Annotated in this window: 54 protein-coding genes and 1 pseudogene (1 of these 55 running past the window's edge); 46 read left to right on the top strand and 9 right to left on the bottom strand. The window is 36.7% G+C overall.

Annotated features, from left to right (window positions below; translation table 11 throughout):
* The 7 genes from B5D30_RS06295 to B5D30_RS06265 form a co-directional block, all read left to right on the top strand.
* Positions 1-1,069, top strand: partial view of a coiled-coil domain-containing protein gene (locus B5D30_RS06295; RefSeq protein WP_078807203.1) — the 3' portion only. It extends 488 nt beyond the left edge of the window; only the last 1,069 of its 1,557 coding nucleotides appear in the window; the start codon falls outside the window, past its left edge; it ends in the stop codon at positions 1,067-1,069.
* Between the two features lie 110 nt (positions 1,070-1,179).
* Positions 1,180-1,707, top strand: a complete 528-nt coding sequence (locus tag B5D30_RS06290) for a 5' nucleotidase, NT5C type (RefSeq protein WP_078807202.1) — start codon at positions 1,180-1,182, stop codon at positions 1,705-1,707.
* 301 nt (positions 1,708-2,008) lie between these two features.
* On the top strand, positions 2,009-3,421 hold the full coding sequence (locus tag B5D30_RS06285) for a DUF4011 domain-containing protein (RefSeq protein WP_078807201.1): 1,413 nt from the start codon (positions 2,009-2,011) through the stop codon (positions 3,419-3,421).
* On the top strand, positions 3,422-6,364 hold the full coding sequence (locus tag B5D30_RS06280; RefSeq protein ID WP_078807200.1) for an AAA domain-containing protein: 2,943 nt from the start codon (positions 3,422-3,424) through the stop codon (positions 6,362-6,364).
* A gap of 352 nt (positions 6,365-6,716) precedes the next feature.
* Positions 6,717-7,310 carry a recombination mediator RecR gene (gene recR, locus B5D30_RS06275; RefSeq protein WP_407675494.1) on the top strand — a complete coding sequence of 198 codons (594 nt, stop codon included), beginning with the start codon at positions 6,717-6,719 and terminating at the stop codon, positions 7,308-7,310.
* The gene (locus tag B5D30_RS06270) at positions 7,307-7,765 is read left to right on the top strand and encodes a YaiI/YqxD family protein (protein ID WP_078807199.1); all 459 of its coding nucleotides are present in this window, start codon (positions 7,307-7,309) and stop codon (positions 7,763-7,765) included. Before recR ends, B5D30_RS06270 begins: the two co-directional genes overlap by 4 nt.
* Positions 7,766-7,812: 47 nt before the next feature.
* Positions 7,813-8,889 (top strand): D-alanine--D-alanine ligase, encoded by a 1,077-nt coding sequence (locus tag B5D30_RS06265; RefSeq protein ID WP_234984632.1) that lies wholly within the window; start codon positions 7,813-7,815, stop codon positions 8,887-8,889.
* 119 nt (positions 8,890-9,008) lie between these two features.
* Here the strand turns inward: B5D30_RS06265 and B5D30_RS06260 are convergent, their stop codons facing one another.
* Complete coding sequence (locus B5D30_RS06260) at positions 9,009-9,815, bottom strand: MurR/RpiR family transcriptional regulator (RefSeq protein ID WP_078807198.1); 807 nt, start codon at positions 9,813-9,815, stop codon at positions 9,009-9,011.
* Positions 9,816-10,012: 197 nt separating this feature from the next.
* Between B5D30_RS06260 and B5D30_RS06255 the strand changes: the two genes are divergently transcribed.
* Together B5D30_RS06255 and B5D30_RS06250 are read left to right on the top strand one after the other, a co-directional pair.
* Positions 10,013-11,314 carry a PTS sugar transporter subunit IIC gene (locus B5D30_RS06255; protein WP_078807197.1) on the top strand — a complete coding sequence of 434 codons (1,302 nt, stop codon included), beginning with the start codon at positions 10,013-10,015 and terminating at the stop codon, positions 11,312-11,314.
* Positions 11,311-12,768, top strand: coding sequence for a glycoside hydrolase family 1 protein (locus B5D30_RS06250; protein WP_078807196.1), 1,458 nt, complete (start codon positions 11,311-11,313; stop codon positions 12,766-12,768). The genes B5D30_RS06255 and B5D30_RS06250 overlap by 4 nt, the downstream gene beginning before the upstream one ends.
* Before the next feature lie 166 nt (positions 12,769-12,934).
* Here the strand turns inward: B5D30_RS06250 and B5D30_RS06245 are convergent, their stop codons facing one another.
* The gene (locus B5D30_RS06245) at positions 12,935-13,510 is read right to left on the bottom strand and encodes an NUDIX domain-containing protein (RefSeq protein ID WP_078807195.1); all 576 of its coding nucleotides are present in this window, start codon (positions 13,508-13,510) and stop codon (positions 12,935-12,937) included.
* Between the two features lie 298 nt (positions 13,511-13,808).
* On the opposite strand from B5D30_RS06245, the gene B5D30_RS06240 reads away from it, so the two are divergent.
* The 5 genes from B5D30_RS06240 (at position 13,809) to B5D30_RS06225 (ending at position 18,181) form a co-directional block, all read left to right on the top strand.
* A complete protein-coding gene (locus B5D30_RS06240; RefSeq protein ID WP_144399506.1) occupies positions 13,809-15,014 on the top strand; it encodes an MFS transporter in 1,206 nt (401 codons plus the stop codon).
* 301 nt (positions 15,015-15,315) lie between these two features.
* Entirely contained in the window at positions 15,316-15,420 is a 105-nt protein-coding gene (locus B5D30_RS06235) for a putative holin-like toxin (RefSeq protein WP_234984631.1), read from the top strand.
* 500 nt (positions 15,421-15,920) lie between these two features.
* Positions 15,921-16,076 (top strand): hypothetical protein, encoded by a 156-nt coding sequence (locus tag B5D30_RS13610; RefSeq protein WP_159443238.1) that lies wholly within the window; start codon positions 15,921-15,923, stop codon positions 16,074-16,076.
* A 110-nt stretch (positions 16,077-16,186) separates the two neighbouring features.
* Positions 16,187-17,311 (top strand): tRNA 2-thiouridine(34) synthase MnmA, encoded by a 1,125-nt coding sequence (gene mnmA, locus B5D30_RS06230; protein ID WP_078807192.1) that lies wholly within the window; start codon positions 16,187-16,189, stop codon positions 17,309-17,311.
* A 405-nt stretch (positions 17,312-17,716) separates the two neighbouring features.
* On the top strand, positions 17,717-18,181 hold the full coding sequence (locus B5D30_RS06225; protein ID WP_078807191.1) for a helix-turn-helix domain-containing protein: 465 nt from the start codon (positions 17,717-17,719) through the stop codon (positions 18,179-18,181).
* 127 nt (positions 18,182-18,308) lie between these two features.
* Here the strand turns inward: B5D30_RS06225 and B5D30_RS06220 are convergent, their stop codons facing one another.
* The 3 genes from B5D30_RS06220 to B5D30_RS06210 are packed head-to-tail and all read right to left on the bottom strand — an operon-like array spanning position 18,309 to position 19,476.
* Entirely contained in the window at positions 18,309-18,764 is a 456-nt protein-coding gene (locus tag B5D30_RS06220) for a universal stress protein (protein WP_078807190.1), read from the bottom strand.
* Positions 18,765-18,797: 33 nt separating this feature from the next.
* Complete coding sequence (locus tag B5D30_RS06215) at positions 18,798-19,112, bottom strand: thioredoxin family protein (RefSeq protein ID WP_078807189.1); 315 nt, start codon at positions 19,110-19,112, stop codon at positions 18,798-18,800.
* Between the two features lie 16 nt (positions 19,113-19,128).
* Positions 19,129-19,476, bottom strand: coding sequence for a hypothetical protein (locus B5D30_RS06210; protein ID WP_078807188.1), 348 nt, complete (start codon positions 19,474-19,476; stop codon positions 19,129-19,131).
* A gap of 214 nt (positions 19,477-19,690) precedes the next feature.
* Here B5D30_RS06210 and pepA point away from each other — a divergent pair, with 214 nt between their 5' ends.
* Positions 19,691-20,767, top strand: a complete 1,077-nt coding sequence (pepA, locus tag B5D30_RS06205) for a glutamyl aminopeptidase (protein ID WP_078807187.1) — start codon at positions 19,691-19,693, stop codon at positions 20,765-20,767.
* A 61-nt stretch (positions 20,768-20,828) separates the two neighbouring features.
* On the opposite strand, the gene B5D30_RS06200 is transcribed toward pepA, so the two are convergent.
* A complete protein-coding gene (locus tag B5D30_RS06200) occupies positions 20,829-21,656 on the bottom strand; it encodes a pyruvate, water dikinase regulatory protein (RefSeq protein WP_078807186.1) in 828 nt (275 codons plus the stop codon).
* Positions 21,657-21,756: 100 nt separating this feature from the next.
* Between B5D30_RS06200 and B5D30_RS06195 the strand changes: the two genes are divergently transcribed.
* From B5D30_RS06195 to B5D30_RS06170, 5 genes are all read left to right on the top strand, one after another.
* Positions 21,757-22,209, top strand: a complete 453-nt coding sequence (locus tag B5D30_RS06195) for a Fur family transcriptional regulator (RefSeq protein WP_078807185.1) — start codon at positions 21,757-21,759, stop codon at positions 22,207-22,209.
* A gap of 127 nt (positions 22,210-22,336) precedes the next feature.
* A complete protein-coding gene (gene liaF, locus B5D30_RS06190) occupies positions 22,337-23,050 on the top strand; it encodes a cell wall-active antibiotics response protein LiaF (RefSeq protein ID WP_078807184.1) in 714 nt (237 codons plus the stop codon).
* Positions 23,047-24,111 (top strand): sensor histidine kinase, encoded by a 1,065-nt coding sequence (locus B5D30_RS06185; protein ID WP_078807183.1) that lies wholly within the window; start codon positions 23,047-23,049, stop codon positions 24,109-24,111. The genes liaF and B5D30_RS06185 overlap by 4 nt, the downstream gene beginning before the upstream one ends.
* 94 nt (positions 24,112-24,205) lie before the next feature.
* Positions 24,206-24,838: a response regulator gene (locus B5D30_RS06180; RefSeq protein ID WP_078807182.1), complete on the top strand. Its 633-nt coding sequence runs from the start codon at positions 24,206-24,208 to the stop codon at positions 24,836-24,838.
* A 330-nt stretch (positions 24,839-25,168) separates the two neighbouring features.
* Positions 25,169-25,825: a potassium channel family protein gene (locus B5D30_RS06170; protein ID WP_078807180.1), complete on the top strand. Its 657-nt coding sequence runs from the start codon at positions 25,169-25,171 to the stop codon at positions 25,823-25,825.
* Positions 25,826-25,876: 51 nt separating this feature from the next.
* On the opposite strand, the gene B5D30_RS06165 is transcribed toward B5D30_RS06170, so the two are convergent.
* Entirely contained in the window at positions 25,877-26,857 is a 981-nt protein-coding gene (locus B5D30_RS06165; RefSeq protein WP_078807179.1) for an NAD(P)/FAD-dependent oxidoreductase, read from the bottom strand.
* A 284-nt stretch (positions 26,858-27,141) separates the two neighbouring features.
* On the opposite strand from B5D30_RS06165, the gene B5D30_RS06160 reads away from it, so the two are divergent.
* From B5D30_RS06160 to B5D30_RS06115, 10 genes are all read left to right on the top strand, one after another.
* Entirely contained in the window at positions 27,142-29,877 is a 2,736-nt protein-coding gene (locus B5D30_RS06160) for a helicase C-terminal domain-containing protein (protein ID WP_078807178.1), read from the top strand.
* Between the two features lie 53 nt (positions 29,878-29,930).
* Positions 29,931-30,425: a cell wall elongation regulator TseB-like domain-containing protein gene (locus tag B5D30_RS06155; protein WP_234984629.1), complete on the top strand. Its 495-nt coding sequence runs from the start codon at positions 29,931-29,933 to the stop codon at positions 30,423-30,425.
* Between the two features lie 52 nt (positions 30,426-30,477).
* The gene (locus B5D30_RS06150) at positions 30,478-31,680 is read left to right on the top strand and encodes a pyridoxal phosphate-dependent aminotransferase (protein WP_078807176.1); all 1,203 of its coding nucleotides are present in this window, start codon (positions 30,478-30,480) and stop codon (positions 31,678-31,680) included.
* Position 31,681: 1 nt separating this feature from the next.
* A complete protein-coding gene (gene asnS / locus B5D30_RS06145) occupies positions 31,682-32,983 on the top strand; it encodes an asparagine--tRNA ligase (RefSeq protein WP_078807175.1) in 1,302 nt (433 codons plus the stop codon).
* Positions 32,984-33,187: 204 nt separating this feature from the next.
* Entirely contained in the window at positions 33,188-34,279 is a 1,092-nt protein-coding gene (locus tag B5D30_RS06140; RefSeq protein ID WP_078807174.1) for a hypothetical protein, read from the top strand.
* 76 nt (positions 34,280-34,355) lie between these two features.
* Positions 34,356-35,291 (top strand): DNA-binding protein WhiA, encoded by a 936-nt coding sequence (whiA, locus tag B5D30_RS06135; RefSeq protein ID WP_078807173.1) that lies wholly within the window; start codon positions 34,356-34,358, stop codon positions 35,289-35,291.
* Positions 35,292-35,305: 14 nt separating this feature from the next.
* Positions 35,306-36,553: an aminoacyltransferase gene (locus B5D30_RS06130; RefSeq protein WP_144399504.1), complete on the top strand. Its 1,248-nt coding sequence runs from the start codon at positions 35,306-35,308 to the stop codon at positions 36,551-36,553.
* Between the two features lie 622 nt (positions 36,554-37,175).
* Positions 37,176-38,345, top strand: coding sequence for a nucleotide sugar dehydrogenase (locus B5D30_RS06125; protein WP_078807171.1), 1,170 nt, complete (start codon positions 37,176-37,178; stop codon positions 38,343-38,345).
* Between the two features lie 91 nt (positions 38,346-38,436).
* The gene (locus B5D30_RS06120) at positions 38,437-39,630 is read left to right on the top strand and encodes a glycosyltransferase (protein ID WP_078807170.1); all 1,194 of its coding nucleotides are present in this window, start codon (positions 38,437-38,439) and stop codon (positions 39,628-39,630) included.
* 319 nt (positions 39,631-39,949) lie between these two features.
* Positions 39,950-40,309 (top strand): DUF1033 family protein, encoded by a 360-nt coding sequence (locus B5D30_RS06115; protein WP_078807169.1) that lies wholly within the window; start codon positions 39,950-39,952, stop codon positions 40,307-40,309.
* 53 nt (positions 40,310-40,362) lie between these two features.
* Here B5D30_RS06115 and B5D30_RS06110 read toward each other — a convergent pair whose 3' ends face one another.
* Positions 40,363-41,016 (bottom strand): HAD hydrolase-like protein, encoded by a 654-nt coding sequence (locus B5D30_RS06110; protein ID WP_078807168.1) that lies wholly within the window; start codon positions 41,014-41,016, stop codon positions 40,363-40,365.
* A gap of 223 nt (positions 41,017-41,239) precedes the next feature.
* Between B5D30_RS06110 and B5D30_RS13605 the strand changes: the two genes are divergently transcribed.
* From B5D30_RS13605 to glyS, 3 genes are read left to right on the top strand one after another with little or no spacing between them, the layout of a single operon-like run.
* A complete protein-coding gene (locus B5D30_RS13605) occupies positions 41,240-41,380 on the top strand; it encodes a hypothetical protein (protein WP_159443237.1) in 141 nt (46 codons plus the stop codon).
* Positions 41,381-41,425: 45 nt separating this feature from the next.
* On the top strand, positions 41,426-42,352 hold the full coding sequence (gene glyQ, locus B5D30_RS06105; RefSeq protein ID WP_078807167.1) for a glycine--tRNA ligase subunit alpha: 927 nt from the start codon (positions 41,426-41,428) through the stop codon (positions 42,350-42,352).
* A gap of 16 nt (positions 42,353-42,368) precedes the next feature.
* Positions 42,369-44,432 (top strand): glycine--tRNA ligase subunit beta, encoded by a 2,064-nt coding sequence (gene glyS / locus B5D30_RS06100; protein WP_078807223.1) that lies wholly within the window; start codon positions 42,369-42,371, stop codon positions 44,430-44,432.
* Positions 44,433-44,496: 64 nt separating this feature from the next.
* Here glyS and B5D30_RS06095 read toward each other — a convergent pair whose 3' ends face one another.
* Positions 44,497-44,934 (bottom strand): hypothetical protein, encoded by a 438-nt coding sequence (locus tag B5D30_RS06095; protein WP_078807166.1) that lies wholly within the window; start codon positions 44,932-44,934, stop codon positions 44,497-44,499.
* Between the two features lie 214 nt (positions 44,935-45,148).
* Between B5D30_RS06095 and mnmE the strand changes: the two genes are divergently transcribed.
* The 13 genes and pseudogenes from mnmE to B5D30_RS06030 all read left to right on the top strand — a co-directional run.
* Positions 45,149-46,543 (top strand): tRNA uridine-5-carboxymethylaminomethyl(34) synthesis GTPase MnmE, encoded by a 1,395-nt coding sequence (gene mnmE / locus B5D30_RS06090; protein WP_078807165.1) that lies wholly within the window; start codon positions 45,149-45,151, stop codon positions 46,541-46,543.
* 339 nt (positions 46,544-46,882) lie between these two features.
* Positions 46,883-47,437, top strand: a complete 555-nt coding sequence (locus B5D30_RS06085; protein ID WP_078807164.1) for a flavoprotein — start codon at positions 46,883-46,885, stop codon at positions 47,435-47,437.
* Positions 47,438-47,587: 150 nt separating this feature from the next.
* Complete coding sequence (locus B5D30_RS06080) at positions 47,588-48,505, top strand: aldo/keto reductase (protein WP_078807163.1); 918 nt, start codon at positions 47,588-47,590, stop codon at positions 48,503-48,505.
* Between the two features lie 23 nt (positions 48,506-48,528).
* A complete protein-coding gene (locus tag B5D30_RS06075) occupies positions 48,529-49,695 on the top strand; it encodes a GNAT family N-acetyltransferase (protein WP_078807162.1) in 1,167 nt (388 codons plus the stop codon).
* Between the two features lie 218 nt (positions 49,696-49,913).
* Entirely contained in the window at positions 49,914-50,294 is a 381-nt protein-coding gene (locus B5D30_RS06070; protein WP_078807161.1) for a hypothetical protein, read from the top strand.
* Positions 50,291-50,986 carry a WxL domain-containing protein gene (locus tag B5D30_RS06065; protein WP_078807160.1) on the top strand — a complete coding sequence of 232 codons (696 nt, stop codon included), beginning with the start codon at positions 50,291-50,293 and terminating at the stop codon, positions 50,984-50,986. The genes B5D30_RS06070 and B5D30_RS06065 overlap by 4 nt, the downstream gene beginning before the upstream one ends.
* 87 nt (positions 50,987-51,073) lie before the next feature.
* Positions 51,074-51,706, top strand: coding sequence for a WxL domain-containing protein (locus B5D30_RS06060; RefSeq protein WP_078807159.1), 633 nt, complete (start codon positions 51,074-51,076; stop codon positions 51,704-51,706).
* 197 nt (positions 51,707-51,903) lie between these two features.
* Positions 51,904-53,037, top strand: coding sequence for a DUF916 domain-containing protein (locus B5D30_RS06055; RefSeq protein ID WP_159443236.1), 1,134 nt, complete (start codon positions 51,904-51,906; stop codon positions 53,035-53,037).
* A gap of 169 nt (positions 53,038-53,206) precedes the next feature.
* Positions 53,207-53,602, top strand: a complete 396-nt coding sequence (locus tag B5D30_RS06050) for a helix-turn-helix domain-containing protein (RefSeq protein ID WP_200806715.1) — start codon at positions 53,207-53,209, stop codon at positions 53,600-53,602.
* Between the two features lie 192 nt (positions 53,603-53,794).
* Entirely contained in the window at positions 53,795-54,016 is a 222-nt protein-coding gene (locus B5D30_RS13175; protein WP_144399503.1) for a hypothetical protein, read from the top strand.
* A gap of 193 nt (positions 54,017-54,209) precedes the next feature.
* Entirely contained in the window at positions 54,210-55,688 is a 1,479-nt protein-coding gene (locus B5D30_RS06040; protein ID WP_078807156.1) for a helix-turn-helix domain-containing protein, read from the top strand.
* A gap of 159 nt (positions 55,689-55,847) precedes the next feature.
* The gene (locus B5D30_RS06035; RefSeq protein WP_078807155.1) at positions 55,848-57,305 is read left to right on the top strand and encodes a 4-hydroxyphenylacetate 3-hydroxylase N-terminal domain-containing protein; all 1,458 of its coding nucleotides are present in this window, start codon (positions 55,848-55,850) and stop codon (positions 57,303-57,305) included.
* 156 nt (positions 57,306-57,461) lie between these two features.
* Positions 57,462-57,671 (top strand): annotated as a pseudogene (locus B5D30_RS06030) (hypothetical protein); the annotation flags it as partial.

Here is a 57,671-nt window from a genome sequence, read left to right as displayed (position 1 = left end):
TAGTGCGTCGATTTTAACCAAAACTCAGAGATTAGAGCATGAAACCCTGCAAATAAAGGAGTCTATGCAGCATGAGAGTAAGCAAATTCAAGAAAAAATGGAAGATTTGCAGAAAAATAGTGTAGAGACTTCACTTGCGAAATATAGTGCGTTAGAGGAAAAAGTTCACAAATTGGAAAGTGAAAGAGAACGACACATTAGTAAACTGCAAGAATATAGAAATGGCGAGTGGTTTAATTTAAAAGAACTTGCTCCAAGTGTCTTGATTTCATGGTTGTTGACCTTGCTTTCACCGAAAAATACGGAGCGTTTTTCTCTATTGCCAAAATTGGTAGAACGCTACAATCAAATGTTTGAAACTTCGCCAAAAGTTGATATTTGGGAAGAAGTAAGAGGGGAAATTCTTGTTCGTGGGGAGTATGTGTATCTTGTTGTTGAGGAACAATGCTATTTGTTGCAAGATTTGAATGGGTTTGAGCCGTTGCAAGATAAGGACGAATTTTTAGCGAGTATTCAACGCTACTCACATCAAGTGAAATTGTTGAAAAAACTTGAAAAACTAGAGAAAATCGAAGAAATTTTACCTGCTAAACCAGCCCCTCGCAAGCGGAAAAAAGAAATCGTGAAACAAATTTCTCAAGAGGAATTAGAAAACAAGCGAAAACTGAGAAAAGTGCTTCAAGGAAAGAAAGTAGCATTGATTTCATGGCACAATATGTCAAGTTATGTGATACAATTGTCAAATTACGGCATCAAAACAAAAGTTTTAGATTCCAAAAAACATCCAACGCAAGTAATTTCAACGCTATTTTCCGAGAAATACGATTACACCTATCTTTTCATTCAAGGAGTTGACCACCCAACGTATTGGAAAGCGATGAAAAAATACAAGTCATATGAAACACCACCCGAATCTGTCAGAATTACTTATAACCCAAATCCAGATGAAATTGTCCACGATATGTACATTTCAAGCGTAGGCAAGAAAAAGGAAAGTTCGCTGTCTGTTTTGATTAGTGGGCTAATGGGGAATGGTGTGAAGAGGGAAGAAACGGAAGTGGAATCTTAATTTGAAAGGTATCTCTGAAAACTTCGTTTCAGCGTGAGTTTTTAGAGGTACCCTTAAAAAACTTTTTTAGAGAAGTACATACACAAAGCACAAATAACAGAGGTGAAGAAATGAAAATAGGTATTGATATGGACGAAGTTTTAGCTGATTTTTTTCTGTGTGATATTCAATTGCACAATCAGTTGTTTGATGAACAGTTAACAAAGGAAACACTAGGGAATCAATATGTTGACCATAAATATCCAGAAAAATCAAAAGCAATGCGAATGGCACGCAATTTTCCGGGACACTTTTTGAGATTTCCACCATTACCACATTCGCAAGAAGTAGTCGAAAGATTGAGCGAACGACATGAACTTTTCATTGTCAGCTCGGCAATCATGTTTCCAAATAGTATGGTGGACAAATTGAGCTGGTTGGAAAAATATTTCCCCGTTATTTCAAAAGATAGAGTAGTATTTACCGCAAGCAAATACTTGTTAGACCTAGATGTATTAATTGACGACCATGTAAGAAATTTTGACGGATTTAAAGGCGTGGGCATTTTATTTTCTTCCCCGCATAATGCAGAAATTAACTATGAAATGAGATGTGCGGATTGGCTGGAGGTGGAAAGGGAGATTTTAAGGTTGGAATAATTTATTTACAATGGTTTAAAGATAAGTAGAACTATAAAATTATTTTATATTCAATAAACTATGTTGACGGTTTGTAAAAAAATGATGTGTTTTTTGTTGTTTTGCAGGAGGAGTCATTGATATTAAGTATAAGGTTACTTCTAAAAACTCACGCTTATCCCAAATTGCTAGTTTCAGGCGTTTTTTAGAAGTACCTATAATTATACATGTTTTTTTAAAGGTAGTATTATTTTTATGAATTGAATTATGACTAATTATGATATAATGTCAGCAAACAAGAAAAAATGGAGGGAAATATTGTATGCAGGAAAGTGGAAAAGGTGGTTTTTTTGAACAGAAATTTGAACAATGGAATAAAAAATTATTAGATCTTTCAAAAAAGAACCATTTACTGAATTTTAAACCGAGAAAAACAGGGACATTTGAACTTTCAAAAGAAGGTGAAATTGAAACTTTGTTCACAGATTTGATGGAAGGGGAAGGTTATCTGTTTGAAGTCATGACTACTTCATCCAGTAATGAAGAAAATAAAAAGATTAAAGACCGAACAAGAAAACTTGACTATATTAGGAAACAAATTAAACAAGCGGATGACGAATTGGGGTTTAATATAGGTTATGTTGCTTTCGGATTGTTATGTTGGAAAGAAAATGATAATCATTCCAAAGAATTTCAATCTCCGCTTATTTTAGTTCCAATTCAAATAAAAAGAGAGAATTTAAAGTCACCTATTCAAATTTCAAGAAAAGAAGATGAAGAAATTTCTTTTAATCCAGTAATACTAAAAAAACTTTTTGATGATTTTGGGATTGAAATAGATGAAAAATATGAGTTTAAAAATATATCTGAGTCATTATCATATATCGAGTCTTGTATAATTGGCTTTGACTGGTCGATTTCAAGACAAGTGTTTATAGATACTTTTAATTTTCAAAATTTAGTAATCCAAAAAGACCTTGAAAACAATAAAGAAATGATTCGTAATAATCCATTTATCAAAGCAATCTCTGGAGTGAAGGATGAAGTGGTAGGAAAATTATTTGATGAATACAATGAAGAAATAGACTTGAAAAGTGAAAGTTCTAAAAGTCGCTTACAAATATTAGATGCCGATTCAAGTCAGCAAGAGGCGATTAGTCGTGCAAGAAGAGGAGATAGTTTTGTTTTGCAAGGACCTCCGGGAACTGGAAAAAGCCAAACAATATCAAACATTATTGCCGAACAATTAGGTTTGGGGAAGAAAATTCTTTTTGTTTCAGAAAAACAAGCAGCACTTGAAGTTGTTTATCAAAAATTGAAAGAAAAAGGGCTTGCTGATTTTTTGTTGACATTACACAATACTAAACAGAAAAAAAGTGATATTAGAGAACAGTTGGAACAGGTTTATAACCTTTCATCTAATCCACATAAGTTTAGAGAAGAAGATTCGTCTCGCTATGAATTGCTGGATAAAAAAGTACATGAATTAAATAGTTATACAGAATTAGTTCATAGTCAAGAGAATTCAACAGGAAAGTCTTTTTATGAATTGCACGCTAAATTATCAAAAGTTCTTTTGGAAGACGATTTATTGTTTTCAGTTGATAAGAAGTTGTTGTCTTTAAAATATGAAAAAATGGAAGTATTATTTCAAAAAATTCATGAGTTAGGAAAAATGTATATTACTTCCACGTTCAGACATAAAGATAATGGCTGGAAAAATTTCAAAGGATAAATGAGTTTTACAAAAGGAACGGAAATCTCTAATCTTTTTGATGAATTGAAATTAGAAGGAGATAATTTTTTTGACTTAGAATACAAGATTTTGAGTGTCTTTCCTAATAAAGTATCTTCAATGACATTGAAGGAATTTGTCGAAAAACTGCATAGAACTACTATTGCAAGGGAAGGGAAGATGAATTCTGAGTGGTTAGAATTAGATTTATCCACCGTATTGGCTAAAATGAATGAAATTGAATCATTAAGAATGGAAAAACGAGTTATTGCTGAAGAAATTTCCTCAACGGAAAGTCAAATCAAGACTGTTTTTGAAGATGAATTTTTAGAAATAGAAGAAGTTGAAAAACTTGTAAAAATATTGAAATTTGAATATAAATCATTTTTGAAACGTTTGTTTTCAACGGAGTATAAAGAAATTTTCCAAAAGAATAAACGACTAACGAAGGAACTCAAGTTAAATTACGAAGGACTAATAAGCAATGTTGAGAAACTAGCAACTATTCATTCCAAATCACGTATTATGACTGAACAAACTAAAAAATTGGAGAGTTATGAGCAAAGATTATCTAAAATTTTAAACGTGAGTCAAAATCTTTCTGATGAAGAATTAACTCAGTTAAAAAAAGGAATTTCTTGGGGGGAGAGTATAAAGAATATTTGTTATGAAAATAATATTTGGCTTATCTCTCTAACGACCATTCAAAATATTGTTGAAGGAGTAAATGTTGTTGACTGGACTAAAGTGGTGGAGTTGGCGGATAAGAAAGAGAAATCGGATGGCAAAATCACGGAATTACTCGCTAAATTTAGTAATTATTTTGAAAATGTTCCGCTCAATATGCAAGAGGTTTTAAAATATATTCAAGAGTTGGAGTTTAATACTAAAGAGGAGTTTTTTGATTACAAACGAATAAAGGAGGAATTGTTAAAGGAATATCGGTTAGATGATTTTATTGAAAAAGTGGAAGGAATAGAAATACAAGCAAAAAATGTTGAACTTGTATTTTTAAAAAGATTTATTTTATTAGTATTGGAAAATATCCCTGAGTACAATTCAATAACCAATTTATCGACGAAAGCAATAATGGATAAAGTAGATAATTTTAAAAAAGAGGATAAAAGTACTTTTGATTTGGCACGTATTAGGATTTTTAATGCACTTGTTGATAGATTACCAAATACAAATGAAAATGTAAAAACAACTGGTGGTGAGATAGAAATTTTAAAAAAAGAGTTGACGAAAAAAGCAAGATTGTTGCCAACTCGCAAACTTATCGAAAACCTTCCAACATTACTTCCTCGACTGAAACCTTGTATTATGATGTCGCCTTTGACGGTCAGCACTTATTTTTCATCAAATTCTGATTGGGAATTTGATTTAGTGATATTTGATGAGGCATCACAAGTAAGGCCAGAATTTGCAGTTGCAGCTATTAGTAGAGGGAAACAAGTTATAGTCGCAGGTGATAGTAAGCAAATGCCACCTACATCATTTTTTAATTCGTCAAGTGAAAATGAAGAAGATGATGAAGAAGACATTCAAGATTTAGAATCAATTTTAGATGAATTAAGTGTGAAGATTCCAGAAACATACCTTAATTGGCACTATCGGAGCAAAGATGAATCGCTTATTACTTTTTCAAATAAGAAGTTTTATAATGATCGATTGTTTACTTTTCCAACGGACAACTTAGATGTCCATAGTAATGTGCGGTTTACTCATGTGGAAAACGGAGTATGGGAATCGAAATATGGAAATACTATTGAAGCGGAAAAAGTAACTCAACTAATATATGATTTTGCTGTAAACTATCCTGAAAAGTCACTAGGAGTAGTTGCCTTTGGGAAATCGCAGACAGAAATAATCGAGGATAAGGTGCTTGAATTACGTGAACAACATAAGGAATTAGAATCTTTTTTTGATGAAAATAAAAGTGAGCCGTTTTTTATTAAAAATTTAGAAAATGTTCAAGGGGATGAACGAGACATTATTATTCTTAGTGTAGGTTATGGTAAAGACCCTCAAGGTAAACTAAGGATGAATTTCGGACCACTTATACAATCTGGTGGCGAAAGGAGATTAAATGTGGCAGTCTCTCGTTCAAGAGAAACTATGCACGTAGTTTCTAGTTTGAGAGGGATAGATTTATCAGTTGATAAAAGTAATAATGAAAATCTTGTAGTGTTCAGAGACTTCTTGGAATTTGCTGAAAAAGGAGTAGGAGCATTAATTGGTTATAATCTGTTAGAAGAAGATCATGGAACAGAATTTGATTCTGATTTTGAAGAGAATGTTTATGACTATCTTACGCAAAGAGGATATAAAGTTCATACGCAAGTTGGTGCATCTGGTTACCGAATAGATATGGCAGTTATTCACCCAAATATACCGGGGAGATATGTTTTAGCTATTGAATGTGATGGAGCAGCATATCATTCTTCAAGAACAGCACGAGATAGGGATAGATTAAGACAAGAGATATTAGAATCTAAAGGTTGGAGTTTTTATAGAATTTGGTCTACCACTTGGATTCATGACAATCAGAATGAAAAAATACGTTTAATTGATACGATAGAAAAGGCTATTCAGGAATATTCAGAATCTGGTGGAGAGACTCTAAAGGATAGAGAAACTTTAAAGGAGAAAATTAAATTTGTTCCTGTTGATATGGCGGTTGATAATGTACTACCCTTTTACTCTGAGGGAGTCTATGTTTTTAAAGATGACATTCCAGCACTTTCAGATATTATCATGCTTGTAGCTAATAAGTATGTAGGGTATGAAATGCATGATTTAATGCGACATATTAATAAAAAAGTTTTTGGTAAAGAAAGATTGACACAAGGTTATAAAGATATTTATGAAAAAGCATTTTTGTATTTGCAAAAAAAGAAGAGAATTGAGCTAAAAGGCGAAGTAATAATAGCTGTTTATTAAGACATAAGTAGAATTAAATAATCTAAAAATAGGAAAAATCGCATGAAATCAACATTTTAGAAAATGAAGTTTTTGCGATTTTTCTATTTTCCTTAAAGTCTTTTAATCTATTGAGTGTCTTCAAAAAAATTTCCGTTTATCTTGAATTGGTATTTTTTGATTTTCTTTGTCAAGGATATTTTGTTTTTAAGGAAAATAGGATAAATAGAGAAAAGCCTTCTTATCAGGAATAAATATTTTAATAATCTCTTTTCTTTTTTATGGTAAAATAGAAACCAAAGACTCAGAACTAAAAACTCGAGCCAAACAAATAAAAAGAGCAATCATTTAAAGAATAAAAGGAAGTGAAGTTGTGTATCCAGAACCAATAGCGAAGTTGATTGAGAGTTTTATGAAATTGCCGGGGATTGGGCAAAAAACTGCAACTCGGCTTGCGTTTTATACGATAGATATGAAAGAAGAAGATGTCGCCTCGTTTGCAAAATCCCTTCTTTCTGCGAAACGTGATTTACATTTTTGTAGCATTTGTGGCAATTTGACAGAGGAAGACCCTTGCGATATTTGTCAAGATGAAATGCGTGACAAATCGGTTATTTTAGTCGTGGAAGAGCCAAAAGATGTTTTGGCAATGGAGCGTATGCGAGAATTTCGTGGGCTTTATCATGTGTTAAATGGAGTGCTTTCGCCAATGGAAGGAACAGGACCAGAGGATATTAATATTGCCAGCTTGATTACACGACTCCATGACGAAGTGGTGCAAGAAGTTATTTTGGCAACGAATGCGACAACGGAGGGAGAGGCGACTGCAATGTACCTTTCTCGTTTGATTAAACCAGCAGGAATCAAAGTAACACGACTTGCACATGGATTGTCAGTCGGCAGTGATATTGAGTATGCTGATGAGGTGACCTTGCTCAAAGCAGTAGAAGGACGGCGAGAGTTATGAGAAAAATAGTAATTGATGGCGATGGTTCGCCTGTAAAAGAAGATGTTTTTCGCATAGCTGAGGCGTTTGGCGAACAAGTGCTTGTGGTGACAAGTGTTGACCACTATTCTACGAAAAAAATTCCTGAGTATGTGGAAATGGTCTATGTGGATGCTGGAGCAGATTCGGCTGATTTTCGGATTGTGCAACTTATTCAAGCAGGGGATATTCTTGTGACACAGGATTATGGACTTGCCTCGCTTGTCTTGCCAAAAGGTGCTAGAGTATTGCATCAGCTTGGGTTTGAATATACGACAGAAAACATTGACGGATTGCTTGCCAATCGTTATTTTGGGCAACTAACACGTGCAGCAGGCAAACGGACAAAAGGACCAAAACCTTTTACTAAGGAAAATCATGATGAATTTCAGCAAAAATTAATCGAATTATTACAAGAAGAAACGAGTAAAGTATGATAAGATAATTCACATGAGAGAATACTGATTATTTGGAGGAATATCAATTGAAAAAAATCGTTTTAATTTATGGAGGACGTTCAGCAGAGCGTGAGGTTTCGGTTTGGAGTGCGTTTTCTGTTTTGAAAGCAATGGATTACACACAAGTAGAAGTGCAAACTGTTTTTATCTCAAAAGAAGGGGATTGGGTAAAAGGAACACTTTTTACCGCACCACCGAAAAATGAGGGAGAGTTGCATTTAAGCTATGCCATTTCAAAGGAAGATGACGCACCAGATTATACAGGTGTTATCATTTCACCAAGTGAAATTTACGAAAAAGGTGCAATCGCCTTTCCTGTTCTTCACGGACCAATGGGCGAAGACGGAACAATTCAAGGCTTTTTTGAAACGATTAAAATGGCATATGTCGGCTCAGGTGTTTTGGCAAGTGCCAATGGTATGGATAAAATTATGACCAAACATCTTTTGCAAGTAGCAGGGATTCCACAAGTACCATTTGTACCCGTTTTGCGAAATGAGTGGAAAACTTCACCTAAGACGATTTTTGATTTGTGCGAAGGAACGCTTGTTTATCCTCTATTTGTCAAACCTGCGAATATGGGGTCTAGCGTGGGGATTTCAAAAGTAGAAAATAGGCAAGAATTGCAAAAAGCATTTGAGCTTGCCTTTGAATATGACAGTCGTGTAATCGTAGAACAAGGAATTGATGCCAGAGAAATTGAAATTGGTCTACTAGGAAACGAGGAGGTTAAAACAACTCTTCCCGGTGAAATTGTCAAAGAGGCTGCGTTTTACGATTATAATGAAAAATATATTGACAATAAAATCCAAATGGCAATTCCAGCAGAAGTAGAAAGTGAAATTGTTGTCAAAGCACGTGAATATGCCAAACGTGCATTCCAAATTTTAGACGGTTCTGGATTGAGTCGAGCAGATTTCTTTTTAACAAAAAACGGAGAATTATTCTTAAATGAATTAAACACAATGCCCGGCTTTACGCAATTTTCTATGTACCCACTTCTTTGGGAAAACATGGGACTTTCGTATAGCGATTTGATTAAAGAGCTTATCACCCTTGGTGAGAAACGCTTTGAGGTAAGACAAGGGTATTTTAAAAATTAAAAATGAACTAAAGGGTACCTCTAAAAACTCACGCTTACCCAAAATTGCTAGTTTTGGCTTAACCGGAGTTTTTAGAGGTATCCTAAAAAACTCGCAAGAAATCAGTTTCTTACGAGTTTTTATTTTTCCAGTACATAAAGTTCACGATAGCGACTGATCAAAATATCTGCAAATACTTGTGCTTGGTATGAACCTGTGGTCATGGATAAAGGATTGCTTAGATTGACGACTTCATCAAATAAACGGACAATTTTTGCTTGTGTGTTTCCCGTTATCAAGATTGTTTCATTTTCCTCGAAATTAAATTCCCAAAGTGTTTCTGCCATATGCGGAAAAAAATTGCCATAGACGGATAAAACGACAATTAAACTTCCCCCTTTAATAGATTTTGTATTATTTTTTTGCTTTAATCGACCGTCAGCATAATGAATAAACTTGCCAACATTTAAAAACGAATATTGCAATTCTCGCAAAATCGCTCCACTAGATTGCACACCGAAAAAATAAATATGTTCATGTTCGTAAATTTTCGCACAAAATCTATCTACTTGTTCTTTATCTATTGCCCCAATCATTTTCGCAATGGAATTTTGAACGAGTTTACCATATCGTTCGAGATTGTTTTCAAAGGAATTGTTTTTTTCAAACACCGCTTTTTGCTTGTTTAAATTGTCTGAATAAATTCGTTTTCGATAGGTGGCAATGGATTGATTGTACTCTGCATAGTTGCTATATCCTAGTTTTTGTAGAAACCTCACCAACGTTGCAGGCGAGACGTGAGATTTTTCAGCAAGACTCTCCAAAGATAATTTCTTATCGTTTTTTGAAATGGAGAGCAATAAAGTGTTCGCAATGATTGCTTTTGTCTCATTATCTGTTGTTGTAGCAATATCTTGTAGTTTTCTTACAATGTCCGAAATTTCCATATTTCCCCTTTTATTCTCCTATTTTTTTGAGATACTTGTTATTTTCTTTCACAATATGAAAGGATTTCATTCTATGTTTCTCTTTCAATAAAAAAACAGAAAGCCCTCTCAATAAACGTTATGATAAACACATAGGCTTATATCAATTTCAATTTTCTCATGAGAAAAGTTTATCACAGAAAGGAATTTTAAACAAGATGAATAAATTAGAAGGATTTATTAACGAGAAATTGGTTCCAGTTTCTCAAAAAGTACAAAATAATAAGTATATGAGTGCTGTTTCTGACGGATTCACCGCAATTTTACCCGTTACCATTATTGGTGCCATTTTGACCTTGTTGTCCGTTATCCAATTTGAACCATACCAAAACTTTTTGGCAATGACGAAACTCGGCACATTGTTTGGCTATGCAGGAAAAGTAACGACTGATTTACTTGGGGTTTATGTAGCAGCCTCTATTGCGTTTGTCATGACACAAAAATTAGGTCATGAGCAAGAAAGATTTTTTGCCTCAATTAGTGCGTTGGTCATGTTTTTCCTCTTACTACCAACTGGTGCAAGTGAAAAGTTAGAAAATGGGGATATTGTAACAGTAAAAAGTGCGATTTCAATGGAGTTTCTTGGTGCAAAAGGAATGTTCATGGGGATTATTTTAGGGATTTTGGTTCCAATTATTTATTGTTGGTTTATCAATCGAAACATTACGATAAAACTGCCTGCTGGTGTACCACCAATGGTGTCAAAAAGTTTTGCCTCCATTATTCCAGTGGCAAGTTTGGTTTTGATTTTTTCTATCGTTCGTTTGATTTTTGAACAAACTTCATTCAATAATGCCAATAATTTTATTTACACCATTTTAGGCGAACCATTGATGAAGTTAGGGAACAATCCAGTTGCGTTTCTCATTCTCATTTTGGTTTGTCAAATTCTGTGGTTTTTTGGAATTCATGGGCATTTGGTTATTCGCCCGATTCTTCAAGCGGTCTTTACACCTCTTAGTTTGATGAATTTACAAGCGTTTGAACAAGGGCAAGAATTGCCAAATATGATTACGTATCAACATATTGGGACTTATACAAGTCTTGGTGGGAGTGGTGCATTGCTTGGATTTGCGATTTTAATGGCATTTACAGCCAAATCAAAACGGTATAAAATGCTTGGGAAAATGGCGTTGCCGTCAACGTTTTTCGGTATCAACGAACCCGTTATTTTTGGGATTCCGCTTGTGTTAAATACAATGTTTATGATTCCATTTTTACTTGGACCATTGTTGATGTTTATTATTCCTTATGTGTTGCAAACTTTGCATATTATTGAAACGCTTCGTGGTGTCACGTTAACGCTTGGTGTACCTGCACTAGCTTATGGTTGGATAGAAGGGGGACTTCCGATTTTGATTATGCAAATTATCTTGATTGCTGTACAAGTAATTGTTTGGTTGCCATTTTTCAAAGTAGCAGATGCTCGAGCATTAGCAGAAGAAGGGGAGGCAGCATGAAAAATTATCAGAACACATTCCCAGAAAATTTCTTATGGGGAGCTGCCACCGCCGCTTGTCAAATTGAGGGAGCCTATGATTTAGACGGAAAAGGATTGTCCGTAGCTGATGTGGCAATGCGTTTTACAAAAGATGTCGCACGAGCTGAAAGGAAAAATATTTCGCTCGAGCAAGTTTTGCAAGCAAAAGAAAGTCGTGATAGTAAAAAATATCCTAAACGTCATGGTATAGATTTTTATCATCATTTTAAAGAGGATATTCGTCTTTGTGCAGAAATGGGCATGAAAGTTTTCCGTTTTTCGATTTCTTGGACGAGACTGTTTCCCACAGGAATAGAAGAAATTCCTAATCCCAAAGGAGTACAATTTTATCATGAAGTGTTTGAGGAACTTGCCAAATACAACCTTGAACCACTAGTGACAATTAATCATTTTGATATGCCACTTCATTTAGTTTTAGAATATGGTGGCTGGAAAAATCGGGAATTGATCGCATTTTACCGTAGATATGCCAATACATTATTTGATGAGTTTGGGCAATATGTCAACTATTGGATTGCCTTCAATGAAATCAATGGAGCAAAATTCAATGTCTTTTTCTCGACAGGAACACTTCGTGAAAACACGGACAATTATGGTGAAGACTGCTATCAAGCAGCACATCATCAATTTCTTGCGAGTAGTTTGATTAAAAAAGATTTACAAAGTAAATATCCTAAGGCGAAACTCGGGTGCATGGTGGCAAAATTTACAAGCTATCCTGCAACTGCCGAACCAGAAAATGCTATGCAGATGATTTTAGATGAGCAACTCAACAATTTTTATTTTACAGATGTGTTGGTGCGAGGCGAGTATCCTTATTATGCAAGTAAGTTATTTCATGATAATGGGATTCAACTGAAAATGGAAGAGGAAGATGTTGAGATTTTAAAAACTTATACGGTGGATTTTCTGGCGTTTAGTTACTATATGTCAAGCGTTTCAAGCTATGACGAAACAATCGAAAAAACAGCAGGAAATTTGACGGAAATGAATAAAAATCCTTATTTAAAAAGCTCAGAATGGGGGTGGCAAATTGACCCAATTGGTCTAAGATACACGCTCAATCAACTTTATGAACGCTATCAAATTCCGTTATTTATTGTGGAAAACGGAATTGGTGCAGACGATTGTTTGACAGAAGACGGAAAAGTGCATGATACTTATCGTATTGATTATTTGCGACAACATATTCAGCAGATGAAATTGGCAATAGAAGACGGTGTAGACTTAATAGGCTATACCACATGGTCAGCCATTGACTTAGTTTCATCAGGAACGAGCGAAATGTCCAAAAGATATGGTTTTATCTATGTTGAACAAGACGATAACGGAAATGGAAGTCTAAAGCGGATTGCAAAAGACAGTTATTATTGGTATAAAAATGTTATTTTTAGTAATGGTGAGGACATTTAATTGGGTACTTCGTAGCTAGATAAGTTCAAGGAGATTGAAGAAGAAAAACGGAAAACTAGCAATTGGGGATAAGTGCAAGTTTTTAGAGTTGCCCAATTTCTCAGCATAAGGAAAAGTCTCCTATTGTTCATTGTGAATAGGAGACTTTTGTTTTTAGAGATGTCTTTTAAAATTGCTGATTTTCACGCATTTTCTTCCAAGCCATTGTGATTACATTTGCATGGTCAAATGCCATTTTATTCGTGCCTTTATTTTCGCCGTCATGCAAGGAAAGACGCATATTTTCCCCGATTAAAAGCTCCCCGTTCTCTTCTTTGATTGAAAACCATTTTGCCGCTTTGGCATCATCATCTGCAATCGGTGTAGGAATATCAGGGAGTACAGCGAAATAGGCAATGCTAATGACCCAGCCACGAGGGTCGCGATTTGGCGTGGTGAACGTGTAAAATTGAGCAATGTTTTCTTGCGTTACTTCCACCCCTGTCTCTTCTTTGGTTTCACGCAAAACAGCCATTTCACTAGGCTCTAGCTTATTGACAAATCCGCCCGGCAATGCCCAAAAATCTCGAAATGGATTTGCAGCTCTTTGGATGAGCAAAATTTTTGATTTTTCTGGTGTAAAAATCACAATATCGACTGTGACACTTGGTTTCTCATATTTCGGCTCATCTTGCGTATGATACCATTCGAGAAATTCTTCTTGCGATGCAATTTTTTCATAGTAATCTTTATTTTTTTCCATGTTTCCTCCGTGAATGTTTGTATTTAGAGATAATTGCTGTTTATTCAACAGGCACCACTAAAAGAGACAACGGCTTTTTATTTTTATTCATAACTTTCCTCCTATTTGAAAACCATTTTTAGAGGTACCCATATAAAATAAATTATATAGGAATTTTTTTAATAATCAACGTAAACGAGAAGAAAAAATAGAATCGTTTCAATATGAGAGTGTGACTCAAACTGGAAAAATTTAAGAAATTCGTTATACTTAAAGGTACCCTTATTTAGTGGGAATTTTAACGAACGGAAGAATACAAATGAAAATAAACGAGAAAAAGCAAACGTCTTCTATCAAGCAAGTTGCACTAATCGCAGCCTTGTTTTTAGGTTATACTATGATTTACATTGATAAGTTGTCTATTGGAATCACCCTTGTCCCTATGGCTGAAAAATACGGGATTTCAGCGAGTGAAAAAGGATTTATTATGAGTGCCTTTTTCTTTGGTTATGCACTTATGCAAGTACCAATGGGTTTTTTGAACTTGAAATTAGGTTCCAAAAGAATTGTTTGTTTTTCACTTTTTGGTATTGCGATTTTTGCAAGTTTGCTTAGTTTTGGTACAAGTGTTTTGTACTTTATCCTCATTCGTTTTCTAGCAGGAGCAATTGCACATTCTGGTTATGCAGCAAGTGCAGCTAGGGAGGTACAAAAGCAAATTGACGAGAAACGACAAACTTTTGCACAAGGAATTTTACTTTCTTCATCAGGTATTGCAAGTGTACTAGGCCCTAAAATTGTTACGCCAGCAGTTGTAAACTTAGGGTGGAGTGTAACGTATCTTTTACTTGCCGTATTGGCGATTGTTATTGGCGTGATTTTATTTTTTGTCATTCCACGACAAACGAAAGAAGAAGTCAAAGAAGAAAAAATTACCAAGGAATCTCTTTTTCAAGTGGCGAAGAATCCTGTTGCGTGGGTGTTATTTTTTGGAGCGTTTTTCCTAAATTCACTAATGTACGGAGCAGTTAACTGGATTCCTAGTTTTTTGACAGGAGCAAAAGGGATGAGCTTAACTCAAGCAGGTAGTATTACATCTATTGTAGGATTTTTCTTCTTACTTGGTGCAATTTTAGGTAGTTTTATTGTAGGGAAAAAATTTGCAGGAAACGAAAAAAATGTCATCAGTATTTGTGCAAGTTTGTCCGCCATTTTCTTACTCCTTGCGTATTTTATGCCAACAACTTCGCTTTTGACAATGTGTCTTGGATTAGGTGATTTGTTTTGTTCTACCACTTTTGTGACGTTGATGAGCCTACCACTCAAACGATTTGCTCAAGAAGTATTTGCCCCAAGCTATGCGTTAGTAGCAACAGGTGGCATATTAGGCGGTGTCGTCTCCCCTAGCCTCATCGGTATTTTAGTCCAAGCCTCAAATGGTGGATATTTCCCAGTCTTTTGCTATTTTGCAATTTTAGGAGTGCTAAGTGCAATGGTAATTCGTAGGATTAGTAATAAAATATAGGGTAAATTTTTTTGGCACAAGAATGAATTCATGCGATGATATATTTGTAGATGAGGGCAACCTAACGACAAAGAGGCTGGGACAAAACTAGCCTCTTTGTGTATCTAAATGAATCTCATATAAGAAGAAAAATTTGATTTTTATTAAAAATAATGCTTGTTTTATCAATAGTTTTACATTAAAATGATTAGCAGAAGAACGAAAGTTTAATCGGCGGTGGCTTAGTACAATCTGAAAGGATGTGGTGCCTATGGGAGAAATCTCTAACACTCAGAACTTACAGAAAGGAAAAGCTCATACTATGACAGTGTATGAAACGCTACAACTAATGCTTGCTTTTGGTGCATTTGTTGTTGCGTTGCTATCACTTGTAGTTGTCCTTGTAAAAAAGGATAACTACAAATAGTAAAAAACCGTCCACGACTTTGGCAAGTTAGACGGTTTTTTTTACTGTATTATACGAGCCACCGACTTTTACTCGGTCGTTCTTTCTATTTTTATTATATATCAAAACCAGAAGAAGTCAACTAAAAAATCATAAACAAGGCAAGAGCCAACTTTCATTTTATTTTGAGAGTTGGCTTTTTTTGCGTTTGAGAAAGAAAGGAAAAAGCGAAATGCTAATAAAAAATCGGTCGCCCTCGGAAAAATCGAGACGAAAAAAGACAAACTAAAAGAAAATTAAAATAGGAGGTTAAAATGAATTTTCATTTCAAACAAAAAGTAAAAAATGCAACGGTTTTATCTGTTTTGTTGCTTGCAGGGTTGGACTGGTTTTGCTGATATTTCTAGGATGTATATTGACGGAAACTTGGCTGGTGTATTGAGCCAGAAACAACCGCACACGCAGGGGCTGGATATAGTGATACACCTAGCTATAATCATCAGATGAATCTCATTACTGCTATGGCAAGCGATTTAGGAGCTGAAACGAATAACGAAATTTTTGTTGGTGCTTTGAAAATGTTGCATGGCGAAATTAATTGGACGTGGGATAAATTGACAGGAATGACTATGGCAACGGCAGGTGTTCAGTATTCTCGAAGTAACAATTATTCCTAAAGACTATAAACAGACCGATTGCGAAAATTCTTTTCACACACTATAATAGAGAAGTTAAATGCGAACCTTCAATTCGTGATTTGGCAAAAAATCAGAAAGATGGTGAAACAATGCAAGACAATGCAAAAACACGTGTTGTTGTAGGAATGAGTGGAGGTGTTGATTCGTCTGTGACGGCACTTCTTTTGAAAGAGGCTGGGTATGATGTTATTGGTGTGTTCATGAAAAATTGGGATGACACAAACGAGGCGGGAGTTTGTACGGCAACTGAAGACTACAAAGACGTTGCAGCAGTTGCAGATCAAATTGGTATTCCGTATTATTCGGTGAATTTTGAAAAGGAATATTGGGATAGAGTATTTGAGTATTTTCTCGCGGAATATAAGCGAGGACGCACGCCAAATCCTGATGTAATGTGCAATAAAGAAATTAAGTTTAAAGCATTTTTAGACTACGCTTTGGCACTTGGGGCAGATTATGTAGCGACAGGTCATTATGCACAAGTTGTACGTGATGAAAAGGGCAACTCTCGTATGCTCAGAGGTAGTGATAATAAAAAAGACCAAACGTATTTTTTAAGTCAGCTTTCACAAGAGCAATTAAATAAAACGATGTTTCCACTAGGGCATCTTCAAAAAAGCGAGGTGCGTGCAATCGCTGAGCGTGCAGGACTTTCAACTGCGAAGAAGAAAGATTCTACGGGGGTTTGTTTCATTGGTGAAAAGAATTTCCGAGAATTTTTATCAAATTATTTGCCAGCAACAAAAGGAAAAATGTTGACAACTGACGGCGTAGAAATGGGTGAGCACGCAGGATTGATGTACTACACAATTGGTCAGCGTGGCGGTCTTGGTATCGGTGGGCAAAAAGAGGGGAACAATGACCCTTGGTTTGTTGTTGGAAAAGATTTGTCGCAAAATATTTTATACGTTGGTCAAGGATTTCATCACGAGGCACTTTATGCTACAAGTCTTACAGCAAGTGAAATTCATTTCACAACGAATGAAGAAAAGCCACAAAAATTTCGTTGTACCGCCAAATTCCGCTACCGTCAGCAAGATGAAGGAGTAGAAGTAACGCTTTTAGACGACAACAAAGCACTCGTAACATTCGACCGACCAGTTCGAGCGATTACCCCGGGGCAAGCAGTCGTTTTCTATGACGGAGAAGAGTGCCTTGGCGGAGGATTGATTGATGTGGCATATAAAGAGGAAAAAGTGTTGCAGTACGTGTGAAAACTAACGATATAAAATGTCAAAAAGTTTGCTAAAAAACTCATGAATCTCAAATGCATGAGTTTTTTAGCATGATAGTTTAAATTTTTTATAAGTTTCGCTATATTGTTTCACAACCAACACTATGCAATTTGAGTTATTATATATCGCTAAAAGTTATTTGAATTTTGTATAAATCCCTAAAACATAAGGCTAAGGAAAAATTGATTCAAATTTTGAGAAGAGTTTATCCATTTCTTCTTGTGAAACTTTTTCACATCATACGCTATTCCCGCTTGAACTTTTAATTTGATAAAGATAAAATTTTACTAAGGGTTTGAGTTTGTGAAATGAAATATAATAAAAAAGGGGAAAGTTTTCGTTTTCACAAATTGATCCAATCAAATGTGAAAGTGAGAGAAATTTATGGAAGGGACTTTGGGTGAAAAGTTAAAACAAGCAAGGGAAAGGCAAGGGGTATCGCAAACGGAATTGGCACGACAGCTTGCAGTCTCACGACAGACAATTTCGAGGTGGGAGACGAATAAAAATTTACCTGATATAGAAAATATTCATATGCTGGCAAAAGAGCTAGGCGTTTCCGTAGATGAATTGTTTCAAGAACAAGAGGGAACTGAGCATACAGAAGAAATGAAAGCGTGTACGTTAGCTGAAAAAAACAAGAAAAAGACTATTTTTTTAGTGGTCTTGATTGTTATATGTATATCTATTACACCATTTGTTCTATTCATTCCATTTTTAAGTATCTATCTTAATCGAAGAATAGAGTCGATGTTTCTAAAAAAAGTTATACTTGGAGCGGGTGTTCTATGCGTGCTTTTGACGATTGTTCGACTGATTTGGTGGTTATTTGTTGTAACAAACTTGTAGTTGTTTTGCCTGTTGGAAGAGTTTTAGTGTGACGGATTGCAAGAAATACTAAGCAAAAGTAAGCTGCCCTAAAGGTTTTGAGAACAAAAAAAGCTAGAATTTTTAGTTGTCTAGCTTTTTTTGAGTGCTATTTTACAACTTCCTCGGCTACCACCAAAACATCACAAGGAGCATTGCGAATGACAAAATCGCTCACACTTCCCACCATGAAACGCTCAATCGTGTTCAAACCACTTTGTCCTACCATGATTAAGTCCACACCATATTTTTTTGGCAATGTGTGTGCAAGAAGCTCTTTCGGATTGCCGTAAATGACTTCAGTCTCAACGTTTGGAAAATCAATACTTTTCGCCCAAACTTTTACTTCTTCAAGCAATTCCGTAAATTCCTTTGCCTCATGTGTTAGAGCATTATGGCTAATATTTCCATAACCAAGCAAATCGTACATTTGGTGTTGTATAATGGAAACAGCTATGAGACGAGCATCGTTTCTACGTGCCACTTCTACCGCACATTCAAATGCGTGGTTGGCTTGAGGACTACCGTCAAGCCCGACTAAAATCGTGTTATATCTTTGTTCCATGAGAATCCCTCCTTGAAACAAGTAGGCAAACGTCTACTTCAAGCTATTTAAAAACGTTGTGATTTCCTCTTTTGTTTTTCTGTTTTTGTTAACCAATCTGCCCAATTCATGACCATTAGTTGTCACTACAAAACTTGGAATACCAAAAATATCCCATTTTATCGCTAAATCCATAAATTTATCACGGTCAATTTCGACAAAATTATATTCTGGGAAATTTTCTTCGATTTCAGGCATAGCAGGTTTGATAAAACGGCAATCACCACACCAATCTGCCGTGAAGAAGAATACCGTCTCTCCCTTTTCAATATATCCTGCAATTTCTTCATAAGAATTTGGGTAAATCATATTCCGTCTCCTTCATTTAGTCATTTTCTTCAATCCCGATTTGTTGGAAATCAACTAGCACACCAGTTTTACTATCTGCAAGAAATTCATAGCTGACAAGCATTTCGTTTTCTAACCGAACAATTCCGCCTCGATAAACAGGAATACTTACATCCATTTGAGGAAAGTGCTCAATTTCCTGATGAATAAAACTTCCTCGAATTTCGCCTTCTTTTGCAAAATGTCGCCGCACTTTGCGAAGAATTGCTTTACTGGAGAGCTTTCTATTGGCAACAAGCGAGTAAATTCCAAAACTAATCCCTGCACCTAGCACAATTCCACATCCCAACCCAAAGCCTAACGAACGTTTTTCATTTTCAGTCATGTTCTATGCACCTCGCTTTTTTTATATTGTATATTATTATTTTACCATAATTTCATTGCATTACCTCAAAGAAGTATCGAGTATCAAGTAGCAAGCAAGCGACAAAACAAAAGGAATTTAGTATAATGTCTTAGGAATCAATAACATCGAGCGAATTGAAAGACTTTGAGTAACGAATTTCTCGAAGTGAAATCGAATAAGGAGAATTATAGAAATGGAAGAAAGATTATTTCAACGGATAAAAACTTTGACAGAATTACAAGCACCGTCAGGTTGTGAAGATGAAGTGCGAGAATATTTACGTAAAGAATTAACGCCTCTTGTTGACCGTGTGGAATTAGACGGATTAGGTGGAATCTTTGGTATTCGTGAGCATAAAGAGAGTGATGCCCCACGTGTAATGGTAGCTGCACATATGGACGAAGTTGGATTTATGGTTTCACGAATCGAAGAAAACGGAATGTTTCATGTGGTCGCTTTAGGCGGTTGGAATCCTTATGTTGTCAGTGCTCAACGCTTTACTCTTATTACACGGACGGGAGAAAAAATTCCTGTTGTTTCTGGAAGTGTTCCACCGCACTTACTTCGTGGAACGAATGGTCAGCAAGCACTAAAAATCGAAGATGTTTTGTTTGACGCAGGATTTTATTCAAAAGAAGAGGCTGAAAGTTTCGGTGTACGCATGGGAGATTATATCGTGCCACAAACGGAGACGATTTACACAGCTAACAAGAAAAATATCATCTCAAAAGCATGGGATAATCGTTACGGTGTGACAATGGTACTTGAGGCATTGGAAACGTTAAAGAATGAACAATTAAATCACACATTAATCGCAGGAGCGAACGTGCAAGAAGAAGTAGGACTTCGTGGTGCTCAAGTTTCAACAACTAAATTTGCACCAGATTTATTCTTTGCAGTGGATGCCAGTCCGGCAAATGATACAGACAAAGACCCGCTTGCACAAGGACGACTTGGTCAAGGAACGCTTATGCGTATTTTTGACCCAGGACATATTATGCTCAAACGTATGCGTGAGTTTTTATTGGATACTGCTCAAACGCACAACATTCCAGTGCAATACTACGTTTCAAAAGGTGGGACAGATGCTGGAGCTGCACATCTTAAAGGAAATGGGATTCCAAGTGCTGTAATTGGTGTACCTGCAAGATACATTCATTCACATGAAACAATGTTTGCAATAGCTGACTTTGAGGCAGCACAAGAATTACTTTTACAAGTATTAAGAAGTTTGGATAAATCTACGGTTCAAACACTGATTTATGGATAAAATGAAAAAACGCAAAAACATTGAAGTTTTTGCGTTTTTTTAGAGGTACCCTGAAGATTTTTTACTGAAAAGTCTTGTCCTCAACGCCTAATTTTTCCAAAATAATCGCAGCCGTTTCTTCGATAGAACGCTGGGCTACATTGATTACAGGACAGCCGATTTTTTTATACAACTCGTCGGCAAACTCAAGTTCTTGCAAAATATTGTCCATATTTGAATAAAGAGTATCGTCATCTAAACCATACGAACGCATTCTCTCCACACGGAATTTATTCAGCACTTCTGGATCATTGGTCAAACCAATAATTTTTTTCGGGTCAACTTTCCAAATCTCGTCTGGAATTGTTGCTTGTGGTACAATTGGCAAGTTTGCCACTTTGAGATTTTTTTGTGCCAAAAGAAATGACAAAGGTGTTTTAGAAGTACGAGAAACACCGAGAATGACCACGTCTGCTTTTAAAAATCCTTTCGGGTCACGACCGTCATCATATTTAGCAGCAAATTCAATTGCTTTGATTCGTTTGAAATAATTTTCGTTCAAATGATGTTGAGCCCCGATTTCACGTTTGGCTGCGGTATTCGTTCGACGCTCCATTTCTTCTACGACAGGCGACATCAAATCAAAATGGAAAAGAGAGTTTGTTTCACAAAAACTGTGAACAAAACGATTTAATTCTTTGTCAATCATCGTGAAAATAATAATTGCGTCTCGCTTTTTTGCGTTTGTCAAAACAGTTTCCAGTGCATCTAGTTTTTGAATGAAGTTTTTGCGAAACACTCGAAAATTGTTGTCAGGAAATTGCGACATTGTTGCGTGTGCTAATTTAATCGCAGTATCCCCCGCCGAGTCTGAAATCACATAAATATTCGTTAAGCTGTTCTCTGACATATTTTTGCTCCAATCTATTTTTTATTTTCTCCAAAATATAGTATGATTATATCATATTCTTTTATAAATTTTGTGAAGAAAAAATTAGTAGGTGAGGAAGATGACTGAAATCAATAAAGTAAATATAGCACTAGAAAATATCAAATCCTCTGGTTTAAAATACACTAAAAAACGGGAGGAATTGTTGAAATGTTTAAATCAGGAAAATCATTATGTTTCTGCAAAAGAAGTACATCAAATGATGAAGAAAACTTTTCCAAATATTAGTCTTGATACGATTTACCGCAATCTCCAAGAGGGGGAAGAACTTGGCGTGCTTGAGCGAGTAGATTTTAAAGGGAAACGTCATTATCGAATTAATTGTGAGCTTGGTGTAGTTGTGCCACATCATCATCACCATTTTATTTGCACAGGCTGTGGCGAAATACAAGAAATTGATTTTTGTCCGATTGAGGAAATGGTTCAATCCCTAGGAGCAGTGAAAGTAGAGGGGCATCAAGTGGAAATCTTTGGTAAATGCGAAAAATGTGTAGAGGAAAATAAAAAAAATTGATTTTTCATCCTCTAGTCTGATGTATGGAGGAGAAAAATCATTTATACTAGAGACAAGTATTTCTAAAAACAAGTTATTTTCTTTTAGAGGTACCCTTATATAGAAAAGATAATTGGAGGGATAGAAAATGAAAATTCCCTTTCGCATATTTTTAGCGATTGAGGCGGTTTTAGGACTGCTTGCAGTATTTACCATTTTACACACAGAAGTGCTGGCAAGTTTTTTTGTTTTAGGAATTGGTGTATTCGCTATTTCAATGATGAAAAAACATTCTAGCAAAAATTTGAAGATTTTATCTGTTATTTTTTTAGGGTTAATGCTTTTAAATAATTTTTTCATTTGGTTAATGCTTGGAGCAGCGATTCTGTATTTTTCTTCGACGGGGAAACTATTTGCCTCAAAGAAGTGGGAAAAATACGACACTCCAGAATTTATTATGGTAGAGACGAGTGAACCAACGGAAAAATCAGGTTTTAAACAACGAGGACAGTGGTTTGGTTCGGAAAAAATTGGCTCAGAAATTTATGAGTGGAATGATATTAACTTTACAAAATTTGCAGGCGACACAATTATTGATTTAGGTAACACGTTGCTCCCCAAAGGTGAAAGTGTGATTTCGCTTAGGAAATCGTTTGGTCGCACACGTATTTTAGTACCGACAGGTATCGGTGTTTCTTTCTCACATAATGCTCTAGCAGGAAATGTCGCTTTTGAGGGAGAAACATACAGTTTAAACAATGAAACGCTGAAAATTTTCAGTAAAGATTATGATGAAACGACTCGTCATTTGAAAATTGTATCGAGCGTTTTATTCGGGGAAATCGAGGTGATTCGTTTATGATAAGGTTTCCCAGAATTGCAGTGTTATTTTACTCATTTTTTATCACATTTGTGGTCATTTTACTTGTATTATTGTTTTCAAATACAGGCGAGGAAAGTTTCATTGTTTTACTCCTTCACACGAGTTTTTTGAATATCCCTATGGTGATTTATGTCTTTACATTTTCACTTATCGTGGCAATTTTGACTTATGGCATGGTGAGTTGGTCAGAGCGAAATTACGACAAACAAGTAGAGGAAAATTTGCATTATTTGGTGCGACAGGAGTATGACAAAGTCATTCATTTTGAAATGACTGAAGGAGCCGCTCTTTCGACAAATGTACAAATTCATCAAAGTATTCATCTACTGGCTGAAAAACTTCGTCTGATGAATGAACAGCTACAACAATTAAGTTTGGAACAAGTGAAAGTTGGAACAGAATCACGGGAAGAAATTTTACGTCAGGAGCGTTTGCGTTTGAGCCGAGAGTTACATGACTCTGTTTCACAGCAATTGTTTGCTGCGATGATGATTTTGTCAGGGTTAAACGAACAGGCGAGTGCTAGTGATGAAAATCCAGTATTTACGAAGCAACTTGCAACCGTAACAGACGTTATTAATACAGCACAAAGTGAAATGCGTGCATTACTTTTGCATTTGCGACCAATCGAATTGTCAGGGAAAAGTTTGAAACAAGGGATTGAACAGCTTTTGCGAGAACTAGAGACAAAAATTAAAATCAAATTGAAGTGGGACATTGAAGATGTGGCTCTTACCACTGCGATTGAAGATCATTTGTTTCGGATTATGCAGGAGTTGTTAAGCAATACTTTGCGACACGCAAAAGCAGACGAGTTAGAAGTTTATTTGCATAAAGTAGGTGCAGCAGTTGTGCTGAAAGTAATTGATGACGGTGTGGGGTTTGATATGCAAGAGGAGAAAAGTGCGAGTTATGGTCTAATCAATATTCGTGAGCGTGTGTTAGGTATGGGGGGCGAAGTGAAAATCATTAGCTTTAAAGGTCAAGGAACGGGTGTGGAAATTCGTGTGCCAATTATTATCGAAGAGAAAAATGATTGATGTGTTTTGCAATTTGCAACAGTGAGCTGTTTCGTTTATTCGCTCGCAATTAGAAAAAAGACAAACATAAAAATGAAAAGGCGGAAAAATTTAAATGATAAAAGTATTATTAGTAGATGATCACGAAATGGTACGTCTAGGTGTTTCAAGTTATTTGTCTATACAAGAAGATATTGAAGTGGTAGCTGAGGCAGACAATGGAAAAATTGGCTATGAAAAAGCACTTGAATTACGACCAGACGTGATTTTAATGGATTTGGTAATGGATGTAATGGACGGAATTGAGGCAACGCAAAAAATATTGTCTGAATGGAAAGAGGCAAAAATTATTATTGTTACAAGTTTCATTGATGATGAAAAAGTATATCCAGCTTTAGAGGCAGGGGCAAGTGGTTATCTTTTGAAAACAAGTTCTGCACAAGAAATTGCTAACGCAATTCGCAAAACGTTTAAAGGCGAAAAAGTCTTAGAGGCTGCGGTAACAGAAAAAATGGTTGAAAAAATGACTCAAAAACACATCACAGAATTACACGAGGAATTAACCAACCGAGAAAACGAAGTCTTGCAACTCATTGCTCAAGGAAGAAGTAATCAAGAAATTGCTAACGAACTGTACATCACACTAAAAACAGTCAAAACCCACGTATCGAATATTCTAAGTAAACTAGAAGTAGAAGACCGCACTCAAGCAGCAATCTACGCCTTCCGACACCACTTAGTGGAATAAGAAAAGCGAGAGGGGCGTTTAGGAGGTTGTCGCAGTGAGCTATGCCATTTACTAGCCTGAAGCAGAGCTTCAGGTGGCATTGTGAACAGCGACCAACCTCCTGCCCCTCCGCAGCTAGACACAGAAAAGCGAGAGGGGCGTTTAGGAGGGTTTTTAGTCTACGAAGTAGACAGAAACTTTAGTTTCGCTTTGAGCTTGCTCGAAGTAAAATCCGAGAAGCCAAGTACCTTTTCGTGCAGGCAAGAAACAAAGAACAACAAAATTTACAAGTGGGAATTTCAATGTATTTTTCAACAATATCAAAAAAATAATAACTAAGAGGGAAACAATATGAAAAAGAGTTTTGCAGTAATCGGCTTAGGTCGTTTTGGTGGTAGTGTAACAAGAAATTTAATTGAGAGTGGTCAAGAAGTTTTAGCGATTGATAGCACTGAAGAACGTGTTAATGAATATATGAATATTGCAACGCACGCAGTTGTGGCGAATGCACAAGATGAAAATACTTTGCGTTCGCTTGGTATCCGGAATTTTGATACCGTTGTTGTGGCGATAGGGGAAGATATTCAGGCGAGCATTTTAACGACACTTATGGTCAAGGAAATGGGCGTGGCAAATGTTTGGGCGAAAGCACAAAATGATTATCATGCACGTGTACTTGAAAAAATCGGAGCCGATAGAGTGGTACATCCTGAGCGTGATATGGGCAAACGTATCGCACATCGCTTAGTAGCACGTAATCTCCTAGACTACCTAGAGCTTTCAGAAAAATTTTCAATGGCAGAAATTAAGGTGCAAAAGTCTAAATTTGTCAATCAAACACTCGAAAAACTCAATCTCACAGGTCGTTTTGGTGTCAACGTTGCAGCCATTCGGAGAAGTAATGGTGTGGTAGAATTGGCACATTCAAGCTCTGTTGTGCATGAAGGGGACAATTTACTCGTACTTGGTGAAACACGTGATGTTGAGCATTTGGATGAGAAGATTTAGAAACGAAAAAAAAGCTCATGAATGAAAAAACATGAGCTTTTTTATGAACATTTACTCAAACAAACTAGAAGACTGCACTGGACGCAATTTTTCATCAGGGCGAGCAATTGAAAGAGCAGAACAGACAGCACGTGGTGCCTCGCCGAAACCAATGGTGATTTGTTCAATTTTCCCTTTGTAACTAGCAATGTCGCCGATTGCGAATATTCCTTTAATATCCGTACTCAAATCTTCTGCAACCTTGATTTTTTGACGTTCAAACGTGAAATCCCATTCATCAATCGGAGATATATCGGAGGTAAAACCGTAGTGAATGAGCAAATGGTCACATTCAATTTTCTCTTTTTCTTTTGTTTTTGTGTGCATGATTTCCACGCCGTCAAATTGTTCATTTGTCACAAGCGAAGAAATTGTAAACGGAGTGAGGAGTTTAATTTCTGAATTTTCCACACGTTCCACCGTTGCCTCGTGTGCTCGGAATTTTTCTCGTCGATGTACGACAGAGATACTTTTGGCGATGTCTTTGAGCATTAATGCCCAATCTAGTGCGGAATCGCCACCGCCAGCAATGACGACATTTTTCTCGTGAAATTGCGACATATCTTTGATGTGGTAGTGGACATTTTTTTGATGAAAAACTTCTTCATTTTCCAAACCGATTTTTCTCGGAGTGAATGCCCCTTTTCCTACCGCAAGAATGACGGTTTTCGTATAATGAGTTTCTTTGTTCGTTTTTAGACAAAAAATCTCACCTTCTTTACTTAAATTCTCCACTTTTTCATTTAAGCAAAAAGTCGTATCGAAAGACTTCCCTTGTTCAACCAAGTGGTCAATCAATTCTCGTGCTTGAACTTTTGGAAATCCCGGCACATCATAAATATATTTTTCAGGATAAAGTGTAGTCAATTGTCCACCGACTTCTGAAAGACTTTCAATCACTTTCGTTTTCGCCTTTCTCATTCCTGCATAAATTGCTGCATACAACCCGACAGGTCCTGCACCAATAATTGTAATGTCATAGATTTCTTTCATTATAATAACCTCTTTTCCGCAGAATACTCTGCTCTGCTCTTCTATTTTAATCAAAATGCGACAAATAAGCATTTTATTTGTTTTAGGTCACCTCTAAAAATTTTGAGGGGAAAGAATTTCTTAAATTCTGAAATTTTTAGTGTTGAAAATGAGAAACTCTAGGATTCCAAAACTTATTCACTCACTGTTATTATACAAATAGTATGCTATAAATTTTTTTAATTTGCAACCCTTTCATCAACTTTGTTATAATAACACTATTAAACATCGAAAAGAGAAAAGAAATGTCAAAAACCACTTATGCAGTTGTGGACTTAGAAACGACAGGAACGAATGCAACAGAAGACCGTATCATTCAGATTGGGATTGTGCTTGTGGAAAATGGTCGAGTTGTTTCTACTTATGCCACAGATGTCAATCCAGAAAAAACAATTTCGCCTGTCATTCAAGAGTTGACAGGAATAAGCAATGAACAGGTGAAAAATGCCCCTATTTTTGAGGATATTGCCCCGACGATTCATTCACTTCTTGCGGAAACGGTTTTTGTGGCACACAATATTCATTTTGATTTCAATTTTTTAAACAATGAATTTGAGCGTGTCGGTTTGCCACTTATGAAAAATGCAGGGGTAGACACAGTCGAATTGTCGCAGATTTTCTTTCCAACGCTTGAGAGCTATCGTTTGAGTGATTTGTCGCAGTATTTTGGTTTTGTGCATGAAAATCCACATCAGGCAGATAGTGATGCACTTGTGACGGCTGATTTGTTGTTAGAAATTGAGAAAAAAATCATGACGATTCCACTTCACACGTTAGAGCAAATCGTGCGTTTAAGTGATGTATTAGCTTTTGAAAGTCAGGCATTTTTGCAACATAGATTGGAAAGACGTAGACTTTCGGAGGGTGAGCATTTACCAGAACATTTGCATGAAAATGACGGCTTAATTTTACGGAATAAAGAAGTGCAAGAGACGTTATTTTTCAATCAAGAAACCTACCCAAAAACGAAAAAGCAAAAACTTCGTTTGTATGGTGCTGTGAATGAATACCGAGATGAGCAGGCAAGATTTATGAATATGGTGTATAAACATTTTCATGAAAATCCTACGGAAAAAAATCTGTTTATCGAGGCAGCAACAGGAATAGGAAAAACGCTAGGCTATCTTTTGCCACTTGCATTTCTTGCGACAAAAGAGGAAAAAGCCGTCATTGCAACACCGAGCATACTTTTACAAGAGCAGTTGATGCAAGAAGTTTTGCCAAAAATGGAGCAGTTTTTGCCGAATAAATTGCACGCAACGCTGGTGAAAAGTGCGAGACATTATATTGATTTAGTACGTTTTAAGGAAAGTTTACTTCATCCGAAACCGCAAAAGCAGTATCGTTTGTATCAAATGGCAACACTTGTCTGGTTGCTTGAGACGCAAACGGGTGATTTGGAAGAATTAAATCAGACGAGTTACACTCATTTTTTCTATGAAGATATAAGACATAGAGGGATTCGATTTTTAAATCCCCTTTCCCCTCTTTATGTAGATGATTTTCTCTGTGCTGTCAAGGAGAAAATAGGAAAAAGTAATCTTTTGATTGTCAATCATGCCTATTTGGTGAATGAAAATGTGCGAGGAGAATTTGCTTTGCCTAAGGCGAAATATTTAATAGTGGACGAGGCACATCATTTGCCCAATACTCTTTTGCAATTAAGCAGTGCAAGGTGCAATCTTCAGGCATTTATGCGTGAGCTAAAATCACTTTTTGAGGATAAAGGTGTCTTAGAAGTAGTCGAAGAGGAAATTCAAGAGAAACTCTCGCAGACAATTTTACGGCGAGTTCAATTACTTCGTTTTTCTCTGTCGAATTTCGATCGAAATTTGGAGCATTTGAGCGTAGAATGTAAAAAAATCGCCCATGGAAACGAAGAAATTTTCATGAATGAAGAACAAATAGAGCAATTGAACATAGAGAAGGAGATTTTTCTAAGTCAACTAGCTGAAATTTGGCAGATTGCAAAAGAAATTGAAACAGAATTGTTTGTGAATATCGAGCAATTTTCAAGTTACGAGCAATACATTATGACCCCGATTTTTGATTTTACGGGAAAATTAGAAGAAATTTTAATGCTATTTACTCGTTTTTTTTCAGAGGAGAATACTTCTTTAGTCAAATGGCTAACAAATTTCACGAAAACGCAGAGTATTACATTGCATTTACAGGATTTTGAGCGTTCCATGCTTGATTTTTCAACTTGGTATGCACGTTTTGAAAAAGTGTTGTTTACAAGTGGGACGATGAAAATTGGGAACAATAAAAAATTCTTACCCACACAGTTAGGAATTGAGCAATACGGTTTTCGTACGATTCCCTCTCCTTTTGATTATGGCAAACAGGCGAAACTTTTCTTGCCAACGGATTTGTCGGAAAACGGAGAGTTATTGAATAAAGAACAATTGTCGCAAGCAATACTCAAAATACTTGAAAACACCGAGAAGTCAACGCTTGTGCTATTTAGTTCAAAAGAAATGCTAACCGATTGTTACAATCTTTTGCAACCGGAATTGTTCAAACTCGGAAAGGAAATTTTGGCTCAAGATATTTCAGGTTCAAAAGAAAAAATCATGAAACGTTTTCGCTTTACGAAAGGAGCTGCTCTTTTTGGTACAGATTCGTATTGGGACGGAGTGGACTTGCCGGGAGATGTGTTGGAGTTATTAATTGTGACAAAATTACCATTTGAAAATCCGTTGCGACCATTTGTTAAAAGTTATTATGATTACTTGTCAACAAAAGGTTTGTCGCCTTTTAGTTCGTTATCTTTACCAAAGGCTGCACTTCGCTTGCGACAAGGATTAGGGCGATTAATTCGCTCAAGTAGTGATAGAGGTGTAATGTTTATTTTGGACGACCGTATTTTGACGAAAGGCTACGGCACTCGCTTGCTTGCGGTATTTCCGAAAGATATGGAAAAAAATGAAGGAAAATTAGAAGATTTAGTCGAAAAAATGCGTGAGTTTCTGCTATAATGTTTGCATATAGAGAATTTGTGTGGCTAGATTTTTTGCAAGAGGAGAGAAAAGTGAGAGAAAGATTTGAAATGAATAAAAGAGAACAAATCCTGTTAGGGATTCTTATTCTCTTGATTGTAGGGGTATTAAGTGCCGTTTTAATTTTAGTAAGTGCGACTTCTCCAATGAAAAAGGCTGAAAATCAAGCGGCAAATGTTGCGAAAAGTTACGCCAATGTGGAAAATGTTGACCATTTTTATGCCTTCACCAGAAAAGAAACGTATTTTACAGTTGTTGGCAAAAATGATAAAAACGAAGAAGTTGCGGTTATCGTGCCAAAAGAGAGCGACAAAGTAACAGTTGTACCAATGAAAGACGGTGTGGCACAGGGACAGGCTGAGGCGACAGTTTTAGACAGACACAAGGACGTCAGTAAAATCCGTAAAGCCAATCTTGGAATGTTTGACGGCAAAGTGGTCTGGGAAGTTGTTGGAGAAACGGCAAAAGGAAAAATCACTTATTATTTGCTAGACTTCAAAGACGGAGCAGATGTGAATGAAAAATAGGAAACAACGATAAAAAACATACACTAAATTGAAAGACACGGAGGGAATGGAAATGATGTTATCCGAAAGAGCAAGGAAACTTGCACCAAGTGTTACATTGCAGGCGGCAGCAAAAGCGAAAAAGCTGAAAGCACAAGGAAATGATGTGAAAATCTTGACGGTTGGCGAACCAGATTTTGCAACACCAAAAAACATTCAAGATGCCGCAATTCAAGCAATCCAATCAGGCAAAGCGAGCTATTATACTGCAACACCGGGTATCCCTCAGCTGAGAAAAGCGATTGAAAATCGTTTCCGTAATGTTTATGGCATTGATTTTCAAGATGAGAATATTGTCGTAACTGACGGGGCAAAATTTGCCTTATATTCCCTTTTTCAAGCGATTTTAAACGAAGGCGATGAGGTATTGATTCCTGTGCCTTACTGGGTGAGCTATGCTGAGCAAGTGAAATTAGCCGAGGCGACCCCTGTTTTCGTTTATGCGACAGAGGAAAATGACTACAAGGTGACAGTTGAACAGCTTGAGGAGCAACGGACGGAAAACACACGAGCAGTGATTATCAATTCACCAAGCAATCCGACAGGCATGATTTATTCTTATGATGAATTAAAAGCGATTGGTGAATGGGCAGTTAGGAACAATGTTTTAATTGTCGCAGATGATATTTATGGCCGTCTTGTGTATAATGGCAATAAGTTCACACCGATTGCAAGTATTAGCGAGGAAATTCGTGAAAATACGGTGATTATCAACGGTGTTTCCAAAGCATATGCGATGACAGGCTGGAGAATTGGTTTTGCGATTGGCAATGAGGAAATTATCAAAGCAATGATTAAAATCGGTAGCCAATCAACGAGTAATCCAACGGCAGTCAGCCAATTTGCAGCGTTAGAAGCACTCAATGGTACGCAAGAAGTGGTGGAAGAAATGCGTCAAAGCTACGAAGAAAGGCTCAATGAAATTTATCCAAAAGTTGCAGCATTACCGGGCTTTAAGTTGAAAAAGCCACAAGGAGCGTTTTATCTTTTCCCAAACATCAAAGAAACACTTGATATGATTGGTATGGAGAATGCAACTGAGTTTGTAGATGCACTTTTGGAGGAAGAATATGTGGCACTTGTAACAGGGGACGGCTTTGGTAGTCCGTATAATGTGCGATTGAGCTATGCCACGGATTTGGCGACACTTAATGAGGCAGTAGACAGAATTGCCAGATTTATAGAAAGCAAAAAGAAAGAATTTAGAGGTAAATGAAGTGACAAAAGTAATTTCAATTATTGACAGCAAAAAACACGTGGGAGAAAAAGTGAAAATTGGTGCGTGGGTTGCCAATAAAAGCGGAAAAGGAAAAATTTTATTTTTACAATTTCGTGACGGAACAGCCTTTTTCCAAGGAGTTGTTGTGAAAAATGAGGTTGGCGAAGAAATGTTTCAAACAGCTAAGTCATTGACACAAGAAACGAGTGTTTGGGTGACAGGCGTAATTCGTGAGGATACACGATCAAAATTTGGCTATGAAATTGGTATTGAGGCAATCGAAGTGGTCGGCACAAGTGCAGAGTACCCGATTACACCAAAAGAACATGGAACGGACTTTTTGATGGATCACCGTCATTTATGGCTTCGCTCAAGAAAGCAACACGCTGTAATGCAGGTGAGAAACGAAATCATTCGTGCAACGTATGAGTTTTATAATAAAGAGGGATTTGTTAAAATGGATAGCCCGATTTTAACAGGTACAGCAGCAGAAGGAACAACAGATCTTTTTGAGACAGATTATTTTGGTCGCCCAGCCTACCTTGCCCAAACAGGTCAACTATACGCTGAAGCGGGAGCAATGGCGTTTGGGAAAGTGTTCACTTTTGGTCCAACGTTCCGAGCTGAAAAATCAAAAACTCGCCGTCATTTAACGGAATTTTGGATGATTGAACCAGAAATGGCATTTACAACGCACGAGGAAAGTTTGGTAGTTCAAGAACGTTATGTAGCTTTTCTTGTGCAAAGCGTGCTAGACAACTGTGATTATGCCTTAGACGTTTTAGAACGTGACAAGGAATTGCTAAAAAGTTATACACAGCTACCGTTCCCACGCATTAGCTATGATGATGCCATTGAGTTGTTGCAGAAAAATGGTTTTGACGATATTGTTTGGGGAGATGATTTTGGCTCTCCGCATGAAACATTTATCGCCAACTCATTTTCAAAACCAGTCTTTATTTTGAACTATCCAAAAGCAATCAAAGCATTTTACATGAAGCCACACCCAACTCGTGATGATGTTGTGATTTGTGCCGATTTGATTGCACCAGAAGGCTATGGTGAGATTATTGGTGGTAGCGAGCGTGCCACGGATGTAGAATACCTCGAAGAAAAAATCAAAGAAGAAGGATTAAACCAAGAGGATTACGAATGGTACTTAGACTTACGTCGCTACGGCAGCGTGCCACATTCTGGCTTTGGTCTAGGACTTGAACGCATGGTAACATGGATTAGCGGAAACGAACATATCCGTGAAGCTATTCCGTTTCCTCGTATGTTGCATCGGATTTTCCCTTAAAATTGAAACTATAAGAAAAACCGCATGAAATTCGTTTTTTTAAATGGATTTTATGCGGTTTGTTAGTTGTATGTGGGAGTCGTGTGAATAGGTTCATTTCACTTGCATTGATTTAAAAATTCGCTTAATGTTTAGGTAGTATAAAAAACAATGTTTTTTATAGGTGCCATAAGTTAATTTTACAAAAAAGAAAAGAGAAAACAAATGAAAAAGAACAAAATCAATCTCGTTTTATCGTTTCTTTTTCTCCTTGCTATCATTCTCTCAATTGCTAAACAATATGTGATAGCGGAAATTGGGGTTATTTCATATACGTTCATTTGTTTGTTTTGCAATCGAAGTGCGTTGCAAGAAGGAATCAAGAAGTTTTTGTATAAAAAGCGGGAAATAAAATATTATCATCTCAAAGATATTGGGAAAAATGAGGATAAGAATGCACGAATTGAGAATTTGAAAGTTTTGATAAGACTACCTCGAACATTTAGTGTAGCTAGTTTTTTGGTGCTGGCGGCGAATATTTTTTCTATTTACTCTCTTTTGAGCAAGCTCTCAAACCCAGTAAGTGAGCTATTTTTATCGTTTGTCGAATTTTTGGTTTTGTTATTTATTCTTGCGGTTTTAGCGGGTTTTAGTATATACAAACATCCGATATGTAGCTATATTAGTATTCCGTTTGTTGCGGGACTTGTTCTTCTTTGTTTTGGCAATCATTTACAAGAGATGAAAAAGGTATTCATTTTGATTATTTTCCTAGTCATTGTTCTAGTTTTATGTATTCTTTTTGTTTTAATATTGCCTTTGTATACCCTAAGGAGAATCAATGCGAAGAAAATTTTTATCATGTTGATTCTTTCGATTTTGACAACGGTCATCATTCAAGCGACACCTGTGGCGATGGAGGCGATTTTTACGCAAATTTCCTTTAGCGGTGAAATAATTCCGAATGACTCCTCACTTCCTGCGGAGATAAAGCAATTCTTGCAGAGAAAAGAAGTAATTGATTTGGTGAATTATTTTTCAAAAAGAGAAGTCATCTCTGAAGTTTCGAGCATGGTTTCTCTATTTACAACAGGAGTTACGACCTCTTTCTTGATTAGTGGCGGTATCATTGAGTTTAGAGTGTCAAAAGCGAAGAAACGAGCAAAGGAAAAATTGTATGCTTTATTGCTACAAGAAGAAAAAGCGACCATACAAAATCTAACCGAGTGTGCGTACTTGGGAGGAGATGAGATAGAAATGTTGATTTTTAGCAATGAAAAATTTCTTGAAGTGATAAAACGAGAAGAATGTGAGTAAACAAAATTAACACAAGAACTATTTCAAAATTTATGCTAGAATAAATCAAGTAGAAAAAGTATGAGGGGGAGTTACCATGAGCTTTGCAAGTGAGGTAAAAAAAGAGTTAACGACATTGGAAGTACATCGTGAGCATGCAAGAAGTGAGCTTGCTGCCCTCATTCGCATGAATGGTGCGTTATCTATTGCCGACAAGCAATTTGTTCTCAATATCCAAACGGAAAATGCGTCAATTGCCAGACGAATTTTCACCTTACTTTCAGATACTTATGGGGTGAAAAGTGAGGTTTTGGTTCGTAGGAAAATGAAACTCAAGAAAAATAATGTTTATATCGTACGTTTAAAACAAGAAACGAAGGAAATTTTAGCTGATTTAGAGATTTTGGACGGTTTATTTTTTACCACGGGAGTCAGTGAGGATATTAAAGGGAATGCACAGAAAATGCGTTCTTATCTTCGTGGTGCGTTTGAGGCAAGTGGAAGTGTGAACAATCCAGAAACAAGTCGCTACCATTTGGAAATTTACTCGGTTTATGAAGACCACAATCACGATTTGGCTGAAATGATGAATTATTTCGGGCTGAATGCAGGTGAGTTAGAGCGTAGAAACGGTTATATTGTGTATTTAAAAGGTGCGGAACATATTACAGAATTTATGATTTTGATTGGTGCAACCAATTCTATGTTGAAATTTGAGGATGTGCGAATCATGCGAGATATGCGAAATTCGGTGAACCGTTTGGTAAATTGTGAAACGGCGAATCTCAATAAAACGATTGATGCTGCAGCAAGACAGATTGAAAATATTGAATTTATTAAAGCACATAGCACTTTGAGTGTTCTTGCTCCAAAATTGCGAGAACTAGCCGAACTGCGTTTAGAAAATCCAGAGCTTGCGTTAAAAGAGCTTGCGGAAATGATGCCAAGTGGTGCGATTTCAAAATCAGGTATCAATCATCGCATGAGAAAAATCAATGAAATAGCAGAAAAATTACGAGCAGAGCAAGAATAAGAGAGGTTTTAAAAGTGGAATTTACAACATTAACAGAAGAAGAATATCAACGTCATGCACAAAATCATCCGTTGGCAAACTTTTTACAGACGAAAGAAATGGCACGCGTTCGCAAAATGCGTGGCTGGGGCGTGGAATATGTAGGAGTAAAAGAAAACGGAGAGGTGATTGCAACTGCCCTTTTGGCACGCATGAAAATTCGTTTTGGCTATTATTATGACATTGACGGTGGTTTTCTAGCTGATTTTGACAATAAAGAACTCTTGTCCGTTTTTACCAATGGTTTAAAGCAACACCTGAAATCAAACGGTGCATTGTACCTCACTATGACGCCAAACGTCGTGTATCAACAACGTGATTGGAATGGAAATGTAGTAGGCACACCGAAACGTGAGATTTTAAACGAGTTGACATCTCTTGGGTTTGTTCATCACGGCTTTGAAAAAGGATTTTCCACTGCCTCACCTCGTTGGGTATTTGTCAAAGAATTGCGTGGACTTGATGAAAAATCACTTCGCAAAAGCTATCAAAAAGATGCGATTTATTCTGTGAAAAAAACTGCACAATTTGGGATTACTTTGCGTGAATTGCCGTACGAAGAACTAGACAAATTCAAACAATTGACCGAACATACTGCTAAAAGACGTAGTTTTCAAGATAAACCACTTGATTATTATCAGGCAGTTTTCAAAGAATTTGGTGAAAAAGCAAAATTCATGGTCGCAGAAATTAATTTTAAGGACTATATCGAAAATCTCCGCAAGCGTGAGGAGGAATTGCAAGCAAAATTGGATAGAATTGCTCAAAATCTCGAGAAGACACCTAATTCTTCTAAAATGCTCAATCAGCAACGTGAATTTGAGGCTCAAAAGGCAACGCATGAGAAGCGAATTGAAGAGGCAGAAGAGTTTCGGAAAGAAAGTGGCGATGAAGATGTTCTTCTTGCAGGAGCTTTATTTATCATCGGCAAACAAGAAGTCATTTACCTTTTTTCTGGCACGTATGACAAGTATAAAAATTTCTATGCACCCTATCTTATTCAAGATGAAATGATGAAATTTACGATTGAAAATGGAATTGAAAAGTACAATTTCTACGGAATTGACGGAAATTTTGATGGTAGCGACGGTGTGTTAAAATTCAAACAATCTTTCACAGGAGTCGTCGAAGAAAAAATCGGCTCGTTCGACCTCGTGATTCAGCCAATGAAATACAAATTTTATCAGATGTTAAGAAGAATTGCTGACAGAGCGAGAGGGTGAGGATTGGCATTTTCATTTTAGATAAAAAGCAAGCAAAAACTACTCTCTATGGGGGTGGTTTTTTGTTTTTTTTTTAAGACTAATAGAAACGAAAAGGTGGAGAAGTGAAAAAAGAGAACGTTTTATTTTATTTATTTTTTGTAATTTGTATAAAAAGATTAAAATGTCTCGTTTTTTGTATTACTATCATTTAGGAAACTTAAGTTATTAATAAAAAACGAAATTTATTAATGACCAACATAAAAAGAAAGAGGTGAAAATATCCAGAAAATAATTATACGGCAAAAATTGTGAAGAAAGTTTGAAAATGCAGACTCTGGGTAAAAAAGACAATGATTTTAGGAAAATTAGACAATGACAGAATGAATTTCTGGTGGTAGTATCATGAAGTGCTAAAAAAGAATCGGGGAAGTTGCACGAAAGGTCAGTGCGATATTATGGGTTGAAGGATATATACAAATTTTCACAATAATAAAAATAGTTGAAAGTTTACGGAAGGGCTTGTTTAACAAGTCACTTTAAGGGTACACCTAAGAACTCCGTTTAAGCCAAAGTTAGCAATTTTGGGTAAGCGTAAGTTTTTAGAGGTCCCCTTCAGTAAAAATCGAAGGGAAAATGGGAAATGAAGATTTCAGTTTTTGGGCTTGGATATGTTGGATTATCCAATGCTCTTTTGCTCGGGCAAAATGAAGAAGTAATGGGCTTTGATGTCAATGAAGAACGAATAGCACTTTTGAACAATCGACAGTCGCCGATTGTTGATGAGCATATTTCTGATTTTTTACAGGAAAAACAATTGAATTTGAGTTGGACGGTGAGTTTTGAGGAGGCAGTGAAACATGGAGAATATCTGTTGATTGCCACTCCAACTGATTACAATGAGGAAGAGTGTTTCTTTGACACAACCTCCATTGAAAAAGTCATCTCAGATGCTCTTATGATTAAACCAGAAAGTAAATTTTTGATTAAGTCGACCATTCCGATTGGCTATGTAGAGCGACTAAAGGAGCAATTTCCGAATGTCGCAAGTATTATTTTCACCCCAGAATTTTTGCGAGAGGGCAGAGCGTTGTATGACAATTTGTACCCGTCACGCATTATTGTAGGAAATACAGGAGACGAGGGGAAAGTCATTGGCGAAATGTTTCTGAGAAATACTTTGAAAAAAGATGTAGAAGTTATCTACATGAGAGAAACAGAAGCTGAGTCCGTCAAATTATTTGCCAATACTTATTTGGCAATGCGAGTAGCATATTTTAATGAGCTAGATACATTCGCAACGATGAATAATTTGGATACTGCTCAAATTATCGAAGGAGTCAGTCTTGACCCTAGGATTGGTATGCACTACAACAATCCAAGTTTTGGCTATGGTGGTTATTGTTTACCAAAAGATACCAAGCAGTTAAAGGCAAATTATAGCAATGTGCCAGAAAACTTGATTTCAGCGATTGTGGCAAGTAATCAGACACGTCAAGAGTTTATTGCCGAGACGATTGAGAAAAAGCAACCTAAGAAAGTTGGCGTTTATCGTTTGGCAATGAAACACGGAAGCGACAATTTCCGTTACAGTGCCATTCAAGAAGTAATGAAACACCTAAAACAAAAAGGAATTGATTTATTAGTTTACGAACCACTTCATGAAAGTACGCATTTCAATGGATTTGAAGTCATTCATGATTTACAGGAATTTAAAAAGCAATCAGAAATTATTTTGGCAAATCGCTTTGACGATTGTTTGCAAGATGTAAAGGAAAAAGTGCATACACATGATGTGTTTGCTAGAGACTAACAAAAAAAGCGGAGTAGTGCATTGTGAAGTCTGCAAGATGAAACTACAATTGCAGACTTCACCACTACAAAGTTAGACAAAGGAGAAAACGATGACCTCGTTATTAAGTATTTTTTTATTGGTTTATGGAATTTTGGCATTGGGGCATATTTTGATACAGCTCGTGATTTGCCATAGTGAAAACAGAAGACAGCATGGTGAGAAATTTAAATCATTCCACCAAGGGCATACGGCAAGCGTATCGGTAATCGTCCCCGCCTACAATGAAGAGCCGAGTATTTTAAAGGCTTGTATTGACAGCATTTGTAAGCAGAAACTTGAAGAGTTAGAAATTATCGTGGTTGATGACTTTTCTAAAAATAGAGAGGAATTAATCGAAAAAGTTTACAATGCGTATGAAAACGACGAACGTGTGCGAATTTTGTTGCCAAAACAAAACAAAGGGAAACGTCATGCACAAAAACTAGGGTTTGATAGAGCGACAGGTGAAATAATTGTAACAGTTGACTCAGATACGCTATTGAAAGATAAAAATGCGATTTTAAAATTGATTCAGCGTTTAGTTGACGAAAAAGTTGGTGCAGTAACAGGAGATGTGCAAGTGGAAAACAAAGGAGTCAATCTTCTCACTCGCTTGATTAGCTATCGCTACTGGTCAGCATTCCACCAAGAACGTGCGGCACAAAGCCGTTTTCACGTGGTAATGTGCTGTTCTGGACCATTTTCAGCGTATCGTACTGAAATTGTAAACAAAGTGAAAGACGAGTATGTTTCACAGTATTTCTTAGGTGAAAATTGTACTTATGGTGATGACCGTCATTTGACGAATTTAGTGCTAAAAGAAGGGCATGAAGTAGCGTTTCATCAGCACGCAACAGTGCAGACGTTTGTACCAGAAACACTAGGGCAATATGTAAAACAACAAGTAAGATGGAACAAAAGTTTTTATCGTGAAATGCTTTGGACAATTAAATTTGCTCACAGACATCATTGGTATATGCTTTATGATTTGTTAATGCAATTTATTTTGCCGTTCATGTTAGTTGTTTCACTATTTGCAATGGTATTCCAGACGATTTATTACGGAGATGTTCGACATTTCGTTCAATATTTAATCGTTCTAGCATTGATTGCAGTTCTTCGTTCGCTATACGGTATTTTTAGGACGAGGGATTTAGGATTTTTACTTTTTGTAATTTACGGCTTTATTCACGTTTTAGTTTTATTACCAGTGAGATTTTATGCACTTTGTACACTAAAATCAACACGTTGGGGAACAAGATAATTATTTTATCGACTTTATCTCTCTAAGAAAGTATTTTTTAGAGAGATATTTTAGGATTACTTCTAAAACAAAAATGATTTGTAAGCAAATTTCTTGCACATTAAGGAAAAACGGAGTATTTTTTGTATAAGTAAGTTATGGGCACCTCTAAAAACTCCGGTTAAGCCAAAATTAGCTAGTTTTTCGATTTTCGAGGAAATCGACGAAAGCTATGTGATTCATAGGTTGAGGAGACTGACGAAGAAAATCGGAAAACTAGCAATTTTGGGTAAGCGTGAGTTTTTAGAGGTGTCCATATATTAATAAAGGATTGATAAAAATGTACCGAGTAGTCGAGATGTTCGGCGATAATGAGCCATGGTGGTTTTTAGAGGGGTGGGAAGAAGATATTGTTCAATCTTCTTCCTTTGAAAACCTAGAAGATGCCTTATGCTATTACAAAAAATGTTGGCTAGAGTATAGAAAAAAGTTTGACGAAGTCAATAGCAAGCGAAATTTTCTTGCAGCTTTTTGGAGCGAGGATGATGAACGTTGGTGTGAAGAGTGCAACGACTATTTGCAGCAATATCATAGTTTGGCGATTCTTTATGACAACAAAATGTTAGCAGAGGAAATTGGCAAGAAAAAATACGAACGTGTGACAAGCGAGGGGAAAGCAAAAAGCTGTTCAATGAAGTAGGCAAATTGTCTACGCATTGAACAGCTTTTTAGAATTGACCCTATCCCTTACACTCATTCTTCTAATGACAAAAGTGCAAGAGGAGAAGAAAGAATATAATCAGGCTGACACGTTTCTAGTTCAGTTGCAGAACCGAACCCCCACAAAACGCCTGCACTATCTAAATTGTTTTCCTTTGCTCCTAAAATATCGTGTTTTCTGTCGCCAATCATCAAGATATTTGCCTCATGGTTCACTCCGAGATTTTCCATAGCGTAGCCAATGACGTCTGCTTTTTCACTTCGCACGCCGTCATCAAGTGTAGCACCAAATACACCGTCAAAATACTCTTCTAATTGTAGAAATTCTACGATTTGCTTGGCAAAAATTTCTGGTTTGCTCGTGGCAATTGCTAATTTTTTTCCAGACTCTTTCAGTTTGCTTAAACATTCTACCATTCCGTCGTAAATTTTGTTTTCTACAATGCCTTTGTCTTTAAAACATTCTCGGTAGAGCGAAATCGCCTCTCTTGCTCTTTTTTCATCAAGGGAAAGAAAGCTCTGAAAACTCTCAATAATAGGGGGACCGATAAACAAATAATAATCCAAATCTTGTGAAACTGGAATCTCCATTTTCTCAATTGCATATTGAATGGAGTGAATAATTCCCTCAGAGGAATCAATCAGCGTACCGTCAAGGTCGAAAAAGTAATAATCATAGTCTTTCATTTTAGTTACCCCTTTTTTATAATATCGTCAATTATTGTAATTTTTACAGCTGTATAAGAACTATCATACTATTTTTTCTATGAAGTGTGCAAATGGTTTATGGAAAATCCATTATTGATTGATAAATCAGTTGACAACAAGCGAAAAAAGCATTATTCTATAAAAAAAGCTCGTGTTGAAAAAGAGGAGTAGGCAAATTTGAGTTTGTAGCGATTTCGGGAGAGTGAAAGCCGGAAAACTTGACTTGTTGAACGGCACTTTAGAGCGAGCAAATGAAGTGCTAAGAGAAATCTTAGAAGTAGGGTGGAACCGTGGATTTGAATTTCAAGCTCACCCCTATGTCATTTATTTGGCATGGGCGTGAGCTTTTTCTTATGCCTAAAATTAGCCTCACGAAAAGGAGAACAACATGACAAAAAAGCTAACTTTACAAGAAATGATTCAAACGTTGCAAAATTTTTGGGCGGAGAAAGGCTGCATGATTATGAACAGTTATGACACGGAAAAAGGTGCAGGAACAATGAGTCCTTACACATTTTTGCGTGCAATAGGACCAGAGCCTTGGAATGCTTGCTATGTAGAACCGAGTCGACGTCCAGCAGACGGTCGCTATGGGGAAAATCCTAACCGTTTGTACCAACACCATCAGTTTCAAGTGGTAATGAAACCAAGTCCTGACAACATTCAAGAGTTGTATTTGGAGTCATTGCGTTTGCTCGGCATTGACCCACAAGAGCATGATATTCGATTTGTTGAGGACAACTGGGAAAATCCGTCTATGGGTTGTGCAGGTCTTGGCTGGGAAGTTTGGCTTGACGGCATGGAAATTACTCAATTTACTTATTTCCAACAAGTTGGAGGACTACCTGTTAAACCTGTCACAAGCGAAGTAACTTACGGACTAGAACGACTTGCGAGCTATATTCAGGAAGTCGATTCGGTATATGATTTGGAATGGAGTCGAGGGGTGAAATACGGAGAAATTTTCCGTCAACCAGAATACGAACACTCAAAATATTCCTTTGAAATTAGCAATCAAGAATTGCTCCTAGAAAACTTCAATAAATTTGAAAACGAAGCAAAACGTTGTATCGAAGAAAGTTTGGTACATCCAGCGTATGACTATATTTTAAAATGCTCACACACTTTTAATTTATTAGATGCTCGTGGTGCAGTTTCTGTAACGGAACGTGCTGGATATTTACATCGCATTCGCAATATGGCAAAAAGTGTGGCGAAAATTTTTGTTGCTGAGCGTGAAAAATTAGGCTACCCATTGCTAGATGATGAAGGGCGAGCACAAATTGGTTTTGTTGCGAAAAAAGAAGAGGAATAAAAAAGATAAGGAGGAAATTATGCGTAACTTTTTATTAGAAATTGGTTTAGAAGAAATGCCTGCTCATGTGGTAACTCCTTCAATGATACAATTAAAGGAAAAAATCGAAAAATTTTTAGTGGAAAATCGTCTTTCATTTGAAAGCATTGAAGTATTTTCTACCCCACGAAGACTGGCATTGAGAATTGTAAAACTTGCAGAAAAACAAGAAGATACAAGAGAAGAAGTCAAAGGACCTGCAAAAAAAATTGCTTATGATGAAAATGGAAATTTGAGCAAGGCAGTGCTTGGATTTTTACGAGGAAAAGGATTAACTGAAAATGAAATGACGTTCAAAGAAGTCAAAGGTGTAGAATACGTCTTTGCAACGGTCGAGGAAAAAGGGAAGGCGACAGAAGAAATTTTGAAAGAATTGCCAAATGTGATTCTTTCTATGACGTTCCCTGTTTCTATGCGTTGGGCGGACAACGATGTAGAATTTATTCGCCCAATCCACTGGCTTGTGGCTTTATTTGGAAGTGAAATTGTTCCATTTTCTATTTTAGGTGTAGACACAAGCAACACTTCAAGAGGACATCGCTTGCTAGAAGGTGTACCAACATTTTCCAATGCAGATAGTTACGAAGAGGAATTGGCGAAGTTCAATGTTATTGCTAATGCCGCGGAGAGAAAAAATCTCATTCGCAAGCAAATTGCTGCACTTGAAAAAGAAAACAATTGGACGGTTGATTTAGACGAAGAATTGCTTGAAGAAGTGAACAATCTTGTTGAATATCCGACAGCTTTTGCGGGGAGTTTTGACGAGAAATATTTGGATGTGCCAGAAGAAGTGCTTATTACTTCAATGAAAGAACATCAGCGTTTCTTTGACGTGCATGAACTGGACGGCAAATTAAGTCCGCATTTTATTTCTGTACGAAATGGAACAGACAATCATTTGGCAAATGTCATTAAAGGAAATGAAAAAGTGCTAGTTGCTCGACTAGAGGACGGTGAATTTTTCTGGAAAGAAGATCAACGATTGCAGATTGCTGACTTGGTGGCGAAACTTTCTAAAGTGACGTTCCATGAAAAAATTGGCACACTTGCAGAGCATATGCTTAGAACGAAAAAAATTGGTGAAGTTCTAGCAGAAATGGTAGAGTTAACAGAAACAGAGAAAAAAGATTTGAAAAGAGCAGCCGATATTTACAAATTTGACCTTGTGACCAATATGGTAGGAGAATTTCCAGAGTTGCAAGGGATTATGGGAGAAAAATATGCGGTTTTACAAGGAGAAAACGAGCAAACTGCTAGAGCAATTCGTGAACATTATTTGCCAACGACCTCAGAAGGTGTTTTGCCAGAGAGTAAAGTAGGGGCTATTTTAGCGGTAAGTGACAAACTTGAGAGTTTGTATAGTTTCTTCTCTGTTGACCTTATTCCGTCAGGTTCAAACGATCCATATGCCTTACGCCGTGCAGTACAAGGAGTGATTCGTATTTTGGATAAATTTGGCTGGAAATTTTCATTTGCAGACTTGCAAGAGAAGATTTTCACAGCAATCAATGCAGAAACGGAAATTTACAAACTCACTTACACGAACGAAAAAGAGGCACTTTCTTTTGTCAAAGGACGTGTTCGTCAGCTTTTAAGTGGAAAAATCACACGTCACGACATTTTAGATGCCGTAGTCAATGCTGAACAAAGCGACATTTCAGAGTTATTTGCGACCGCAGAAGTTTTAAACGCACATCAAAATGACGAAAACTTCCGCTTGGGTATCGAAAGTCTTACTCGTGTCGTCAACCTTGCTCAAAAAGCCGAGGTAGCAGTAGATGTGAATACTTCTCTGTTTGAAAATGAATATGAAAAAGCATTAAATGAAAAAATTATTTCTCTTGAAGAAAACTTCACAGGCAATGCCGAAGAAAAATATCAGCAATTAATGAGTTTATCAAGCGTGATAAATGAGTATTTTGACAACACAATGGTCATGACAGACAACGAACAAGTGAAAAACAACCGTTTGAGTGAACTGCAAAAACTTGCCAAAATTATTTTGAGCTTTGCAAGTGTTGATTTATTGATTGTGAAATAAAAATGAAAAAATCGCATGGATTAAGTGTTTCATGCGATTTTTATTTTTTTGAGGAGAAGAAATATCATTCTTTTCCTCTTGCTATTCTGCGAGCAATTTCCTTGTGAATAATTGTTCTTTGTGTTTCATAAACAGAATGAAGTAAATTGTTTTCTTTTGTACTGATTTTGCTCCATTTGAATTGTTTTCCAGACTGATGAATGATTGATTTTACTTCATCGGAAAAAGGAAGTCCGTCAAAGAAAATCGCTCGTTGAATATCGCCAGTAATACTTGGACCTAGGACAAACTCAGGGACAAGATTATCCAACATTGGAGTAATTGGAAATGCTTGAATGAATCCGTCAAATTGATTCATATAGTAAAAATTCAACAATCCATTCTCCAAAAGTTCAACGTCCATTAAGAAATTTTGTTCCTCTTTGCCAACGATTTCAGGCAAATCTTCATATTGAAGTCCAGCTTTTTTTGCCACTTCTTCTGTAATTTTAAAAATAATCATCTGCTCACCTACATTTTCTAAATTTCACTCACTTTATTTTACCAAAAATGAACAATTTTGGGGAAGTGTAAGTTTTTAGAGGTGTTCTAAAAATGTTGTTCATACTAACTTGACAAAACACGAACACTTGAAAATTTTTTCAAAACGTTATACACTACCCAAAGCTAGATAGTTTTGAGAGCTATCCTTAATTAGAACAAAAAAGGAGTATTCCATGAACATAACAAAAGAATTTGATACAATTGCAGCAATTTCTACTCCTCTTGGTGAGGGGGCGATTTCGATTGTTCGTCTTTCTGGTACTCAAGCGATTGAAATTGCCAGTAAATTGTTTCTGCAAGGGAAAAAGAATCTGAGTGAAGTGGCGACACATACTATTCATTACGGACGTATCGTTGACCCTGTAAGCGAGCAATTAGTCGATGAAGTCATGGTGAGTGTCATGCACGCACCACGCACATTTACACGTGAGAACGTGGTGGAAATCAATACACATGGCGGAATTGTTGTCACTAACCAGATTTTGCAGCTCTTGCTACGCTCTGGTGCAAGACTTGCCGAACCCGGTGAGTTTACGAAACGTGCCTTTTTAAATGGTCGAATTGATTTGACAAGGGCGGAGGCGGTCATGGATGTTATTCGTGCAAAAACGGATAGAGCAATGAGCATTGCGACTTCTCAACTTGACGGCAGACTTTTTCAGCTCATTCAAAAGATGAGACAAGAGATTTTGGAAGTTTTAGCACAAGTTGAAGTGAACATTGATTATCCAGAATATGATGATGTTGAGGAGATGACGACACAACTTTTGCGTGAAAAAGCGATTGTTATTGAAAAACAGCTTGCTCATTTACTTGAAACGTCTAAGCAAGGGAAAATTTTGCGTGAAGGTTTGTCTACGGCAATTATCGGGCGACCAAATGTTGGGAAAAGTTCTTTGTTAAATTACTTACTGCAAGAAGAAAAAGCAATCGTGACGGATATTGCAGGGACAACACGTGATGTGATTGAGGAATATGTCAATGTGCGTGGTGTGCCACTGCGATTGATTGATACTGCTGGTATTCGTGAGACAGAGGATATTGTCGAGCGTATCGGCGTTGAACGGAGTCGTAAAGCACTCTCTGAGAGCGACTTAATTTTGCTTGTGCTAAATGCAGCGGAAGAATTATCTTTTGAAGACGAGCAACTCATTGAGGCAACGAGTGGTCTAAAACGCATTATTTTGCTGAACAAAACCGATTTACCACAAAAAATTTCATTGGAAACTCTGGAAACTTTGGCAGAAAACAGTGAAATTCTACCTATTTCCGTTTTGCAAGGCGAAAATTTATCCGCACTCGAAGAAGCGATTGCCAAGCTCTTTTTTGCGGGTGAAACGATAGAAAAAGACGCCACTTACCTCTCAAACGTCCGCCACATCGGCTTAATTGAGCAAGCACAGGCAAGTTTGCAAGAAGTGTTAAGCGGCATTTCATCAGGTTTACCCGTAGATTTGGTACAAATGGATATGACAAAATGCTGGGAATTACTAGGAGAAATTATTGGCGAAAGCGTACAAGATGAACTATTGAATCAATTATTTAGCCAATTTTGCTTGGGAAAATAGCAAGAGGGCACCTCTAAAAACTCACGATTATCCAAAATTGCTAGTTTTCCGATTTTCTTCGTCAGTCTCCTCAACCTATGAACCACATAGCTTTCGTCGATTTCCTCGAAAATCGAAAAACTAGCTAATTTTGGCTTAACCGGAGTTTTTAGAGGTGCCCAAGAGAAATACAAAGAAAAGTCAATTCTATGGAGTTGGCTTTTTTTAGGTAGTTGAAAATTGGAAAATAAAATAAAACTGTTATACCGACCATAAGTCTAAACGCTTAGGCTTTTTTCTTTTGCTTTTTATTGATAAAATAAAGACTACGATGATTAACGGAAAAAGGAGTGTGTTAATATGAAGAAAATGATAACGCTTGGTATTTCTGCGAGCTCTGCGGTTTGGAAAATGTGTGATTTAATTGAACGCTTTAGGAAAAATGAACAGTTTGAAATAGATGTTCACGTGATTATGACGGAAAATGCAACGAAATTTATTTCTCCGTTAATGTTTCAAACGTTGACACAAAATGAGGTGAGTGTAAATGTCGCTCAAGAGCATGAACCGGAAAAAATCAATCATATTTTTCTTGCTCAATCATCAGATGTTTTTTTGATTGCCCCAGCGACAAGTAATACGATTGGCAAAATTGCTCATGGAATGGCGGATAATATGCTCACAAGCGTGGCACAAGCTGTTCCTAAAGGCACTCCGAAACTTTTTGCCCCAGCGATGAATGATGTGATGTATCATCAAGAAATTGTGCAGGAAAACATTGACAAGCTAAAAAAACGTGGGTATAAGGAAATCAAGCCTCGTGAAGATAGACTTTCAAGCGGAAAAATTGCCATTGGAGCATTAGCTGAAGTTGAAGCAATCGAAAAAGAAGTGCTAGATTTTCTTTTAATGTAATTGTTTTCAAAAAACTATATACATTTTAAAATAAAGGTATATAATAGTAGTGTAAATGTTCAGGCAACCCATTTGCGTGAGCATGAGAGGACTCTAAAAATTCCAATTTGCTTTAGAGTTACCTAAAAAAAAGAAACGGAGTGTATCAAAATGAAGAAATTTAACATTGGCAAAAGTGACTTGAATGCTTCTCAGATTGTTTTGGGGTGTATGCGTATTAACGATGAGGAAAAAAATCCCGTTGAAGTCATTGAAACAGCAGTAGAGTGTGGCATTAACTTTTTTGACCATGCAGATATTTACGGTCGTGGAAGTTGTGAGGAAATTTTTGCAACTGCACTTGCACAGTCAAGCGTAAAACGTGAAGATATTCTCTTGCAAACAAAATGTGGTATTGTACCGGGTGTGGCATTTGATTTTTCAAAAGAGCATATCATTTCAGCCGTGGAAGGTTCGCTCAAACGTTTAAATACGGATTACGTTGACGCTTTGCTTTTGCATAGACCAGACGCTTTAGTGGAACCTGATGAAGTGGCAGCTGCGTTTGACGAGTTGGAGAAATCTGGGAAAGTACGTTATTTTGGTGTTTCCAATCAAAATCCTATGCAAATTGAATTGCTCAAAAAGTCTGTTCAACAGCCGTTAATTGCCAATCAATTACAATTTGGCGTTATGCACACGGGGATGATTGATGCAGGGATTCATGTAAATATGAAAGATAACGGGTCATTCGACCATGACGGGCAAATTTTGGAGTATTCAAGACTTCACGATATGACCATTCAAGCGTGGTCTCCATATCAATATGGATTTTTCGAGGGTATTTTCATTGGAAATGAAAAATTCCCAGAGTTGAACAAAAAACTCGAAGAAATTGCTGAAAAATATAATGTTACCCCAACAGGAATTGCAACGGCATGGATTAATCGCCACCCTGCTAACCTTCAAACGATTATTGGCACGATGACACCGAGCAGAATTAAAGAAATCTGCCAAGCAAGCGATGTGGTGTTAACTCGTGAGGAATGGTATGATATTTATATGTCAGCTGGCAATATTTTGCCATAAAAAAATTGATAAGGACTGAGGAAATGAAAACAGAGATAGGTATTTTGCCAAACGAAAAAAATGAAGAAATCAAAGCATTAGTACAATATTCTTTCAACAAATTTTCTCCAGAGTGGGCAAAGTGTTTTGATTATTTGACGGAGCATTCGATTAATTTTGGTGTACTTCATGACGAAGTGCTAACAAGTCAGATTACGCTTGTGGAGCATGAGGTGAATTTTCACGGAAAAACATTGTTGGCGAGCGGCATTAGTTATGTGGCAAGTTATCCAGAAGCTCGAGGCAAAGGTGGGATTCGTGAAGTTTTTCGACAAATTTTTGAGCGTGAGTACAATCGTGGTGCAGCACTTTCTCTGCTTGACCCATTTTCTTATCAGTTTTATCAACAATTTGGCTATGAGGCTGCGTGTGATCGTCTGTTGCTTTCGTGGGAGGCAAAAAATTTCCCGCAAGCAGAAAAGAGCAACTATACGATGAAGAGAATGTCTTTTGATGAGGCATTTCCTGCTTTGAAAAAGTTGCACGCAGAAAATGAACAATTTTCTCGTGGTAGTTCACGTCGTAATGCGTGGTGGTGGAACTACACGCATATGCACAAATGGAAAGGGCATTATACCGCTATTTGTTACAACGAAGAAATGCAAGCAGTCGGTTATATAATCTACACAATGGATTATCCGAATTTGCATATTATCGAATGGGTAAATGCGGATTTTGAGGCGGCTAAGGCAAGTGTCAATTTTATCAATAGTCATAGCATGGCATTTGATACGATTACTTATTTGTCAGCCAATAGCAATGTGAAAGAAATTCCAGTTTTGCATTTAATGAAAGAACCTCGTGCGGTCAAACGAGAATTACTTCCATATATGCAGGCAAGAATTGTAAATGTTGAAGTGTTTCTTCAATCATACCCTTGGCAAGAGGAGGCAAATTTTGCTTTTGAGCTAACGGATAAAAACCTCCCGAATAACAACGGAATTTTTCTTGCAAATGGAGAAAAAGTGTTGACACCTCATTTGCCACTGATTTCCTGTGATATTGGAACGTTCTCTTCTTTATTGCTAGGTTATACTAGCGTTGATATGCTTGTCAAAATGCAACGTGTGAAGTGTTCTGAAAACAGGATTTTCCCTAGCCTCAAGCGTTCTGTCGTGCAAGAGATGACAATCGTCTCAGATATTTTTTAAGAAATCAAGGACTTAGAAAAGAATTTTTTTCTAGGTTCTTTTTTTGCGTTTTGGAAGTGAAAAAACGGCTCAATTAGGTTAAAAAACAATTAAAATCATGATTTTTGAAAAAAATACCCCTAAACTTTTTACTTTTTTTTGAATACAGTATATTTATCTAGTATTTCCATTTGAAATGAACGAAAATAGTTTTAGACGTTTTAGAAAGGGGTGGAAAAATGAAAAATAGGGTTGCATTTTTTTGTTTTCTATTATCATTACTGATTTTTTCAGGGAATACAAAAACAAATGCAGATGAAAGCACTGTGGTGGATGATAACGTCAATCACATCCGCATTTCGATTCCGAAAGATGTTGTAGTAGAGCCAGATATGCCCGATGGGGTAAAGCCTTCAAAAACTTTACCTGACACGAATGCAACTGCCAATACAACAACTAAAACATCGGGTAGCAACAACTTGGGGTCATTCGGAGAGGAACACTCCGCATACTTCACTATTATCGGTTTATTGCTCATGAATTTGGTCTTACTTCTTCTCATTCTTAGAAAGAGACAGAATGAAGATAAAGAAAAAAGTATAAAGGAGAATGTACAGTGAAAAAAACAGCAGTATTAAGCCTAAGTGCTTTAGCACTTGCAACAGTAGCTTTACCAATGGTTACTTCAGCACTTGATGATATTAACACTAATCCTAAAGTGACATCTAAATCTAGTGCAAACAATTTAACACCTCAAATGGAAGCACACAACCGTGTATCTTTCCAAGGGGTAAACATTAACAATGGTGGTTTAGTATTAGAAGAAGTACCGGGTTATGACTTTAGCCCAGTTACTGCAACTACTATTAACACAACAGGTTACACATTCACAGCTAGCGGTATCCGTGAAGTAAACTCTGCAGGGGTTACTCAAGATAACACGCCTCAAGGGATTGTTGTAACTGACTTACGTGGGGGAACTACTGGATACAAAGTATCAATGGAAGTAAAAGACTTGTCACTTACTAAAGGTGGTAATTCTTACCTATTGCCAGTAAACACATTTAAAGTTAGCGTAAAAGCAGGTAGCTTTACTGATGCTGGTGGTAACGTTATTCCAACTCACGCTGCAAAAACAGGTGTAGATACTTACAAAGTAAAAGGTGAAGTGATCACTTCAACTGCACAAGCAACAGGAACAATCACTTCAGAAATCCCTGACGTTACAATGGACGTTGGTCAACAAGGGATTACTTCAGGTACTTACACAGGTGTTGTAGAGTACACACTTGAAGATGGTAAATTACCATAAAAAAGTTATTACTTTCTCTGGGTTTCTCACCCAGAGAGAGTGTTGTAAAAAAAGGGAAAATTATTATAAGGTGGAGGAAATATCACAATGAAGAAAAAATTATTAGCAACAGCATTAGTAGCTAGTGCTCTTGTATTGCCAAACGTAGCAAGTGCAGCTCCAGTAGCATCTGGTGCGAACGGTCAAGCGGTAAACACTGGTCAAGGTGTGGTTACTTTTGTAGGGGTAACTGCTCAAAACGGTGGTTTGATCTTAGAAGAAGTACCAAGCTTTACTTATGCAACAGCTCAACAATTAGGTCAAAACTTGAACAACGGTTTCTACGAGTACAAAAATACTCAAAGTGATCAAAACGCAGGGGCTCCTGTAACGATTAAAGTTACTGACTTGCGTGGTGGTAGCACTGGATACAAAGTATTTGCGAAAGCTGAAGAGTTGAAAGAAGTTCTTCCAACTGGTTCAACAGCTACTCCAAACATTTTGCCATGGGCTACTTTGAAAGTGACTACTACTGGTTCAGCAGAAGTTCCTGCTGTAACTGACGTAGACATCATGAACAAACACGCAATCGTTGCACAAGGTAGTGCGAACTCAAACGGTACGCATGACGCTGGTGATGTAACAAGTGAATTGACAGTAAACCAAGCGGGTGTTAAAGCATCTACTTACAAAGGGAACATCATCTACACACTTGCTGATTCATCATTAGTTACACCATAATATTATTATTTAAGTAAGTACCCAAAGTGCAGAAACGTGAAGATAATTGCTACACAACCAATCCGGAAATGGTTTTTCTGCACTTTGTTACTTTTTTTCAGCGGTAGAACCTTATCGCTACCGCTGTTTCTATTTTGATAGAACGGATTTTAAGGATAAGGACAAATTTTCAAACAAAGGATAGGGAAAAAATGAACATGAAGAAACTGGGGAAATTTATTGCTTTGGCATTTATTGCCACTTTATTTACGACACTGCCTTTCACAACGAAAGCAGAAGATAAGAAAAATCAATCACCTGTTGGCTATTTCATTGGAATTAGACCTTCAGAATTGCAAAGAGACAAAAACAAAACGTATTTTGACTTACGTGTTAAGCCAGATACAAAAACGACACTTGACTTGATTATAACAAACACATCAGACAAAGATGCGAAATTCCACGTTGGCTTTGGTCGTGCGGGTACAAACTCAAACCAAGTTATCACATATGATGATAAAACGGAAAACAAAGAAAAAGCACCAGCAGACATCAAAGATATGGTAAAAGTTACCAAAACACAAGTGGAAATAAAAGCAAAATCAGACGTTACTGTTCCAATTGAACTTGATGTAAAAGGGGCAAAATGGGATGGTATGATTGCTGGTGGAATTACCGTAACAAAGGTACTGGAAGAACAAAAAGAAGGCTACAACAATGTGTATTCTTATTTGAAAGCATTGGCATTGACTCAAAATGATACAAAAATCACACCTGAATTAAAATTGAATGGTGAAAAAGGAGTTGCCAACTTTGGTTACAACCAAATCGCTGTAAACTTATCAAATATAGAGCCAGTAGCATTTGAATTGGAAAAAATTGAAGGTACCATTACTTCTGAAAAAGACAACTCTAAAGTTACAGTGAAAAAAGGAGAGGGGCAAGTTGCACCTAACTCTAGTTTCGATGTGCTTTATGACTATAAAGAAGTTGTACCAAAAGGTTGGTATAACTTAGATATGTGGGTATATGCTAAAAACGGACAAAAATGGCATTTTACGAATCGCTTTGAAATTAAAGAAGTGAAAGAAAACTATGTAGATGCCATGATTCAACAAGGTTTGATGAAAGAAGATAAAGGCATTCCGTGGTGGATGTGGCTAATTGCAGGCTTACTTCTGTTATTGTTATTCTTCTTATTCTTTATTCTATTCAAACGTCGCAAGAAAGAAAAAGAAGAAGAAAAACAAAGAGCTCAAATGAAAGAATTGCTTGACGCTAAAGAACAAGAAAAGCGTGAAAAAGAAAGAGAACGTAGAAAAGCAAGAAGAAGCGGAGAAGCACAGGCATAAGAGTAAATCAAATCGTAGTGAATTGATACTTTTTAGTGGGGAGCTATTTCTAATGCTTTAGTAGGTTTCAGTTTGAAATAAAAATTGTTGATTTTCACTTGTGTGATATTTAGCACAATGAGTGAAAATCAACAGTTTTCTATTCGTTTTTAAACTGGAAGAAACCGTTTTGAGTAGCAGAGAAATAGTCGCTTTGGAGGTCTTGAAATTGGAAAATATGCAAGAGATCATCAGAAACTTACGTGAATCAGCGGGAATTTCGCAAAAAGAAATCGCTAAAAAATTATTTGTTTCAAGGACGACCTATCAAAAGTTTGAACGTGGCGAATACGACCCACCACTATCGTTTATTATTGCTTTATCAGACTTATTTCAGATAGATCCAAAGTGGCTCATTTCCAATCGTCAGCAACAGCATGATATTGAAAAACTTCTACTTTCTCCTTTAGTTTTTCGAGATGAGGAGCTGACGGTTACAGATAAAATGAAGATTTTCCTTTTTATTCGCTTGCTGAAAGAAGATGAAGAAAAAGAAAAGGAATACTTTCTAAGTTTGTTTTATTAGAAAAGAGGCTCGAAATAAAGAGCCTTTTTTCGCAAGAAAACCGGAAAAAATATAGATTCATACATAAACTAAGTTTTATTATAAAAAGTAACTGTTATTGAGTAAAGTTATAACCTGTTTATTTTTTTGTTGGAGGGCAAGAAAATTTAATATGGGTGAAAAAGATAAAAAAGGAAGGCGAAGAGTGGCGTTTTGAAGTCTGCAACAGCGAACCATGTCGTTTATTTATTCGTAACGAAGTTACGAACGACATTGAGAGCAGTTGCCAGACTTCAGCCTCTCGTAGCTAGAAAAAAGGAAGGCGAAGAGTGGCGTTTTGAAGTCTGCAACAGCGAACCATGTCGTTTATTTATTCGTAACGAAGTTACGAACGACATTGAGAGCAGTTGCCAGACTTCAGCCTCTCGTAGCTAGAAAAAAAGGAAGGATATTTGAAGGATTTTTCAGAACGAAAAATTTTTCAAATTTTAAAATCCATTTTATGGATTTATACTATGTTTATTCTTCTATTGATTCAACTCTAAAACATGGTTTTTATCTTAGTTTTTAGTGTTGAACCAGTATGAAAAATCGGAGAGTAAATTGAAAGAAAATAGGGGGAATCACAATGTATTTTGAGTCAATTTTTTTAACGGAAAAAGATCTTTGGAAACTTGAGTTGAGCAAAGAACTCGAGAGAACAGGGGCAAAGGAGACATATATTCGTTCGTTTGCTGATAAAATAAATAATAATTATATACTCGTAAAAAGAACGCTAGAAAAATTGGCGGTTGATTTTCGAGAATTGTTTGGAAAAGAAATTTTGAAGGTGGAAAAAAATCGTTTCTTTTTCAAATCAGACGGCAATCTTGTCTCAACGTATCGTGAATATTTGATTCAAGAAAGTCTTCCTTTTCAATTTGTAAATGAAATATTAAGTTTCAAACCGTTATCGGTACATGAATTTTGTGAAAAACATGGGATGAGTAGATCTACATTTTCTAATAGGATTAGTAATTTGCAGGATTTTTGTAAATTGTATAATTTAAAACTCAATTTTACCCCGATCGGTGTGAAAGGATCTGAGTTGACCATACGATTATTTTTAATCTTTTTGCACGTAATCGCTTTTTCAAGAAAGAAAAATTATCCGTACTGTGATGAGGCGGAGACACTTTCTTTTCGGACAGAGATCAGTAATGTATTAGGGTCGGAAACGTACATGATTTCCTCGTCGTATCAAAATACATTTTTTTATGTTATTCGCAGAAGAGAAGAACAGGGGCATTATTTTACACCGTCAGAAAAATTGCTTTCTTTTTTAGGTTTGGAGGAAGGGTTTCTGCCTATCCGATTTTTTGAGAACAAGCAAGTGGCGAAGAATGAGTCGGCATTTGTTGCCTTGCTTTCTCATTTTTCCAAAGTGCAAAGACGATTAGTCGATTTGATTACTGCGGGAGAAGATGAAGATGCGACGCATGAGACGGATTTTCAGAGTATCCCTAGGATTCAGTTGATTGCGGATAGTTTTTATAGATATTTGTCGAATATCGCTTTTTGTGAGTATGGAAAAGTGTTGCCAAAAGAGCTTTTGAAACGACAAATTAGTTATCAATTTCATATGTTTCATATTTTGGACAATCATGAGGTTATTAACTCTCAAAGTTTTATCAAAACTGCTGCTCTTGGGCAAGAAAAAGAAATTGAAGGATTGACGAAAGCGAGTAAGTCATATTTTATTCGTCATAAGAAAGATTTAAAGGAAATTTTTCCGCATTTACGTGAGCAATATTTTCTTGAAAGAATGCAAAATCTTTTAATCAAGGTATTTTTGTGTATGCGAGATGTCAATGTGTTCAAAGTGGGCGTTGGTTTGCAGACGACAGATCCATATTATTACGTTTTAATCAAAGAAATTGCGAAAATAGACGGTGTGCAAGTGGAATTTCTTTCCAGACAGCAAAATTATGATATGATTATCAGCTCGTTTCCGAAAGAAATCGACAACAAGCAATGTTCCTATGTTTATGAATGGAAAGATTTCTTTGGAGTGAAAGAAGTAAAAAAACTTGGTCGTTTGATTTATGAAATTCAAAATATGAATTAACTTTATCAGCATTGCATGAGTTTCTTTGTGCAGTGCTGATTTTTTTTATTGAGTATTTATTATTTGTTTAATGGATTTATAGTTTGTTATAATTCTTTATGAGAATAAGGGATACTGTTCCCTGAAAGACAAAAAATACGCTTGAATAGAGGAAGTATTATGACAACAAAAAACGGCGATTTGCGAGATGGACGTCTGGTCTATTTTGAGGGAAAAAAAGTGGAAGATTTTTCAAGTATTCGTGTGTTTGCCGATACTCTAAAGGTCATTCAACGTTATTATGAATTGCAAGAGGAAGAGCCTGAAGTTTTTACCTACGAAGAAGGAGGAAAGCGATATTCACGTACTTTTTTCACCCCGAAAAATGCGAATGACTTGGCAATGAAACGCAAGGCTTACGCGAGAATTGCAAGTGTTAGCTATGGAATGCTTGGTCGCACGCCTGATTTTATCAATGCGGGAGTGGCGATTTTGGAGAATTATGCGGAGAACTTAGGGGTAGGCGAATATACCAATTTTGCAGAGAATATCAAAAACTGGGCAAAAATGGTCAAGGAGGAAGATTTATTTGTTTCTCATGCGTTGCAAAATCCACAAGTTGACCGTAGCAAAACGATGAACCAGCTTTTAAAAGAAGGACATGAGTTTGCAGGTGTCTGGGTCAAAGAAAGTTACCGTGACGGGATTGTCGTGCAAGGTGCGAAAATGGTCAATACGCTTGCCCCTCTTGCCGATGAGCTTTTGGTGTTCAATGTGCCGAATCTTTCGCCAGAGGACAATAAATTTGGCTTGGCATTCTCTGTTCCACTTGCCACAAAAGGTGTAAAAGTGATGACGAGAAAGTCAAGTGCGAAGTATGATTATTCTGTGGCAGATTATCCATTGAGCAATCGCTTTGATGAATTGGACGCTTTTTTGATTTTTGAAGATGTGTTTATTCCTTGGGAGCGAGTGTTTGTTTTTGGCAGTGCGAAAAAATCCAATCAATTTTTTGAAAAAAGTGGGTTATTCATGCACACAGCACATCAAGATGAAGTGCGTGGAGTCGTCAAATTGGAATTTGTGACCGCTCTTGCCAAAAGAATTGCCATTTCACTTGGTTTGACTGACTTTTTACGTGTGCAAGAAATGCTTGGGAAATTGACGAGAAATCTTGAGCTTGTTCGTGGTACGTTGCATTTTGCCGAAGTTAGTGGGCATGAAGAATTTGGGGTATTTACTCCGAATATGCAGTCGCTTTTGGCAGTGCGTGACAGTTTGCCAGAAATGTATGACGAGGTACTCAGTGCAATCCAAGAATTTTCAGCAGGTTCTATCGTTGGCGTGCCAGATGTTCGTGATTTTGCAGGAGAAAATGCAGACTCTCTTGAAAATGCCTTGTCTAGCCCGCTCCTTTCAGCAAAAGAACGCACTATTTTGCTCAATCTTGCGTGGGATGTGACAGGAGAAAGTTTTGGGCAAAGGCAACGTGCGTATGAACATTTGCATGGTGGAAATACGATGTGGATAAAAGTAGAACATTGGCAACACGAAGACTTGTCTTTTGGTGAGAAAATGCTAAAAGATGCGTTAAATGTTGCAAGAACGGCATTTGATGAGGAAGTAAAAGGAAAATAAAATCAACCCAAGTATCTTAGAGAATGATACTTGGGTTTTTTAGGCTCTATACTAAATCGTGTGGAATAACAAAAATTCCATGCGATTTTTTTGCATAAAAAAAGACATCTCGTTTACAATGTAAGTGCCTAACCCAACAGTAAAGGAGATGTCTTCATGGATAAGTGTACAAGAGAATTACTAGGATTTCAAGATGAAAGTTTGATATTTGAAAAGGACCGTTGGTTTTCTAGAGGGGTAGATAAGAAAAATAGAAAATTCAACAGAATTGATGGGCTATATGCGAAAGTTCCTACGCATTGCGAGAGTTGTGGGGTTCTATTTCAGAGCTCAGCAGATTACTATAAACATGGAACTATCGCAAAT

Source organism: Pilibacter termitis, from assembly GCF_900167335.1.
Classification (GTDB): Bacteria; Bacillota; Bacilli; order Lactobacillales; family Streptococcaceae; genus Pilibacter; species Pilibacter termitis.
The sequence above is the reverse complement of the archived record's forward strand: the minus strand, read 5'-3'. Positions and strand labels throughout refer to the sequence as shown.

Bases quoted from the DNA above. Each gene is read 5' to 3' on its own strand.
- B5D30_RS06170 (WP_078807180.1), top strand. From the start codon at position 25,169: ATGAAAAAGAGTTTTGCAGTAATCGGCTTAGGTCGTTTTGGTGGTAGT.
- B5D30_RS06060 (WP_078807159.1), top strand. From the start codon at position 51,074: ATGAAGAAAAAATTATTAGCAACAGCATTAGTAGCTAGTGCTCTTGTA.
- B5D30_RS06110 (WP_078807168.1), bottom strand. From the start codon at position 41,016: ATGAAAGACTATGATTATTACTTTTTCGACCTTGACGGTACGCTGATT.
- liaF (WP_078807184.1), top strand. From the start codon at position 22,337: ATGAAAATTCCCTTTCGCATATTTTTAGCGATTGAGGCGGTTTTAGGA.
- glyQ (WP_078807167.1), top strand. From the start codon at position 41,426: ATGACAAAAAAGCTAACTTTACAAGAAATGATTCAAACGTTGCAAAAT.
- B5D30_RS06165 (WP_078807179.1), bottom strand. From the start codon at position 26,857: ATGAAAGAAATCTATGACATTACAATTATTGGTGCAGGACCTGTCGGG.
- B5D30_RS06185 (WP_078807183.1), top strand. From the start codon at position 23,047: ATGATAAGGTTTCCCAGAATTGCAGTGTTATTTTACTCATTTTTTATC.
- B5D30_RS06220 (WP_078807190.1), bottom strand. From the start codon at position 18,764: ATGGAACAAAGATATAACACGATTTTAGTCGGGCTTGACGGTAGTCCT.
- B5D30_RS06080 (WP_078807163.1), top strand. From the start codon at position 47,588: ATGAAGAAATTTAACATTGGCAAAAGTGACTTGAATGCTTCTCAGATT.
- B5D30_RS06180 (WP_078807182.1), top strand. From the start codon at position 24,206: ATGATAAAAGTATTATTAGTAGATGATCACGAAATGGTACGTCTAGGT.
- B5D30_RS06280 (WP_078807200.1), top strand. From the start codon at position 3,422: ATGAGTTTTACAAAAGGAACGGAAATCTCTAATCTTTTTGATGAATTG.
- B5D30_RS06055 (WP_159443236.1), top strand. From the start codon at position 51,904: ATGAAGAAACTGGGGAAATTTATTGCTTTGGCATTTATTGCCACTTTA.
- B5D30_RS13610 (WP_159443238.1), top strand. From the start codon at position 15,921: ATGGCAAGCGATTTAGGAGCTGAAACGAATAACGAAATTTTTGTTGGT.
- B5D30_RS06240 (WP_144399506.1), top strand. From the start codon at position 13,809: ATGAAAATAAACGAGAAAAAGCAAACGTCTTCTATCAAGCAAGTTGCA.
- pepA (WP_078807187.1), top strand. From the start codon at position 19,691: ATGGAAGAAAGATTATTTCAACGGATAAAAACTTTGACAGAATTACAA.
- B5D30_RS06245 (WP_078807195.1), bottom strand. From the start codon at position 13,510: ATGGAAAAAAATAAAGATTACTATGAAAAAATTGCATCGCAAGAAGAA.
- B5D30_RS06200 (WP_078807186.1), bottom strand. From the start codon at position 21,656: ATGTCAGAGAACAGCTTAACGAATATTTATGTGATTTCAGACTCGGCG.
- B5D30_RS06040 (WP_078807156.1), top strand. From the start codon at position 54,210: ATGTATTTTGAGTCAATTTTTTTAACGGAAAAAGATCTTTGGAAACTT.
- mnmE (WP_078807165.1), top strand. From the start codon at position 45,149: ATGAACATAACAAAAGAATTTGATACAATTGCAGCAATTTCTACTCCT.
- whiA (WP_078807173.1), top strand. From the start codon at position 34,356: ATGAGCTTTGCAAGTGAGGTAAAAAAAGAGTTAACGACATTGGAAGTA.
- mnmA (WP_078807192.1), top strand. From the start codon at position 16,187: ATGCAAGACAATGCAAAAACACGTGTTGTTGTAGGAATGAGTGGAGGT.
- B5D30_RS06210 (WP_078807188.1), bottom strand. From the start codon at position 19,476: ATGACTGAAAATGAAAAACGTTCGTTAGGCTTTGGGTTGGGATGTGGA.
- B5D30_RS06075 (WP_078807162.1), top strand. From the start codon at position 48,529: ATGAAAACAGAGATAGGTATTTTGCCAAACGAAAAAAATGAAGAAATC.
- B5D30_RS06085 (WP_078807164.1), top strand. From the start codon at position 46,883: ATGAAGAAAATGATAACGCTTGGTATTTCTGCGAGCTCTGCGGTTTGG.
- B5D30_RS06095 (WP_078807166.1), bottom strand. From the start codon at position 44,934: ATGATTATTTTTAAAATTACAGAAGAAGTGGCAAAAAAAGCTGGACTT.
- B5D30_RS06255 (WP_078807197.1), top strand. From the start codon at position 10,013: ATGAATAAATTAGAAGGATTTATTAACGAGAAATTGGTTCCAGTTTCT.
- B5D30_RS06125 (WP_078807171.1), top strand. From the start codon at position 37,176: ATGAAGATTTCAGTTTTTGGGCTTGGATATGTTGGATTATCCAATGCT.
- B5D30_RS06070 (WP_078807161.1), top strand. From the start codon at position 49,914: ATGAAAAATAGGGTTGCATTTTTTTGTTTTCTATTATCATTACTGATT.
- B5D30_RS06290 (WP_078807202.1), top strand. From the start codon at position 1,180: ATGAAAATAGGTATTGATATGGACGAAGTTTTAGCTGATTTTTTTCTG.
- B5D30_RS06160 (WP_078807178.1), top strand. From the start codon at position 27,142: ATGTCAAAAACCACTTATGCAGTTGTGGACTTAGAAACGACAGGAACG.
- B5D30_RS06260 (WP_078807198.1), bottom strand. From the start codon at position 9,815: ATGGAAATTTCGGACATTGTAAGAAAACTACAAGATATTGCTACAACA.
- B5D30_RS06285 (WP_078807201.1), top strand. From the start codon at position 2,009: ATGCAGGAAAGTGGAAAAGGTGGTTTTTTTGAACAGAAATTTGAACAA.
- B5D30_RS06195 (WP_078807185.1), top strand. From the start codon at position 21,757: ATGACTGAAATCAATAAAGTAAATATAGCACTAGAAAATATCAAATCC.
- B5D30_RS06120 (WP_078807170.1), top strand. From the start codon at position 38,437: ATGACCTCGTTATTAAGTATTTTTTTATTGGTTTATGGAATTTTGGCA.
- B5D30_RS06140 (WP_078807174.1), top strand. From the start codon at position 33,188: ATGAAAAAGAACAAAATCAATCTCGTTTTATCGTTTCTTTTTCTCCTT.
- B5D30_RS06215 (WP_078807189.1), bottom strand. From the start codon at position 19,112: ATGATTTACCCAAATTCTTATGAAGAAATTGCAGGATATATTGAAAAG.
- B5D30_RS06250 (WP_078807196.1), top strand. From the start codon at position 11,311: ATGAAAAATTATCAGAACACATTCCCAGAAAATTTCTTATGGGGAGCT.
- B5D30_RS06035 (WP_078807155.1), top strand. From the start codon at position 55,848: ATGACAACAAAAAACGGCGATTTGCGAGATGGACGTCTGGTCTATTTT.
- B5D30_RS06235 (WP_234984631.1), top strand. From the start codon at position 15,316: ATGACAGTGTATGAAACGCTACAACTAATGCTTGCTTTTGGTGCATTT.
- B5D30_RS06115 (WP_078807169.1), top strand. From the start codon at position 39,950: ATGTACCGAGTAGTCGAGATGTTCGGCGATAATGAGCCATGGTGGTTT.
- B5D30_RS06150 (WP_078807176.1), top strand. From the start codon at position 30,478: ATGATGTTATCCGAAAGAGCAAGGAAACTTGCACCAAGTGTTACATTG.
- B5D30_RS06270 (WP_078807199.1), top strand. From the start codon at position 7,307: ATGAGAAAAATAGTAATTGATGGCGATGGTTCGCCTGTAAAAGAAGAT.
- B5D30_RS06225 (WP_078807191.1), top strand. From the start codon at position 17,717: ATGGAAGGGACTTTGGGTGAAAAGTTAAAACAAGCAAGGGAAAGGCAA.